Here is a 46,036-nt window from a genome sequence, read left to right as displayed (position 1 = left end):
CCCCCCGGCCCCCCTCCTTGGTAAGGAGGGGGAGTGCTCTGCCAGTTTCAAACCTTGCGAAGCCACCCCCTCCTTGGTAAGGAGGGGGCCGGGGGGTGGTCCACTTTACGGAGCCAAAGGCGAGGCAATGAAATTCAGGAAGGAATGATTAAGCTGCCGGTATTTCTCCGTATCGACGCGGTAGTAGAAGGCCCCCTTTTTGGAGAAACCCTTCTGTTTTTCGTCGAGCTTGATCAACAGGTGGGTCGACAGGATTTTGCGGCTGAAGTTGCGCCGGTCGAACTCGGTATTGTAGATGGCGTCGTACAGCTTTTTCAGCTGCGGGATAGTGAACTTTTCGGGCAGCAACTCGAAACCGATGGGGTGCTGGGCGGCCTTGTAGCGCAGCCGCCGGATCGCCAGCGACACCATGTCGCCGTGGTCGAACAGCAGCGGGGGCAGGTCGTAGATCGAGAACCAGCGGGCCTGAAACGTCTCCGACAGCTTCGATTCGTAGTCGGCCACCTTCACTAAGGAGAAATAAGCCACCGAAATCGTCCGGACGATGGGGTCGCGGTGCGGGTCGCCGAAGGCGTACAGCTGTTCGAGGTAGACGTTGGTCAGGCCGGTCAGTTCGAACAGGATGCGGGCCGCGGCCTGTTCGAGGCTCTCGTCGGGCTGAAGCCAGCCGCCCATCAGCGACCAGGTTTCCGCTTCCACCCCCCGCCGAACCAGCAGCACCTTCAGGCCCTCGCCGTCGAAGCCGAAGATGATCGAATCCAGAGCCAGTAAATACGGATGCTGCTGCCTGTATTGGTCTAACATTGCCTGCTGCCTGCAAAATCAAAATTCCGGCTAAGATAGCGGGCAATCGCAGAATTTCACGACCTCCCCGAAGGCTTTCTTGGGTTGGCGGCCCCGGCCGCAAATCGGGTCGTCAGCGCAACAGGTAAACATCGACGGAGCGTTTCACCTCTTCCAGCGTCCGCTCCGGCTTTCGGAACGGGGTCGGGATGGGCTGTTTCGAGAACGTTTGCAGATAGAGCACCCAGGCATCCCGCCACCAGATCGCTTCGCGCTCCTGGGTCAGCAGCCGTCCGGCTACGTCCGCGTGGGTATCGGGATCGACGGCGGCTTTAACCTGCGCCCATTCGCGCTGCATCCAGCGCACCGAGTCGGCACCGGCGTAAAACCGGGTGCAGAGTTCGTTCCAGAGCGTGCGGCCGCTGCTCAGCTGCTTCGTCCAGGGCACATGATGGAACCAGAGCAGGAACGGCAGCGGGCAGGTTTCGGGATTTTCCCAAGTCCGGCGCACCTCCGGCCGATATTGCTCCAGCGCCCGGCTACCGGTGGCGGTCCGGTCGAAGCCCAGCCCGACGGAATCGGCCCGGTGGTAATAGACGGCCGTCCAGTCGGGCCGCGAACTGCGGTTCTGCCAGGGTTCCGGCGCGAAATGAACGCCCGTCCACGGCCGCGACAGCCCCAGTGGGGTGTTATAATCGACGTAAATCTCCCGCGAACGGAGCAGCAGGTTCACGATGCGCTTCACGGCCTGCGGCTCCCGGGTCAGCGTCATCCGCACCCATTCACCGGCGATGGCCTCCGCCGTCAGCGTATGGTCCCACGCCAGCCGCCCGAAGGCGTACCAGTTGGCCTGCGCCAGCGGGTGGCCGGTCCAGTTGCGGTGGGACCCGGTATTGGCAACGCCCGCCATGGCCGTCATCGCATAGCCGTGCAGACTGCCGTCGACGACCTTCGCCACCGTCGAGCCCTTGCCGGCTACATACGTATCCGACTCCAGACATTCCCTGAAGATCGGCGCTTCGTACACGAGGTGCGTCGCAAAGCCGAGGTATTCCTGCGTCAGCTGAAACTCCATGCCCAGCGGGGTTCTGGGCATGTTGCCGAACAGGGGCGAAAACGGCTCCCGGGGCTGGAAGTCGATGGGGCCGTTCTTGACCTGCACGATCACCTTCGGGTCGAATTGGCCGTCGAGGGGCGTAAACTCGTCGTAAGCGGCTTTGAACCGGTCCCCTTTGGGGTCGGCCTTGTAGACGAAGGCCCGCCAGATTACCACCCCGTCGTAGGGTTTGAGGGCCTCGGCGAGCATGTTGGCGCCGTCGGCGTGGGTGCGGCCGTAATCCTGCGGCCCGGGTTCGCCCTCCGAGTTGGCCTTGACCAGAAACCCGCCGAAATCCGGGATGATGCGGTAAATCTCCTTCACCTTGTCGGCCCACCACTGCCGCACCTGCGGGTCAAGAGGGTCGGAGGTTTTCAGGCCGCCCAGCGTTTTGGGCGCGGCAAAATAGACCGACAGATAGACCCGAATGCCGTAAGGCCGGAATACCTGCGCCAGAGCCGCCACTTTCCGCAGATACTCTTCAGTCATAAACCGGGCGCTGGCGTTCACGTTGTTGACGACGGTGGCGTTAATGCCCAGCGAGGCATTGGCGCGGGCGTAATCACGGTAGCGAGGGTCGATGCGCTCGGGCAGTTCATACCATTTCCAGAGCGACGAACCGGCATACCCGCGCTCCACGGAGCCGTCGACGTTGTCCCAGTGGTTCAGCATCCGGAACCGCACTTTCGGGTTGCTCGTCTCCGAAATCGTTTCGAGGGATTGCCCCGTCTGAATCCGGCGCAGGAGGGCAAACGCGCCGTACAGCACCCCCGCGTCGGTTTTTCCGGTCACTACCAGGTTGCCGTTCCGGGTCGAAAGCCGGTAGCCTTCGGGCTGCAAACCCGGCTCTCCGGCCGTCACCGCCAGCACGATGCCGCCGGTCCGATTGCCGGCCCCGCCGATCCGGGGAACGGCTTTTCCGAGCAGGCCCTGCAGGCCGGTCTGTAACTCCCCGGCGGCTGTCTGGAGCATCGGGCCGTCGCCGGAAAGGGCGATGAACCCGGCCGCCCGGGCGTAGGACTGCCGAAGGGCGTCATCGGTGATCCGGTCATATTTTAGCCAGAGCCGGTAACCGTCGTCACCCGCCGGCGGTATGGCCCCGGCCCGGCCGATCACCAGCAGCCAGAAAAGCAGGAGAAGGCAACCTGATCTATTTTTCATGAAAAAAGGCTTTTTAAGACTGAGAGGTAAGGGGTTAACGTCAACTTATCCGGATTGGAAACTTTAAACTTCCGACAAATTTACGGATTATGCAATCGGTTGCATTTTATAGGATCGAAATTCGATTTCGGAAAAAGTAATTTTGTATCATTGCACTCGGCTCAGGAGAAAATGGATTTAAGAGACGCTCCACTGGCTCCTCTGAGCCGGAATGATTCGCTTCCGAAGGGCTAAAACCGGGAGCGAAAAGTGGCTCGCCGGCTGATTTAAACCGATTGCAAAACCGTTTCCCGATCGTTCCGTCAGGCTAAAATACGGGCCCAATTTCACCGCGCCAGTCCAGACCATGCAGAAAGAGGTCACGATTTATGATATCGCCAGACTACTCCAGCTTTCCCCGGCCACGGTTAGCCGGGCTCTGAACGACCATCCGGGCATCAGTAGCCAGACCAAGGACATCATCCACAGCAAAGCGAACGAGATGGGGTACCGCTCCAACCGCTTTGCCAGCAACCTGCGCCGGCAGCGCACCAATACCATCGGGGTCATCGTTCCCCGGCTCGACAGTTACTTCATGTCCACCGTCCTGGCCGGGATGGAGAAGGTCGCCAACGAGGCCAACTTCAACCTGATCATCAGCCAGTCGCTGGAGTCGTTCCGAAAGGAGATCGCCAACGCCAAAACCATGTTCGACAGCCGCGTCGACGGGCTGCTGGTGTCGCTGGCGTCCGACACCGAGAACCTCGACCATTTTCATACGTTTTTCCGGAAAAACATCCCGATGATCCTGTTCGACCGCGTGATGCCCCAGAAAAACTGCACGAACATCGTCATCGACAACGTCCGGGCGGGCTACGACGCCACCGCCCACCTCATCGCCCAGGGCCGCCGGCGCATCATGCACGTGACGGGCAACCTCCGGCGGAACGTCTATGCCGACCGCCTTCAGGGCTACCGGCAGGCGCTGGCCGACTACGGTCTGCCCACCGATGAAACCCTCCTCCAAACCACGGACCTGACCCGCCAGGACGGCCTCGACGCGGCCGACTACATTGCCGGTCTGCCCTCGACCCCCGACGGCCTCTTCGTCGCCAGCGACTTCTGCGCGGTCAGCTGCATTGGCGCGCTCCAGCAAAAAGGCTTTGCCGTCCCGGACGATGTGGCCGTGGTGGGATTCAACAACGACCCGGTTTCGCTGGTCATACAGCCCAACCTGACGACGGTCCATTATCCGGGGCAGGAAATGGGCGAAATCGCGGCCCAGAGCCTCATCAACCACCTGAACGGCCTGCTGCGGATCAATACCACCAACACCATCCTGCTGAATTATGAACTGATCGTCCGGGAGTCGTCCCGAAAACGCTGAATACCGCTGCCGATGCCGTCTATCGCCCTGTTTCCGACCTCCGCCTTCCGGTATCTGCTCTTCTGGAGCCTGCTTGCCCTGAGCCGGACCGGGTTCGGACAGGTCCGGCTGCCGGGCCTGATCGCCGACGGGCTGGTGCTGCAGCGCGACAGGCCGGTCAACGTCTGGGGCTGGGCGCAGACCGGCGAAACCGTCGAAGTGAGCCTGAACGGCCAGACCCGAACCACCACCACCGGCCCGGACGGCAAGTGGCTCGTGCGGCTCGATCCGATGAAAGCCGGCGGCCCCTACGAGATGCGCATCCGGGGGCGAAACGAAATCACACTGAAGGACGTGCTGGTGGGCGAGGTCTGGCTCTGCTCGGGCCAGTCGAACATGGTCATTCCGATGGAGCGCGTGAAAGAACGGTTCCCCGACGCCATTGCGCAGGCCCGTTATCCCCATATCCGGCAGTTTTTCCTGCCGACCCGCTACCGCTTCGACGGACCGGCGGAGGACGTGCCGCCCGGGCGCTGGGTGGCCGCCGACCCGCAGACCATCCTGAGCTTCTCGGCCGTTGCCTACTTTTTCGCCCTCGACCTGCACCGCCGGTATCAGGTTCCGATCGGGCTGATCAACACCGCCGTGGGCGGCACCCCGGCCGAAGCCTGGCTGAGCGCCGACGCCCTGAAAGCCTTTCCCGAACACCTCGCCACCGTCGAGACCCTGAAGGATACGGCTTACGTGAACGGCATCCGCCGACGCGAAACGGCCGCCATCCGGGCGTGGCAGGCCCGGCTCAACCGACTCGATCAGGGCCACCAGGGCGAAATGCCGTGGTCGGACCCGGCCGCCGACACCGCCGGCTGGTCGACGATGAACGTGCCGGGCTACTGGGAGGATGCCGGGGCGCCGAAAGGCAACGGCGTGGTCTGGTTCCGGCGGGACATCGACGTACCGGCGGCCATGACCGGACGGTCCGCCAAACTGTTTCTGGGCCGGATCGTCGACAGCGACTCGGTATTCATCAACGGCCGTTTTGCCGGAACGATCGGTTATCAGTATCCGCCCCGACGCTACGAACTGCCCGCCGGTCTGCTGAAACCCGGCAGGAATACGCTGATCGTCCGGGTAATCAATACGGTCGGAAAAGGCGGCTTCGTTCCTGAAAAACGCTATGAACTCGTGGCCGGCGACCGGACGCTCGATCTGAAAGGGCTTTGGCAATACCGCGTGGGCGCCACCACGGGTCCGATGCCGGGAACGACCTTTTTTCAGTATAAGCCGGAAGGCGTATTCAATGCAATGGTCGCGCCGATGGTGAACTACACCATCCGCGGTGCCCTCTGGTACCAGGGAGAGGCCAACACCAGCCGCCCCGAGCCTTATGGGAAGTTGCTGCCCGCTCTGATCACCGACTGGCGCAACCACTGGAAGCAGGGCGAATTTCCTTTCCTGTTCGTTCAGTTAGCCAATTACCGGCCGGTGGCGACCGACTCGGCGGAGGGCAACTGGCCCCGGCTGCGGGAAGCCCAGCGCCGGACGCTGGCGGTCCCGAATACGGCCATGGTCGTGGCGATCGACGCCGGGGAGTGGAACGACATTCATCCGCTGGACAAGGAAACCGTCGGCAAACGGCTGGCGCTGGCGGCCCGGAAGCTGGCCTACGGGGAAAAAGATCTGGTGGCTTCCGGCCCGCTGTATCAGTCGATGCAGCGCAACGGCTCCGCCCTTCTGCTGACGTTCTCGAATACCGGCAGCGGGCTGACGGCCAAAGGCGGAGTCCCCCTGAAACAGTTCGCCATCGCCGGAGCCGACGGAAAGTTCGTGCCGGCCACGGCCACGATCCGGGGTAATCAGGTCGAAGTGCAGAGCGCTCAGGTGCCGGAGCCGGTGGCGGTGCGGTATGCCTGGGCCGACGACCCGGTGGGCGCTAACCTGTATAACCGGGAAGGATTGCCGGCTACGCCCTTCACGACGGAGCCGTAAGCGATCCTGAAAGATATTGATTCCTAAACCTTTAACGATGAAAAAGTCAATATTCCTCCTGCTGTTTCCGGTCTGCGCGGCCTTGTCCGCGACCGCGCAGGACACGACGGGCCGGGCGGCTTTTCTGGCGGCTCAGGATTCGATCCGGAAGCTGTCGGTGGCGGATCACCAACGGATGCTGGACCAGCTGGGCATCCGCACGCTGCGTTCCGGCCCCTCCGGCAACCCCAGCGCCCCGAACGCGGCCAACGCCGACGAGAGCAAAGCCACCACCTACACCAGCCTTCCGGACCCGCTGGTGTTGAAAAACGGAAAGAAGGTCACCTCCGCCAGAATGTGGTGGACGCAGCGACGCCCTGAAATCGTCGAGGACTTCGACCGGGAGGTCTACGGCCGCACGCCCGCCAACCTGCCGAAAGTAACCTGGGAAGTAGCTTCCGAAAGCCGGGAGATGAACGGCGATTTCCCCGTCATTACCAAAAAGCTGATCGGCCACGTCGACAACTCAACCTATCCGGCCCTGAAAGTCGACATTGAAATGACGCTCTCGACGCCCGCCAACGCCACGAAGCCGGTGCCGGTGATGATGAGTTACGGCTTCCGGTTTCCGCCCGGTTTCCGGCTGCCGCCCCCACCGGCTTCGGCCTCCGGCAAGCCCGAACCCACCTGGCAGCAGCAGTTGCTGGCGAAGGGCTGGGGCTATGTCGTCCTGTACCCGACCAGCTACCAGGCCGACAACGGCGCGGGCCTGACGCAGGGCATCATCGGACTGGTCAACAAAGGCCGGCCGCGCAAACCCGACGACTGGGGCACACTCAAAGCCTGGGCCTGGGGCGCCGGCCGGGCGCTCGATTATCTCGAAACCGACCGGGCCGTCGATGCGAAGAAGGTGGGCATCGAGGGGCTGTCGCGCTATGGAAAGGCTGCGGCCGTCACGATGGCGTACGAACCCCGCATCGCCATCGGCTTCATCGGCTCCTCGGGCGAGGGCGGGGTCAAGATTCACCGCCGGACCTTCGGCGAACAGGTCGAGAACGTGGCCTCGGCCGCCGAATACCACTGGATGGCCGGAAATTTTATCAAATTTGCCGGGCCGCTGACGCCCAACGACCTGCCCGTCGACGCCCATGAACTCGTGGCCCTCTGCGCGCCCCGGCCGGTGTTCATCAGCGTCGGTTCGCCGACGGTCGAAGGCACCTGGGTCGATGCGAAGGGGATGTTTCTGGGCGGGGTGCATGCCGGGCCGGTCTACCGGCTTCTCGGTAAAAAGGACCTCGGCACGACGGAGTTTCCGCCGATGGAAACCGCCCTCGTCGACGGCGACGTGGCCTTTCGGCAGCACGCCGGAGGCCACACGACCGGCCCCAACTGGCCCACGTTTCTGGCTTTTGCCGACCGCTATTTTAAATAACCGTTTTAACAACCTATAAAAAAAGTTATGCTCACTTTCAAAACAACCCTGACCTCCCTGGCCCTAATCACCGGCGCCCTTTCCGCCGGTTTTTGCCAGAATGCGGCCCAGCCGGGTGCGGCCCAACCCAAACCGCTGATCAGCAGCATCTACACGGCCGACCCCTCGGCCCACGTGTTCAACGGGAAAATCTACATTTATCCCTCCCACGACATCGAAGCCAATGTGGCGCAGGACGACGAAGGCTCGCACTTCGCCATGCAGGATTACCACATTCTGTCGATGGACCGCATCGGCGGCAAGGTGACCGACCACGGGGTGGCGCTGTCGCTGAAAGACATTCCCTGGGCGGGGCGGCAGCTGTGGGCGCCGGATGCGGCTTTCAAAAACGGCACCTACTACCTGTATTTTCCGGTGAAAGACAAGCAGGACATCTTCCGGATCGGCGTCGCCACCAGCCAGTCCCCGACCGGCCCCTTCAAGGCGCAGCCGAACCCGATCCCGAACAGCTTCAGCATCGACCCGGCGGTTTTCACGGACACCGACGGCACTTCGTACATGTATTTCGGCGGCATCTGGGGCGGGCAGCTTCAGCGGTGGCACACCGGAAAGTATGAAGCCAACGGCTCCAAAACCGACCTGAAAAAAGACAACGAACCCGCCCTGAGCGCGAAAGTCGTGCGGATGAGCAGGGATATGCTGACCTTCGACGAGCCGGTGCGGGATGCGGTCATCGTGGACAAGGACGGAAAGCCGCTGCTCGGGGGCGACCACGACCGGCGCTTTTTCGAGGGCGGCTGGATGCACAAATACAACGGAAAATACTATTTCTCCTACTCGACCGGCGACACCCACTACCTGGCCTATGCCGTCGGTAATTCGCCGTACGGGCCGTTTACGTACCAGGGCATCCTGATGAAACCGGTCACCGGCTGGACGACCCACCACTCGATCGTGGAGTTTCAGGGAAAATGGTATATCTTTTACCACGACGTCGAATTGAGCGGCAAAACGCACCTGCGGAACATCAAGGTCCGCGAGCTGACCCGCCGGCCCGACGGTTCTCTCGAAACCATCACCCCCTGATCCCGGCCATGTGGTCCCAGGTTGCCGAGCAGGAGTTTTACGACGAGATCGATGGGTTCATCAGCCGTCTGGATGATGACTGGAAACGGACGCCGGTCGACCGAAAGGTGCTGCCCGTACCGGCTTCGGTATTTGAAGCCTACGTGCAGCTCCGGCAGGAAAAGGCACACCCGGACCCTTTGCCCATCGACACCGACGGCCTGCCGCTGGTGCGGTATCGGGGGATCCGGATGAAACCGGCCGAAACCCAATAAACCGTAACTTTTCATGAATACCGCTTCCCTGTTCCGCCTGCTGACCTCCGCCCTGGCCCTCTGGTCGTGTGACCCCGGCGAAACCACGCTGGTCACCAGCCGCCACGACGGCCACACGCTCGAACTGATCGATCACCCGACGATGCCCGGCATCGGGATGACCAACCACCAGCCGGTGCTGAAGTTCGACGGAAAGATGGTTTCGGACGAAAATGTAGGCTTCCCGCTGCTGCCGGAGCAGTATCCGGGCTGGATCGTCCGTTCCTATCTGGCCGATACGCTGCCCTCCGACCGGACTCCCTGGACGGTGTACGTTTCGCCGGGGATGTTCAGCCGGGAGGACTTCGACCGGCTGGCGGCCTGTTTCGAGGCCCAACGAATGCAGTTTCAGGCCGGGCTGGATGCCTTTCCGCGCTCGGCTACCGGCAAACTGTCCCCCGGCCGCATCGCCCGGCTCGTCTACGGCGAACCGCCCCGGCCGGTTATCTTCCGCCCGAAACAGGGCCGGTTCGCCGTCGGGGACAATACCGAAATCAAGGAAAACTTCATTCTCCGGCCGGACGGCCACTGGCTGCTGAACATCGAATCGAACGCCGGGGACGGCCTGCACTCGACGGTGTTTGCCGCCAAAGGGAAGCTGAAGGCCGAGCAGGGGAAACTGGTGCTGGAAGAACCCTTCGTCATCGACCATCCGGGCATCAAAGCAAAACCGGAGATGGCCGGCCTTTCCGATGCCGACTATCTCCGGTCGTTTGCCGACTCGACGGGCCGGCCGCTGCTGAGCGTGATCCGGAATCCGTTCTGAGCGGCTTTAGTCCTCGCCGAGGATGCGCTCCAGGTCCACTTTCGCCAGCCGGTAATCGTAGACGGCCTGAAGGCGGTTGGTCTGGGCCTGCCGAAGCGCCAGTTCGGCGTCGTTGACCTCCCCGAATTTCGCCAGCCCCTGCCGGTAACGGCTCTGGGTCAGCCCGTAGCTGCGCTCGGCCGCCCGGATGACGCCCTCGCCCGTCCGGATGCGCTCCCGGGCCTCTTCCAGCGCGTCCTGACCCGAACGTACTTCATTGGCGATCAGCGCCTTGTTGTAGCGAAGCTGCTCCTGCGCCTGCTCACCGGCCAGCTGGGCCTGCTGCACTTTGGACGTATGCACGGCGTTGAATACCGGCACGTTCAGTTGCAGACCGAGGAAGCTGAAGAACGGCCAGCGGCTGTCGGAGAAATTGAAATTATTGATCTGCGACAGCGTCCCGGCCTGCCCGATCAGAGCCAGAGTGGGCCGACGGCGGGCCTGTTCCATCTGCGTCTGTAAGCGGCTGTTCTCGAAGCCCAGCGCCAGTTGCCGCACTTCCGGCCGCTGTTCCCAGGCCTGCCGGATGGTGGGGTCTTCAGGCCGGATTTCGGCCGGGGTATACGTCAGCGAATCGGTCAGAACCAGCGCCGGAGCCGGACGGTCGGAAGCATCCGAGAGGCCCGTGACGACGGCCAGCTGGTTTTTCAGCAGCGTTACCGCCCGCTCGACCTTCGAGAGACCCGGCCGGAGGTTTTCCACCTCGACAAACGCCCGGAGCGTGTCGACATCGGTCGCCAGCTGGGCCTTATACAGCGTACGGACTTCCCGGAGGGCCAGCTGCGCCCGGTCGAGGCTGCGCAGCAGCAACCGCCGTTGCTCTTCGGCCAGCAGTACGTTCAGGTACAGCTTCTTCACCTCCGCCACCTGCCGCGCCGTCACCGCACGCAGGCCCTCGCCGGCGGCTTTCATGCCCAGCTCGGCCTGCCGGCGACCGACCCGCAGCTGCGGCTGAATCAGCGGCATCCCGAGGTTGACGCCCAGATTATACTGATTTTTCAGGGCCGCGGCCACCGGCGTCATTTTGTTTTCATCGAGCGAAAAACCGCCTTCGGGGGTGATGCTGAACGCCGGGAAGAAGAACACCGGGGCCTTGAGGTTTCGCTGGTATTGCCCGAAGGCGTTGACCGTCGGCAGGCTCATGCGCCGGGCTTCCTCGGCCCGGGCGTCGGCCTGACGACCCGCCAGCCGGGCCACCTTCACCTCGCCGTTCTGCCGGCGAACCAGTTCCACAGCCTCGTTCATGGACAGCGGCTTCGCTTCGGGCGTCTGCGCCTGCGCCAGGCCGGCGGTGAGCAGCACCAGCACGACGCTCAGCGGCACCGACTGAAGACCGGCGGTTTTTTCGGGCCGGTTCCGGCCTTTCTTTCCGATCCGGTCTACCCGGGCAATCATCCGGGCGAAGTAGAAGTACATCACCGGCACGAATACCAGCGTCAGGAACATCGAACTGCTCAGGCCCCCGATGAGCGCCCAGGCCAGCCCGCTTTTCAGCTCGGCCCCGGGGCCGGTCGCGAGGGCGATGGGCAGCATCCCGATCACCATCGCCAGGGTGGTCATCAGGATCGGGCGGAGCCGGATGTGGCCCGCTTCGAGCAGGGCTTCGATCACCGGCATACCGTTTTCACGGTTTTCGTTGGTCCGTTCCACCAGCAGAATGGCGTTCTTGGCCACCAGCCCGAGCATCATGATCATCCCGAGAATGGTAAAGACGTTCATCGAGTTCATCGTCAGCGCCATGGCGAACAGCGCCCCGACGATGGCGACCGGGATGGAGAACAGCACCACGAGCGGATACGCCCAGGAGTTGTACAGCGCCACCATGATCAGGTACATGAACAGGATGGCCGCCAGAAACATCAGCCCCATCTTCCCGAACGAATCGTCCTGGAGTTCGAGGTCACCGCCGTAGGTGACCCGCACCGAGGGGTCGAGTTTCAGGGCTGCGACGGCTTTCTGGATGTCGATCCCGATCTCGCCCGTCGGCCGGCCCACCGACTGCGAGGTGATGGTCATGGAGTTGTCGCGGTCCTTGCGCTCCAGAATGGCCGGGTTGAACGTCTCCCGGATGTCGGCCACCTGCCGCAGTTCGACGGGTTGCCCGTAGGCGTTCGTCAGCGTCAGACCGGCGATCTGCTGCGTGCGGTTCCGGTACGGCTCGGCATACTGCACCCGCAGCGTGACCGACTCGGTGCCGCGCTGGATCTTCAGGTCGTCGAATCCGGCCAGGGCGGTACGGACGGCCATGCCCACGGATTCGGTGGTCAGGCCGTAGCGGGCCAGTTTCTCCTGATCGACCTGAATTTCCACCTCCGGTTTGCGGACATTCCCTGAAAACCGGACGTCGGCCGTACCCGGTATTTCGCGGATGGCGTCCACGAGCCGGATGGTTTCTTCCCGCAGCTTATCCCGGTCGGGGGCGCTGACCATCAGCAGAATCGGCGACGCGTTGTCGGAACCCAGAATCCCGAGCGGATAGGCCCGGATGCGGGCGCCGGGGATGCCGGAAGCCAGCTCCTTCACCTCCCGCGTCAGCGTGTTGAGGTCCTTGTCGCGCTCCTGGCGCGGAGAGAAGGTAATCGAAAACTCGACGGCGTTCTTGCTCGTCGGCAGGCTCGACCAGCCCTCAGGGTTGGCGCCTACGTTGGTGAACACGCGCCGGACCTCCGGCATCCGGTACAACCGGGCTTCGAACTGCCGGGCATAGGCGTCGGTCTGATTCAGTTTATACCCTTCCGGAAACTGAAGCACGGCGTTGATTTCACCCTTGTCGGTCGGCGGCATGAACTCCCCGCCGATGAAGCCTTTCCCCGGCAGCATGAGCGAAGCGACGAACAGCACGAACGTCCCGAGCACGGTGGTTTTGCGGTACCGGAGGGCCCGGCCCAGCAGCGCCTGGTAATTCCGTGAAACCGACTCGAACACCCGCTCGAAGCCCAGACCGAAGCGGCCCATCAGCGTCCGGCTGCTCAGGGGTTCGAGCTGGCCGAAGCGCGACGCGATCATCGGGGTGAGGGTGAACGAAACCAGCAGACTGAACAGCGTCGAGATGACCACCACAAGGGCGAATTCCCGCATGAGATCCCCGATCAGGCCGGGCGAAAGCGAGAGCGGCACGAATACGACCACGTCCACCAGCGTAATGGCGACGGCGGCAAAGCCGATGCTGTTGCGGCCCTCGAGGGCGGCCGCGCGTTTCTCCACGCCCTTCTCCAGCTGCTGGTAGATGCTTTCCAGCACCACGATGGAGTCGTCGACCAGAATCCCGATCACCAGCGAGAGCGCCAGGAGCGTCAGCAGGTTAAGCGAAAAGCCCAGCAGGTTCATGAAGATGAAGGTCGACAGCAGCGAAGCCGGAATGGCGACCATCACGATCAGCGACGACCGCAGGCTGTGCAGGAACACGAACATCACCAGCGCCACCAGCCCGATGGCGATCATCAGGTCGTGGTTGACGGCATCGGCCGCGGCCAGCGTAAATTCCGAGCCGTCCTGGGCTACGTCGAACTGAAGGCCCGTCGAGGCATAGTCGGCCTGGAGTTTTTCCAGCGCCTTGCGGGCGGCTGCGGCCACCTCCACGTTGTTGGCGCCGGATTGCTTCTTGATCAGAATCCCGACCGCACTCCGGCCGGAGGGAGCGCCCTGCCCGGCCTTCACCATGAAGCGGCTCAGGTTCTCCATCTCCTTCTGCGCCAGCGACACCTTCGATACCTCACCCAGCCGGATTTTCTGGCCAGACGGGCTGGTGTATACGACAATATCGTTCAGCCGGGCGATCTCGTCGGTTTTCCCGACCACCCGCACCGAATAGGCCGCATCGGTATCTTTCACGCTTCCCGACGGCACGTTCAGGTTCGACGCCCGGATGGCACCGACCACCTGTACGACCGAAAGATTCAGCGCCCGCAGCCGGGCCGCATCGAGCGCCACGCTCACCTCGGCCTCGGGCAGCCCCACGAACTGTACCTGCCCGACGCCCGCCACCTGCGACAGCCGCGGCTTGATCTGGGTCTTCAGAAGCGTTCCGAATTCGAGGTCCGTCAGCCGGCTGTTGGCGGTCACCTTCAGCAGGGGTAGTTCGGAGATGGAGAAGCGGTCGAGGGTCGGCGTCCGCGAACCGGCGGGCAGGCTCGAAACGACGCCGTTGACGCGCCGTTGCACGTCCTGCAGGGCCTTGTCCGAATCGACGTCGTGTTTGAACTCGACCATTACGACCGAGACGTTTTCCAGTGAGAGCGAGGTGATCCGTTTGATGCGGTCGGCCGAGGAGGTGGCTTCTTCGATGGGTTTCGTGATGCCGCTTTCGACTTCGGCGGGCGATGCGCCCGGGTAGGGCGTCGTGACGATGATAAACGGAATCGACATGTTCGGCAGCAGTTCGTACCGCAGCTGCGAATACGAGAACAGGCCGAGAATGCCCAGTGCCAGGAACAGAACGATGACCAGGATCGGGCGTTGTATGGATAATAAGGTGAGTTTCATGGGAGTAACGGGTGTGGTTGGAGAGATTGGATCAGCGGCCGCCGACGGTCACGCTCTGGCCGTCTTTCAGCCCTTCCGTGCCGCTGACGACCACGGTTTCTCCCTCCTGCAGACCGTTCTGAACAAGCAGCGTGGTTCCGAAGGAAGCGCCCGGTTCGATGGTGCGAAGGCTGATGCGGTCGCCTTTCAGGACGTAGACGGCCGGCTGTTTGCTGGTCGTAACCAGAGCCGAACGCGGAACGGCCAGACCCGAAGCCGTTCCGGCCTCAGGCAGCGACACCGAAGCGGTCATGCCCACGCGCAGGGGGTGTCCGGCGCTGTTGGCCACCCGGATTTCAACCGGAAACCTGCCGGTTTCTCCGCCTTTAAGCCGGATCTGGTAAACCGTCCCGGTCAGCGTTTTGCCCGGATACATATCGAAGTCGACGGCCACGGAGCGGCCGGGGCGGAATCGGGACAGTTCGGCTTCCGGCACCGCCACGACAACCTTCACCGCCGATACGTCCGTGATGGTCAGGAGCGGTGAACCCGGCGCGATGAACATACCCCGCTCCACCGGTTTTTCGGTGACGATGCCGCCGATGGGCGCCTTGATGACCGCGTCGCGCAGCTGCTTTCTCAGCGTCAGGAGCTGCGTTTCCACCGTCCGGACCTGAAGTCGTGCGCTTTCCAGGTCGGCGGTCGGGAGGTTGTTCTCCCGGTGCAGCGCTTCGTAGCGGTTCAGGTCGGCCTGGGCTTTCTTCAGCTGGGCTTCGGCCTGGCCGACGGCAATCTCGGTCAGTTCCGTATCGACGGTTACAATCGGTTGATTCTCACGGACCGAACCGTTCAGGTCGGCGTTCAGGCTGCGGATCGTGCCCTGGGTGGTGGCGTTCATATGGACCTCGCGCCAGTATTCGGTCCGGCCGATGTAGGAAGCCGCTTCCGTGAAGGATTTCCGGCCGACGGTAGAGACGGATACGGTGGTCGGGAGAGGCCTCTGAGCCTCCTGTATCTGTTGTGCCTGTTTCTGTTTGTTGCTCATCAGCAGGGCAGTAGCCCCGCCGACCAGTGCAAAAATGGTGAGGATGGCGAGTAGTTTTTTCATGGTCGTTTCCGGCTTCTGATTTCGGGTCCAAAAGTAGAAGCCGCGGGCGAGACCGAATATCCCGGATTCCATGAAACGTAAAATGGGACTCGCGAAACGGCAATGGGCCGTCTGAATCGCCAAAACGAATTGATGAAATGCCCTGCACAAACGTATTGACCTGTTCGAAGAATTGCGTAGTTTTGACTACTTGCCCTGCCCTGCTGCCTTTTATGAAATTTCCGTCCTACTCGCGCTATGACTCGCTGCTTCAGGCGATTGTGCTGCCTTTATACATCGGCGGCCTGAACTGGCTACTCGTTGGAAATGACTACTGGATGGACTACAGGGTGTTCGGGATCGCCACGGGCGTCCTCCTGGGCATCTCGTTTCTGAACTGGTACGTCAATAATATCATCGCGCTGAAGATTAATGAAATGTACCCCGACCCCCGGGAATACCTCATTCGGGCCATCCGGCGGTTCATCGCCTGCACCATCAGTTCCTGCCTGCACGTTCTCAGCCTGTACTTTATCTATCAGCAGGTGGTGCCGGCTTTCGACCCCGATCCGGGTCGGCTGAGTCTGGCCCTGCTGTTCACGACCGTCATCGTCGTGATCGTCGTGGCGACCTACGAGAGCATCGACAGCTTCGACTACTGGCAGCAGTCGCGCCGGCAGGTGGATACGCTCATCAAAGCCCAGCTGGAGGCCGAACTGGCGGCCCTCCGCCAGCAGGTCAACCCGCACTTTCTGTTCAACAGCCTCAATACGCTGATTTCGCTGATCGGTGAAAACCCCCGGCAGGCCGAAGAATTTGCCGAAGAACTCAGTTCGGTGTACCGGTATCTGCTGCGCAACAACGTGGACTCGCTGACGCCCCTTTCCAACGAGCTGGAATTTATTCAGTCGTATTTCCACCTGCTGAAAACCCGCCATGGCGACGCCCTGAGCCTGGTAACGGAGATTCATCCCGGCACCGAAACCGCCCAGCTGCCGCCCCTGACGCTCCAGTTGCTGATCGAGAACGCCGTCAAACACAACATCATCCTGCCCGACCAGCCGCTGACCATCATCCTCACTACCGACGAGAACAGGCACCTGATCGTGCGGAACAACCTCCAGCGGAAACCGTCGCGGGCGCTGTCCAATGGGGTGGGCCTGAGTAATATCCTGAGTAAATACCGTATGCTGGGCCAGCCCGTCCCGACCATCGAGGACGACGGCCGGGAGTTCCGCGTCCGGCTGCCGCTGGTCTGAGCCGCCGGGCCGTGTGAAAAAGCCGTCCTGGTACCTCGCCAGGACGGCTTTCGGAAGTCATCGGCTCCCCGTTTTCTATTTCCCGATAATCACCTTTCTGCTCTGGAAGGTATTGCCCTGCTTCAACCGCACGATCACCACGCCCCGGGTGTCGGCCAGCCGGACGCGCTGCTTCTGCGGCCCGGTGCCCGGCACCATTTTCAGGTAAAGCATCCGGCCCTGAAGGTCGGCCACGGAGAGTTCGGCGGGGTGCCTGCTCCCCTGAAATCGCACCTCGAATTCGCTCTCGGCGGGGTTGGGAAACACCGTCAGGCCCATCTCCCCTCCGTTTTCGGCCGACGCGGCTACCCGCCCGCCCGACGGGCAGGTCAGCGATTTTCCGTTTTTCAGCACGAAGGTGGTGTTCTGCACCCGGGCGCTGACGGCGTGGGCCTGTCCGTCGAGCAGCGCGGACGGCACCGAAAGGCGAAAACCATGTTCACCGTTGCCCTTTCCGGCATTTTTCAGGTCCTGCCGGAAATTGGAAGCCGTCAGCGTGGCAAGTACCGCACCCCCGTCCAGAATCTCCACCGTCAGCGCCGTATTGGGTCGGTTGCGGTCCCAGACCCAGCCCGAAAGGGTCGTACAGGTAACGCCGTCCAGATACCCCTCGAAATTTCCGGATGTTACGGGCGGGGGCGGGGTGGTCCCGACGGTCAGCGTGAGGGTCGCTGTGGTTTTGGCGCCGGGGCCGTCGGTGGCCGAATAGGTCAGGCTGAACGGCCCGGCGACGACGGGCGTACCGCTGACGACCCGCGTCGACGGATCGAAGGCCAGGTTGGCGGGGAGGCCGGTCAGGTCGTGGGTGAGCGCTCCGTTTTCCGGGTCGGTGAAGGCCGGCAGGGTGGCCGAGAAGGGTTGATTGAGGGTAGCCGTCAGGGAAGGCAGACTGCCGGGTTTGACGGGAGGCTGGTTACCGGGCGGGGTCGTTGCCGGGCAGGTAATGGTTTTGGGAGCATATTTCAGCTGGTAGCTGGTCCCCTGCACCCGAATCCCGACCGAATGCGGCTGGTTGTCTTTCAGAACCGCCGGCGTCGGCACGTTGAAACCGTAATTGCCGGTCCCCTTTCCGGCGTTTTTCACGTCCGACCGAAATTCGGAAGCCACGACGGTTCCGACGACGTTCGGGCCGTCCAGCAACTCCAGCGTCAGCGGAGAATTGGCATTGACCTTATCCCAGACCCAGCCCCGCAGGGAGGTGCATCCGATGCTTTCGGCGTAGCCTTCATACGTGTAGAAAGCCTCGTCGGGCTGCGAAAAATACTCGTCCAGATAGGCCAGCCGTTTTTCGGTCCAGGAACTGACGTAAGCCTGATCGCCCACGGCCAGCGTCGAATTCCACTTCATGCCTTCACGGGCGTAGCCGCCCTGGGCCTTCATCAGGTCGACTATGCCGGCCAGATCCTGTTTGAGGCTGTTCGTGGCCAGAACGCCCGCCCGGAGGGTAAACCACCGCTCCTTCATCTTCGTCCGGACCTCCGGAATGCTGAGCAGCCGCCGGAAGAGGCCATTGGTCAGGATGTCGCGGGTGTTGGTGACCTTCGTGCCGTCCCAGAGGTAGCCGAAGGTGGCGTCGAGGTCCCACGGGATCAGAAAATAAGGTTCGTTTTCCTTGTACCGGGCCACATAGATGTTCTTTCCGAAGTTGTCGCGGCCGGAGGTGACGTTCAGGAAAATGAAATAATCGATCAGATTATCGACCCGCATCTTCTCTCCGATGTGCGCCCTGAACTCCTCCGCCGGCGCGTTGACGACAAACTCCACCAGCCCGAGCAGGTTGTTCCAGTAGGGTTCCTTGGGCAGTTTGATTTCGTAACCGGCCCAGATCTCGCCGGTATTGGGGGCCAGGGGCGGCACCCCGTCGAACCGGGTAGCTCCCGACCAGTCCTCGGCCTTATAGAGTTCACCCCGGATCGTGCCGTCGTCTTCGGTTTTCTTTAGTTTGAGCTGTTTCCGGTCCATGGGCTCCGTGAAGGCGTAGATCCCGTTGTAAGCCCCGTTGATGAAGACGTCGACATACCGGAGCCGGATCGTCGGGAGCGCGTCGGGTTCCATAGCCGCATAATATAGCTGGTGCATTTTCATCCAGAGTCCGTGGGCCAGCATATTGTTGGCCCGCTGCGGCTCTTTGTAGAGGGCCAGGAGCAGCCACTCGCTGTCTTCCCGGAAGCCGAGCAGGGAGGTCTCCACGTTCTCGTTTCCGGTGGCATCGGTGAACAGCTCCACCCGGTACGATTTTTTGGCATAGCCCCGCGACAGCCCGCCCCGGATACGAAGGCCCGTGTGGCCGCTGAACGAAGCGAACGCTCCGCCCGCGATCGTCAGCGTCCCCATGGTCAGAATGTCGTCGTTGTTGCTGATGGCCGCGCCGTTGGTGTTGAGGTGTACAATGGGGAAATCCGTGAAATACAGCGTATAGCCCGTGCCGCTGCTGCTCAGCTTATAGGGTTTCCCGACCTGGAAAGCCGTTGTCGGTTCGGAGAACGTATAGACCTTATCGAACTGGATGGTCAGCGGCTGGGCGCCGGTGGGAAAAGCGGGGACTTTGTTGCAGACGATCAGTTTGAGATTGTTGTCGACCTGGAAACTTCCGGCCTCGGCCGTTACGGATTGAGCTACAGCAGGATAGAATGTCCGAAGGGCTGTAAACAGCAGGACGAACGCAAAGCCGTTCCACGACTTCCGTTTAATAGATTTCGCTTTCATAGTGATTAACAGGTAGGATATTAGAGTATTTTCGTTTCAGGCAATCCCTGCACCCCGCTGTTAATCCTTATTAAAGATAGAGTAGATAGTGAAGCAAAACCAAGACAGCGCTACTGAATTGATTTAATGGCAGTTATCTCAAATTCCGGTGATTTTTCTCCGGGTTGGCGACGGTTTTTGACCTTTGAAACCGGCGGGCTGCCGGCAGCGACTGCTATGGGGCAAACCGTACTTCGATGGTCTTCACCTCCCGAATCCAGCGGGCAGGTTTCTTCTCGTCGGGAACGATGACCCGGTACGGCCCGACGCCCTCGGGCAGCGGGGCACCGTCGACGGCATCGGCCAGCAGCACCGTCCGGCTCGTAAAGCCGGGGTCCAGTTCCGGCAGGGCGAACAGCACCTCGTAGTTATCGGCGGCTTTCACGATCACGTATTTGGTCAGGTTGGCCCCACGCAGCTCACTCCCGAGCGTCGTTCCGGCCCGGCGCAGGATTTCCACCAGAGGCACCCCGGAATACCGGCGCTCCCTGCCGTCGTGTTCTTTGGCGGTTACTTCCGTATGGGGCATGGCTTTCAGATCGGCGGCCTGAAGCGCGAGCGGCCGGCTTACTTCCCCCGTGACGGTCAGGACGGACTGTGCCCGGAGCGGAGGGGCCGGCAGGCCGAAGAAGAGGACGACCGCCGTCAGGCAGGTCATTCGGATAAGGGCGAAGGAACGGTTCATACGGAACAAGGCGGTTCAGAGGATCGGAGGCCACCAGACGGAGGACCGAAAAAGAGCCGGCATCGGCTGGTAACCTGAGGCTATCGTTATTTCCGACCAAATATAACGACCGGCGATCAATTTCGGCAACGGCCCTGGATGAGCGGTCGCTCAGGCGGGTACTTTTTTATTTTCTTCGGCCAGAAACTGCTGAAAACGCTCCTGAAGGCCCCGGTAGTAGGTCAGGTATTTCAAGCCTTCCTCCGTCACGACGGCCCCACCGCCCTTCTCCCCGCCCGTCTGGGTCGATACCAGGGGAGCATCGGCCTGAGTATTCATCGAATGAACCAGTTCCCAAGCCCGCTTGTAGGACATTTTCATGGCCTTAGCCGCCTGATTGATCGAGCCGGTGCGCTGGATGCCTTCCAGCAGTTCCATCCGCCCGATCCCGAAAAAACGATCCTGGGCTTCCAGCCAGATGCGCCCGTTGATCCGTAATCCGACCATACCGTACAATCATAAAAGCGACGGCCCGTGCGGCCGCCGTAGAGGGACAAAAGTAAGGGACTTCTCCGACATTACCGGAGAATCAGCAGCCGCCCGGTCTGGCCACCCTGCCGGTTCCTGACCTGAACCTGATACCGCCCCGGGGCCAGCCCGCCGAGAGGCAGTTCCGCCCGCGACTGACCGGGCGTCAGCGTCTGCTTCAGCACCAGCCGCCCGCCCGCGTCGGTCAGGGTCAGTTCGGTCCGCTCCCGAACGGGCGCAGCCAGCGAAACCGTACAGAACCGCTCGGCCGGATTCGGGGAGACCGTCAGGACGAAAGCAGACCCGACCGGCCCGACCGACAGGGGCGCCAGCACCGCCACCCGAACGGCGGCCGACACCGCCGTACAGCCGCCCGCGTTCGAAACCTGAACCGCATACAGCCCGCTCTCGGCAGCCTCATAGGTGCCGCCCGTCGCCCCCGGGAGATCGGCTCCGTCTTTCCGCCACTGGTACTTCAGGCCCGGGCCGGCATTGGCCGTCAGCCGGACGGTTTCGGGTTTGTAGACCTCCGTCGGTCCCTGGGGGCTGGCGGCCGCCGTGGCCCCCTCCCGCTCTTCCACCGACACGGGGGGCGACACCGTCGAACAGCCGTTCTGCGTTACTTTCAGCGTGTATTTTCCGGCCTGCGTGGCCGTATAGGTCAGGGTGGTGGCACCAGCGATGGGCGCGTCGTTCCGATACCACTGATACTGCCCCGGCGTCCCGTTGGCCTGGAACGCCACCGTCTGGCCCGGGCAGAGCGCGGCCGGGCCGGAAACCGGCAGGGAAACCACCGGACGAGCGGTGAGTGCAAAAGCCGCACTCTCGTCGCCGACGACGGCGGGGTTCTCCGAAACGATCCGGATTTTGTATTGCCCGCCCGGCGTCAGCCGATCTGAAAGCGGTACGATGGCCGTATCGCCCGAAAACCGGGCCGAAACCGTCGCGAAGACCCGGCCGGCGGCATCGGTCAGCTGGGCGGTGTAGCGGATGCCGGGACGGGGAACGAAGTCGGGACGGAAAGGGACTTTGATCGAATCGCCGGAACAGACCGCGGCCGGCAGCGTTCCGGGGCGGATGGTCCGGCTGTCGTAGACGGCCATACCGATGCCGATCGTGCCTATCCAGACACGGTTTTCCGGGTCGGTCGTCATCACCGTATACGGGTTGGCGTATCCCAGAAAACTTTCGCCCAGGGAGGTCCACAGGTTGTTCTCCCGGACATACATCCCCTTCCGGCCGAGGGCGATCAGGCGGTTTTTACGGTCGAAGGTCAGCCCGACGATCACTTCGTCCTGCGGGTTCAGTTCTTGTGCCATCGTCAGCTCCCAGTTATGGCCGCCGGTCCAGCGGGCCAGCCCGAACGCTCCGCTGATCCAGATTTCGTTGCCGGTCGAATCGGCGGCAATTTCGCAGAAGTCGGCCCGGTAGGCAGGCAGGGAGGAGTTGGCCGGCGTATGAATGTCGAAAGAGGTCCCGTCGAACCGGATGATGCCGGAAGCGGTGGAATAAGAGGCCAGCCATACATGCCGGTTGCGGTCGACGACCCCGCTCTGGATGGTCATGGAAACGGAAGGCGGCAGGGGAAAGATGGCCCAGTTACCGTCCCGGAAGCGATAGATTTTCTGCCCGAAGACGGCATAGGCCGTCTGGTCGGCCTTATCGATCACCAGAACGTTCTCGCCGTTGACCCGAGCCCCCTCGGGATAGGGAAACCGGGTCCAGGTCCGGCCGTCGAAACGGACAAGGGCGGTCGGGTTGAGGGCCCAGAGCCGGGAATCCCGGTCGAGGGCGATGGCCCCCACGGCCTGATTCAACACCTGATCCGTATTGCCCGAGTGAAACCGGGTCCAGTCCTTTCCGTCGTTCGTCGAGCGCATCAGCCCCCAGTCGGTCGCGACCCAGACGGTACCGTCGGGAGCTACCTGAATGCCGGAATAGCCGGTGGCCGGCACGGGGCTGTTGGCCGCGTTGAAATACCGCCAGACGGGCCGGGGCGCTCCGGTCGTGAACGTTCCGCCTGCCCAGGGGCCGGCCGTGCCCTCGGCCCGGGCCCGGATGCGGTAGTGATAGGTGGTGGAAGGCGCCAGCGAATCGGCCATCATCACCGACCGCCACTCGTAGCCCGGCGTTCCGATCTGGTTGATCAGCCGTTCGCGCCGGAGCGCCGGACTGGTAAAATCGGGCGTTTGCGATACCTCCAGCTGCAGGACCGTTTCGGCCCAGTTGCCGGCACCCACCCCGATGGGCAGCGAGGTGCCGTACCGTTTCAGCTCCATCTGTTCCGCATTCGGCTCAAAGCCGCCGACCGCGGGCGGCAGCCGGAACGAGCGGATTTCGGACCAGGCGGTGGCCTCCGCTCCCCGGATGGCCTGTACCCGCCAGAGGTAAGGACAGTCGCCGTTGCAGAGGGCCAGTCTGGCCCTGTCAAGCGTCAGTTCAGCGGCCGCAACGGTCTCGTCATGAAAAACCGCGGAAGACCCGGGCGTGAAGTTCTGGTCGGTGGACACCTGCACCCGGTAGGCGGTGGCGCCTTCCACCGAAAACCAGGTTATTTTCTCACCGGAAAAGATGCGGTTGGTTTCCGGCAGCCGCAGCGACGGCACCCGGAGCGTCCCGCCGGAAGCCGGGGTGAACGGTTCGCCCACGGCCCACTCGCCTTCCCCGATTCCGTTGAGCGCCTTCACCCGCCAGAACCAGTTCTTTCCGGTCGGCAGGCCGCCGGGATAATACCGCTGGAAGGGTACCACCGTATCGACGGCGACGGCGGCAAACGTGTTGTCGGTCGCCAGCTGTACCCGGTAGCGTTCCGCGCGGTCGGCGGGCGACCACCGGAGATTGGGCGCGGGCCCTTCCGGACCCCCGGCGGACGGGAGGGGCGTCGGGCGGCCCGGCGGAGCGTCCAGCACCCGCAGGCCGCTGTTTTCCACGACTTTCCGGATCAGGGCCCGGCAGTAGGGATGGAAGGAGAAAACCGCCTGGCAGTAACTCATGATCGTTCCCAGCTGACCTTCGGGTTCGCCGGTATAGCAGGTCCCTTCCACGGCCATACAGCGGTCGATGGGGCCGTCGGGCCAGGAGCAGTTATGCGTATGGGGTGAGCCCAGGACGTGCCCGATTTCGTGCAGGGCCGTGGTTCGGGGCACATATTCGGGGCCGACGTTGCAGAGAACGGCGCTGGTGCCGATGCGGTCCATGCCGAGCATCCCGTAACCGGCAAATCCGGAAGGGTCCCGGCGACCGGAGAAGCAGAGCAGGATGTCGTACGGATAGACGGATTTCCGTTCCCTGTCCCACCAGGCCAGGGCGTAGTACATCAGGCTGCTCGGGTAGTCGTGCTGCCCGTAGGCTTCCGGCTGCTTCCAGACCTCGATATGGCTGATCGTCAGCCGCACCTTCACCTCCTCCGCCAGCACCCCGGCGGCCTCTTTCAGCGTATTGTGAACATAGCGGATGACGGCGTTGGAGTCACCGGCGAATTTCTGGTAGGCTACGTAATCCACGTCGATGCCCACCCGCAGTTCGAGCATCGCTGCGGCTTTTATCCGGGCGCGGACGGCCGCGGGGTCGGTTTTCAGGTTCCGCATCAGCTGCCGGAGGGCGGGCGTCAGCTGGGTTTCTTCGTTTCCGCAGCGCATCTGCTGCTGGCCGGATACCGGCGGCAGAAGAAGCAGGCAAAAGGCGGATAAAAGCCAGAAGGTCAATCGATTTTTCATGCGGGCGGGATGGTTACGGGCGTGGTCGGAATCAGCCTTTAAATGTAATCAAAATCAATATATGACGATAATTCGCCGAGCAATAATAGAAAGGTCGAAAAGCGTTAAATTTGCGCCGGTAACAACCAGACCTTTGATGAACAATATTACCCCGAGCCTGATCGCCTTTGGATTGGTGGTGAGCATGACGCTTTCAGGTTATCCGGCCCGTTTACGTAAAAAACCGGTCGACCCGAAGGCGACCCGCCCAACCGCGGCCCTGTTTCGAAACCTTCGGACCCTTTCGAAAAAACACATCCTGTTCGGCCACCAGCACGCCACCGAATACGGCCACGGCTGGAACGGCGACGCCGACCGGTCGGACGTCAAATCCGTCAGCGGCTCGCATCCGGCGGTGATCGGCGTCGACTTCAGCGGCCTGTCCGGCCGACCCGCCGGGGCCATCGAAAAAACGAAGGAATCGCTGCGCAAAACCATCGCGGATACCTACGACCGGGGCGGCCTCACGACCGTGGCCTGGCACTTTTCCAACCCGGTTTCGCCCGGCGGCTTTCGCTGGGTGGACTCGGTATCGGCCCCGGCGGTGTCGATGATCATTCCGGGCGGGTCGCACCACGAAGCCTATAAGGAGATTCTGCGGACGGTCGGCGAATTCGCGAAATCCGTGAAGGGCAGCGACGGCGAAACCGTGCCGATGATCTTCCGGCCTTACCATGAGTTCGACGGGGGCTGGTTCTGGTGGGGTCGGCCGCACTGCTCGCGGGAGGAGTTCATCGCCCTCTGGCGGTTTACGGTTTCCTACCTCCGCGACAGCCTGGAGGTGCATAATTTCCTGTATGCCTTCTCGCCCGACTGCCTGTTCAGCACCGAGGCCGAATACCTCGACCGCTATCCGGGCGACGACTGGGTCGATCTGGTCGGCATGGACAATTACGCCGACTTCGGCCGCAACGGACACTACAACGTGGAGGCCGGAATCCGGAAGCTGAAAATCGTGTCGGATTACGCGAAGAAAGCCGGGAAGCTGGCGGCCTTCACGGAAACCGGTCTGGAATCGCTCCCGGACACCACCTGGTGGACCGGCACCCTACTGCGGGCGCTAAAAGCCGAAAAACTGGCGCTGGCCTACGTGCTGGTCTGGCGCAACGACACCCGCAGCCCGACGCACTTCTACGCCCCCTACCCCGGACAGGCGAGTGCCGCCGACTTTATGCGGTTTTACGAAGACCCCTATACGCTGTTCGAAAAAGACCGGCCGAAGCTGTATAAATAAGCGGGCAGCTGTTCATTTCCCGAATTTCTTCTTCAGTGTCTGAATCCAGCCGGGTTCGGACACTTCGTTTTCCAGCAGAAAGCTGTAGGGGTGCAGGGCCGGAATATGAGTGCAGACGATCCGGAGGATGGAGAACAGCGGCTCGAAGAGAATCATGCCGGGAATGCCCCAGATCAGCTCACCCAGCACGATGGCGACGACGGTAAAAAAGGGACTCAGATCGAGTTCGGCACCCATCACCAGCGGCTCGATGATGTTATTGTCGATGATCTGGGCAGACATCAGTACGGCCGCCGTGGGCAGCAGCTGGTCCGGAGAGCCGCTGACCAGCGCCATGAAAAGCGGAAAACTGGCTCCGATGAAAGCCCCGACGTACGGAATGAGCGTCGGAATGACGGCGATCAGGCTCATGAGAACGGCGTTTTTCAGTCCGACGATCGACAGGCCGATGCTGTAGAAAACGGCCAGAAACGCCATCGACATCAGCCGTCCGGTTAGGTAACGGGCCGAAACCCGGGTGATCTGCCCGAGCGCATGCTCCACCGAAGGACGGCTTTCAGGGGCGCAGAGCTTCAGGATGAACTCCTCGTATTTCTCACGTTTCCAGAGCAGAAAAAACAGGTATAGGGTCACCAGCACCAGGCCGGAGAGCAGACCCATCAGCCCGCTGAAAAAGGAGCCGCCCGAGCCGCCCGAAGACTGCGACAGCTTCGATGCCTGCTGTTTCAGCTTCTGAATCTGTTCCTGCGGATCGAGGCCGAACTGCTGCTGAACCCACCCCTGCGCCTGGCGGAGCACCTGCTCGCCCTTGCTCTGAATCTGGGGCCAGTCTTTGACGAAACTGGTGACCTGGGCGTAGATGATGCCCACAAATGCAGCCATGACCAGTAACACCAGCAGAATGCACAGCAGCGTGGCCCCTACCCGCCCGACGCCCCGGCTTTCCAGCCAGCGGCTGACAGGCAGAAGTAGCATGGCCAGAATCCCGGCAAAGGCCAGCGGCACCAGAAACGGACGACCTACATAAAGAACCAGAACCGTCAGAACGGAAAAAGCCAGCACGGCATTGATCCGTTGAAGCGACACAGCTTTCATTTTGTGGAGTGGCAGGATGAAGGATGTTTCATTAATCAACCAGAAAATGCACGTACTGTTTGGCGGTGGCCGCTGGGGGGCAGCCTGCTTAATCTACTTCAACCATTTTTCTTAAGATAGTTCATCGTCGCCGGCGGGCCGGGGAGCGTAGTTTTGCATCGGTAATCAACAGAAAACATGAACATCGCCATGCAGACTACGCTTGAAAAATTGCAGGAACTGAACCGGCTGGTTCAGGAGGGTCACATTCTCGACGCTTTCGAAAAATACTACCACGATGACGTCGCCATGCAGGAAAATGAAGGCGAACCGACGCTCGGGAAAGAAGCCAACTTCCAGCGTGAGGTGGACTTTGTAGCAAAGGTGAAAAACTTCCGGGCCACCCCCCTGAAGGTTTCCGCCGGAGACAACTTTTCCTTCGTCGAGTGGGACTACGACTACCAGCATGAAGAGTGGGGTCCGCGCCAGTACCGCCAGGTGTCGGTGCAGGAGTGGCAGGACGGCCGGATTGTCCGGGAAAAGTTCTACTACGCCAATTGATGGAAAGCGCAGGCAGACGGTTCCACACCGCCGTCTGCCTGTAAAATCCTTTCTTTCGGGCCGAATACCGGGCTGCGCGGCTGCGACTGGGAAGAATTTTTTGTAAGTTGGCGGCTTTCCTGTGGCCCCTTCATGCAGCCGATCGACACCCATTTCGCCCATGACCTGATTCTCAGGCACGTAGATAGTGTTATCACCCTGACCGACGAGCAGAAGCGGTATTTTCTTAGCCTGCTCCGCCCGCGCCGGCTGCGCCGGAAGCAGCTGCTCGTACAGACCGGCGAGGTCTGCCGGTACGAAAGTTTCGTGACGAAGGGCTGTCTGCGGGCTTTCGCCGTCGACCAGAAAGGTCAGGAACACAACGTCATGTTTGCGCTGGAGGAATGGTGGATTTCCGACCTTCAAAGCCTTCTGACCGAACAGCCGGCCACTTTGTACGTCGAAGCCCTGGAAGAAACGGAAGTACTCCAGATCGAGAAAAAAGACCTGGACCGCCTTTTCGACGAGGTGCCTCCTTTCGAGCGGTTTTTCCGCGTCAAGCTTCAGAATGCTTTCGTCGCCTTTCAGAACCGCATCTACTCCACCATCAGCCAGACCGCCGAGGAGCGTTATCTCGAATTCCGCCAACGCTACCCCCGCATCGAGCAGCGCGTTCCGCAGTACATGATTGCCTCCTTCCTCGGCTTCACCCCCGAATTTCTGAGCAAAATCCGCCGGGACCTGGCCTCCCGATAAAACCGTCTGCGGGTAAAATCCGTCCCAAATCGGCTTTAAAGAATAAAATGCCGGGATTGATTATCAGGAATTTTCGAAAGAAGCGCGTAACTTGGTAGTTAATTCGGTGCATTCGAAGGACTAAACCCGATGAAAAAGTTACTCGACGAACTTCAGCAGGCGGCCCTGCAACGCGAAACCCGGCGGCATTTTCTGAATACCTGCACGACCGGCCTCGGCGCGATGGGCCTGGGTTCGTTGCTGGCCGGCTGCGGTTTTTTCGATAAAGCCGGCGACCGGCCGACGGCCGCAAAGCCGACCGGAAACCCGGGGGGCGGAGAGCCGATGGCCCCGCGTCCGGCCCAGTTTCCGGGCAAGGCCAAACGGGTCATCTATATCCACATGGCGGGCTCGCCCTCCCAGCTCGAACTGTTCGACTACAAACCTGAACTGGCGAAATACAACGGAAAAGACTGTCCGCAGGAACTGCTCACGGGCAAGAAGTTCGCCTTCATCCGGGGGGTTCCGAAGATGCTGGGACCGCAGGGCAAATTTGCGCAGCACGGCCAGTCGGGGGCCTGGGTTTCCGACTACCTGCCGCACCTCCAGAGCGTGGTGGACGAGGTGACGTTCCTGAAAGCCATGCACACCGACCAGTTCAACCACGCGCCGGCGCAGTTGCTGATGCATACGGGCAGTGCCCGGCTGGGCCGGCCGAGCATCGGCTCCTGGGTGACCTATGGCCTCGGGACCGAAAACGATAACCTGCCCGGCTATATCGTGCTGGCCTCCGGCGGCAAGCAGCCCGACGCGGGCAAATCCGTCTGGGGCAGCGGCTTTCTGCCGACGGTGTATCAGGGCGTACAGTGCCGCACCGAAGGCGACCCGGTTCTGTATGTGTCCAACCCCGACGGGATGAACCGCGACCTCCGCAAACAGACCATCGAAGCCATCAACGAAATCAACCGGCAGCAGTACGAAGACGTCAAAGATCCGGAAATACTGACGCGCATCGCCCAGTATGAACTGGCGTTCCGGATGCAGATGTCGGTCCCGGAAGCGATGGACCTCAAGGGCGAACCCCAATACATCCTCGACCTTTACGGCGTCGACCCCAACAAAGGCTCGTTTTCCCGCAACTGCCTGCTCGCCCGGCGGCTCGTGGAGCGGGGCGTCCGGTTCGTCCAGTTGTTCGACTGGGGGTGGGATTCGCACGGCACCGGCGCCGACACGGCCGTCGACATCGGCCTGCACGACAAGTGCAAGGCCTCCGACCAGGCCGTGGCCGCCCTGCTGAAAGACCTGAAACAGCGCGGACTGCTGGAGGATACGCTCGTGGTCTGGGGCGGGGAGTTCGGCCGGACGCCCATGCAGGAAAACCGCGACGGGCAGACCTTGCCCTTCAAGGGCCGCGACCACCACCTGGAAGCCTTCACGGTCTGGATGGCCGGCGGGGGCGTCAAAAAGGGCTTTTCCTTCGGTGAAACGGACGACATCGGCTATTACGGCGTCAAGGACAAAGTCCACGTCCACGACCTCCAGGCCACGATCCTGCACCTGCTCGGCTTCAACCACGAAAAATTCACGTACCAGTTCCAGGGCCGCCCCTTCCGCCTGACCGACGTCGCCGGCAAAGTGGTGAAGCCCGTTCTGGCCTGAGCCCCGGCCCTCAGTCGAACCATTCCGACCAGCTGACCCGCATCATGCCTTCGGGCAATACCGCATTTTGGGGAATCAGCCGGGGCTGGACCGACTCGGGCCGGATCTGCGGGGTAGCCCGGTTGTCCCAGTCATAGAGAAACAGCTTCTTATAGTAGTTGATCACCTGCCGGTCGAAAATGATCAGGCTGGCATCCCGGTTTTCGGTGGTTCCCTGCCCGGTCCAGTTGTGGCTGCCGACCACCACGGCCTTGTCGTCGATGATGATTCCCTTGTTATGACAGCCGTTCTGCATCCGGATGGTGTTTAGGTTGTAGCCGCTCTGCAACAGGGCCTGCTGCACCTCGAACGGGTCGAAGTCGCCCCGCAGGATAATCCGGGTATCGAGCCGCGGGTTGTTGGAATGGTCACGCAGGGCTTCGAACAGCTCGATGTAGCGCGGCAGAAACCGGTTCGGCTTCAGGGACTGATTCTGAAACCAGACCCGTCTTCTGGCCTTTTTGATCAGCGGCAGCACGTGGTCGATGAAGTTGTCGGGAGTCAGCAGCGGCTGAATCCTGATTTTTTTCCGAACGACCAGTTCCCGGAAAAACGCTACCTCGGCCTCCGCTCCGACCGGCGACGGCTCCGGCAGCAGCAGGTCGGGCAGCCGCTCCAGGCTGCTGATGAGCGGCCCGGCGGGCGGCTGAATCTGCACATCGGCAGCCACCTTCAGGTCATGGCCGATGAAAAAGCTGAACTGGCGGGCCAGCCCCGGCGACTCCGCGATGACGTGCCAGTCGCGGTTCTGCCGGTTCTGAAAGGCCCGTTTGTCGAAGCCGGCCGGCGGGTCGAAGGGGTCGGTAGCCGGCTGGCTGGACGCTTTCCAGTTGCCGCTCGACAGCCAGACGGCCTCCTCATCGCGCACGGCGACTTTGATGTGGTAGGCCGACGGAAAAAAGCCGACGGTCGTCACGATATCGGCCGAAACCGGTGCCCAGGCAAAAGTGAGCCGGTCGCCCAAAGCCGCCGAGAGTTCCTGAAGTACCTTCGGATTGTCGAGGCCGGTCGGCTCCTTTTCAAAATCCATGACCAGTTTCATGGTTTTGGGGGCCTGCATCGTCGCCAGGAGCGCATCCAGAATGTGCCGGGCGGTGAATTCGTACATAGTGGCCATGAGGTTCTCACGCGTTTTCTCCAGAAAATCCTTTAACAGCCGCCATCCCGCATCCGGGCTGGCGTGGCAGACCAGCGTCATCATCTCGTCGACGGACTCGGGCTTCCGGTCGGGCAGCGGATAGGGCGCGCGGGCGGCTTCCGCGCCGAAGGGAATGTCTTCAGCCTCCGCTCTTTCCAGAGGTGTCAGAAGTTCGACGATACCGGTCTGCTCCGCCAGCCCGACCACCCGTTCAGCATCGGCCGTCTGGGGCAGAATACCGGCTTCGGCAGCTTGTCGGGACACTTTCAGCTGCTGAATGGGGCTGGCCGGAATCACATCGACCACCACCTTCCCCAGCCGCCGGGGCAGCACGTCCCGGCTGTCCAGCTGCCCGACGTCCTGCTTTTCCAGAACGCTGACCGAAATGACCGGCTCCCGGAGAATCATTCCGCTTCGGAAACGATAGCCGGGCCGGACGGCAATGACGCCGGGATAACGGGCCAACTCTTCGCCATGTACCTGAAGGGCCGCCAGAACCAGCCCGAATTCGTCGGCGGAAGGGGGTAAAAAGCTGGGGTGTTGGTTAGAGGGAGGCATAATAATGCTGGTTTTCGTTGCGGATTTTGTTTCCTTTATTGTTATTGGACTGATAGCGGACCGGACCCGGTCGCTCCCGGCACGTCATGAAACCTGATAAGATCTCATTCGCCCTGGCCGAACAACTGCGGCAGGCTCCCGACGAAGCGGAAGTCGACGTCGTTGTCGAACTGGCTCCCGCTCCCGTTTCGTCGTCCGGCCTTCCGGCGGGGTCCCGCCAGGAGAAGATGGCTTTTCTGCAGCAGGCCTTCCGGGAGAAAAAAGAGCCGATCGAGCAACTGATTCGGGAACAGGGCGGTCAGGTGCTGGACAGCGTCTGGCTGAATCAGACCCTGCGGGCCCGCATTCCGGCCCGTTGCCTCGACCAGCTCACCGAGCGCGACGAAATCATGCTCCTCGACGCGTCCCATCCGCTCACCACCGACTGAGGCTTCTTTCTCAGCCCTTTACGAACAGACGGCCCGACCCCTGCTCCTCGTCGGTCAGGTCCGTTATCCGGACGCTGGTATTCAGCAGGAGGTCCCGGAGCGTATCCGGCTCCATGCCGGGGTTCTTCTCCAGCAGCAGGGCCAGAATGCCCGATACATGAGGGGCCGCCAAACTGGTCCCGAAACCGCAGTTCCCGTAGCCTCCGTTGACCAGACTGCTCAGGATCGGCACATCGAGGGTGCCCCCGGGGGCGAGCAGATGCGGCCGGTGACCACCCAGCGGCAGCGGCCCCCGGCTGCTGTAGGAAGCCAGTTTCTTACCGGTTTTGTCCGTCGCCCCGACCACGATGATGCCCTCGGCATCGGCCGGGGTGGTTAAGGTCTGCAGACCGGGCCCCAGGTTGCCGGCACTTTTGACGATGAGCATGCCCAGGTCCCAGGCGGTATTGCAGGCCACCGCTTCCCGGCTGAGCGTGTTCCGGACGGGTCCGGCCCCCCACGAACAGTTGGCGATGTGCACCCCGTCTTCGAGTGCCTGCTGAATGGCGGCCGCTCCTTCGAAGTCGGTCGCGTTGATGATGAAGCTGTTGGCCAGCACCTTATAGTTGTAGATGGTGGCCTCCGGCGCCATTCCCGGAAAACCGGAGTCGTCGGAAGCAATGATACCGGCGACCGCCGTGCCGTGTGCGCCCGGATTGCCCCAGGGTTCGCGGGTGAAATTGCGTCGCTGAACGACCCGGTCCTTCAGCCCCGGGTGGTTCAGGGCCACCTCCGAGTCGATCACACCGACGATGATGTCCTTCCCCCGGAGCGAGAATTTCTTGCGGAATTTCGGGGCACCGACCAGGGAGCCTGTCGCACTGATTTCCGGCTCCAGACGTCGCGGCAGGTCGATCTGCCGGATGCGCGGGTCGGACGCTACCTCGGCGAAGGCCAGCGGGTCGGCCAGCGACTGCACCGACTGGTTCAGCCAGCAGACGCGGGTCAGGGCGTTCTGACTGGCCAGCGACTCCCGGCGCAGGGCGAACAGCTGCCCGATGTTCCGCTCAACCTGGGCCGTCAGGGTATTGACGGATTTCAGAAAATACTCCCGGACGGCGCCGATGCGAAGCTGCCGCAGCGCCTGCTGCACCTGCAGGCTTATCCGGTCCGGGGGCGTTTCGGTGGCAAGGGCCTCGGCCAGTGTATCGGTCAGCGCTTTTTCCAGCAGGGTCCGCTGGCGGGTTTTGCGGCCCTCGGCATCCTGCACGGTCCGCAGCGGGTCGGCCGGGGCGGTCTCGACGGCAAACTCGATCACGGCATAGGAGGATCCGGTCGCCACGGCCGGCGCCCCAAACGATTCGGCCATGGCGAACGGCGCGGCCGGCCGGACCAGATCCAGACAAAACGCATCACTGGCCTTGGCAGCGAGCGCTTCGCCAAAGCGGTTGCGAACGATGGCCCGGGCATCGTCGATGGGGGAAGGTTCTCCCGGCATGGTTTCCGAACAGGGTTAAAGATATGATAATCAGACGCTCAATGCTCTCCCAAATGTGCCTGAAGTTTCCTCCTGCCGCAAGGGGAGATGTACGGTTTTCCGGTAGGGAAAGTACGGTTTTTAGCGGGCGGGCCGACCGTTCGTCAAGGATTTAACAAACTTTTCATAAAGGCTCCAACCCTTTTTCGCTTTCAGGAATCTCAGGGGTATAAAATCACCATCAACCATGAAAAAAGTACTTTTGCCGTTTGCCCTCATCGGCGCCTTTATTGCCTGCAAAAACGAGTCGACGGTCCAGCCTGATGTCACTCCGGCATCGGTGGTGGAAGTCCCTTATCACAAAAGTGCCCGGGTCACCGGAACCTCCCTCGACGTCCGGATCGCGGCCGTAGACGACAGCCGCTGCCCGATCAATGCCCGCTGCATCACGGCCGGTTTTGTTACGGTAACTTTCGGAATCAGCGACGGATCGAACAACCAGGACGTGAAGGTGGAACTGCCGGCTTCGGCCGACAAACCGGTGGAGAAGTCGTTCCAGCTGGGCGGCCAGACCTATGAGATCAGCCTGGTGGAAGTGTCGCCCGAACCGGAAGCCGGAAAACCGATCACGCTGGAAGATTACAAAGTGCGGTTTTCGGTCGAGAAGTTATAAGTAGTTGTACAAATTCCCACACCGTTTAAGCAAAACAGCCCGGAAGCGTCAAGCTCCGGGCTGTTTTGTTTTCAGATGGCCTTTCTTCATTCTTCGGAACGACCCGGCTTTCAGAGCTTTGCGGCTTTCAGCCGGAGGCTGTTGGTGACGACCGACACCGAACTCAGGGCCATGGCCGCCCCGGCAACCATCGGGTTCAGCAGGAATCCGTTGACGGGATACAGCAGCCCGGCGGCAATCGGAATCCCGATCAGGTTGTAAATGAAGGCCCAGAACAGGTTCTGACGAATCACCTGCACGGTTTTCCGCGACAGTTGGAGGGCTTTCGGGATGCTGCTCAGGTCGGAGGTGATGAGGGTCATCCGGGCCACGTCCATGGCGATGTCGGAGCCTTTTCCCATGGCAATCCCGAGGTCGGCCTGGGCCAGCGCCTGGGAGTCGTTGATGCCGTCGCCGACCATCGCCACCACTTTGCCCAGCCGCTGCAACTCCTTCACGAAATCAGCTTTGTCGGAGGGCATCACCTCGGCCCGGAACGACCGGATGCCGACCGCCTTTGCCACGGCCTCGGCGGTGCGGGCGTTGTCGCCGGTGAGCATATAGACTTCGATGCCCCGGTTCTGAAGCGTCCGGACGGCGGCCTCCGACGACTTTTTCAGCGGGTCGGCGATGGCGATCACGGCCAGCACGCCCGAATCGTCAGCGAAAAAGACCACGGTTTTGGCTTCGGCTTCCAGCCGTCCGGCGGCTTCGGCGGCAGGGCCGTCGATGCGTACGCCCGATTCGTCGAGCAGCCGCCGGTTGCCGACCCGGTAATTCATTTCCCCCACCCGACCGGCGACGCCCCGGCCCGTCAGGCTCTCGAACCGGTCGGGGACGACCTCCGCCGGTTTTTGTTCTTCCAGATAATTGGTCACTGCCTGGGCGAGCGGGTGCTCCGAGCGGGTTTCCAGCGCGTACAGGACCGCCGGCAACCCGGCCTGATCGGCGGCCGGCCGCTGCCAGATAAAATCCGTGACGACCGGGCGGCCTTCGGTGATGGTTCCGGTCTTGTCGAGCAGCACGGCGTTTACCTTGTAGCCCAGTTCGAGGCTTTCGGCATCCCGGATCAGAATGTTGTAGTCGGCGCCCTTGCCCACCCCGACCATGATGGCCGTCGGGGTGGCCAGGCCGAGCGCACACGGACAGGCGATGACCAGCACCGTCACCGAGGTCAGCAGGGCGTGGGTGAAGGCGTCGTCTCCGCCGAAAACCATCCAGGCCAGAAACGTCAGCACCGCAATACCGATCACGACCGGCACGAAAATACCGGCGATGCGGTCGACCAGTTGCTGTACCGGCGCCTTGCTGCCCTGCGCTTCCTGCACCATGCGGATGATCTGAGCCAGCACGGTATCGGCTCCGACTTTTTCGGCCCGGAACCGGAAGCTGCCTTTCTGATTGATCGTACCGGCATATACGTTATCACCCGTCTGCTTACCGACCGGCACCGGTTCACCGGAAATCATGCTTTCATCGACGTACGACGTTCCCGAATCCACCCGGCCGTCGACCGGGATTTTCTCGCCCGGACGCACGACGATCAGCTGCCCGACCTGCACCGAAGCCACCGGAATTTCGCGCTCCGTGCCGCCTTCGACGATGCGGACGGTTTTCGGCTGCAGCCCCATGAGCTTTTTCAGGGCCGAGGTGGTGTTGGATTTGGCCCGTTCTTCGAGCAGTTTTCCGAGCAGAATGAAGGCCACCACGACGGCAGCGGCTTCAAAATAGACGTGCGGATGCACCCCGCGCCGGTGCCAGAAGTCGGGGTCGATGGTGTTGAAGGCGCTGAACAGGAAGGCGATGCCGGTCGAAAGCGCCACCAGCGTATCCATGTTGGCCTTACCGTGCCGGGCCTGTTTCCAGGCATTGGCGAAAAAGGAGCGCCCGAGGCCGAATACCACCGGCGCCGACAGGGCCATCATCAGCCAGTTGCCGTATCGGCCCGGAAAACCGGGGCTGTCCATGAAAAACATGCCGATGACCACCACCGGCAGTGAAAGCACGGCAGCCCATACGGTGCGTTTTTTCAGCGATTCGTACTGCCGCTGCCGGGCTTCCTGCTGCACCTGCTGCGGGTCTTCGGCGTCGATGACCAGGTCGTAGCCGATGGAGCGGACGGCGTTCTGCAGTCCCTGCTGGTCGACGACGGCCGGGTCAAACTGCACCCAGGCGCTCTGGTTGGCATAATTCACCCCGGCGTCGGTGACACCGGCCGTATTTTTGAGCATCGATTCGACGCTGACCGCACAGGCGGCACAGGTCATTTCAAGTACGGGGTAAGTTTTCTTCATTGTGTTGAAAACCGGCGGACCGGTTTCCGGGAATTGTCCATGTGAGTGTCAGGCAATGGTGATGGCCTGGTCGAGAAATACGTCCTGGATGGCGTTCAGCAGGGCCACCCCCTTGTCGAAGGGCCGCTGGAACGCCTTTCGGCCCGAGATGAGGCCCGTGCCGCCGGCGCGTTTGTTGATGACGGCCGTCCGGATGGCCTCTTTCAGGTCCGACTCGCCCGTCGACCCGCCCCCGGAGTTGATCAGGCCCGCCCGGCCCATGTAGCCGTTGAGGACCTGATACCGGCAGAGGTCTATGGGGTGGTCGGTGGTCAGCTCGGTGTAGATGCGTTCGTCGAGTTTGCCGTAACTGCTTTCGCCCGTATTGAGGGCTTTGTAGCCGCCGTTCAGCTCGGGCAGCTTCTGTTTGACGAGGTCGGCCTGCAAGGTGGCGCCGAGGTGGTTGGCCTGCCCGGTGAGGTCGGCCGAGAGGTGGTAATCCTTCCCCTTTCCCTGATTGAAGGCGTTGTTGCGCAGGTAACACCAGAGAATCGTCGCCATGCCCAGCGCGTGGGCCTCCTCGAAGGCTTTGGCCACCTCGACGATCTGCCGGCCCGATTCTTCCGAACCGAAGTAGATGGTGGCACCTACGGCCACGGCACCCAGATTCCAGGCGTCACGGACCGTTCCGAACAGGATCTGGTCGTACTTGTTGGGGTACGTCAGCAGTTCGTTGTGGTTGATCTTGACGATGAACGGAATCCGGTGCGCATACCGGCGCGACACCATCGCCAGCGCCCCGAACGTCGTGGCTACGGCATTGCACCCTCCCTCGATCGCCAGCCTGACGATGTTTTCCGGATCGAAGTACATCGGGTTGCCCGCAAACGAAGCGCCCGCGCTGTGCTCGACGCCCTGATCGATGGGCAGGATGGACATATACCCGGTGCCGGACAGCCGGCCGTGGTTGTAAAGCTGGCCCAGACTGCGGATCACCTGGGGCGTCCGGCTGGAAGGTTCGAAAACGCGGTCGATGAAATCCGGCCCCGGCAGGTGAAGGCCCTCTTTCGGAACGGTGCGGCTGACGTGGTTCAGCAGGCTGTCGGCTTCGGACCCGAGCAGGGCGGCAATGTCGGAGGCAGTCATGATCAGAGAGGCTGGTTGATCGGTTCTCCCTTATAACCGGCTTCCTGAAGGGCTTGTTTCACCCGGTCCGCCGAATCATTTTCGGCCTGAACCGTCAGGATTCGTTCCGGGCTCTGGAGATCGACCTGCCAGTGATCTTCGCCGACGGCTTTGTTCAGAAACGGAGTGACGGTGGCGACGCAGGCGCTGCATTTGATGTTGGTTTTGAATTTTACCTCGCTCATGGTTGTGTTCGTCTGGTTGATTTGACAATGCAAATTTCAGCAAAAGAACACAGGGAGGTGTTACAGAATTCCGGACCGGCTTTACAGAATTTGGGCGGTCAGTAGCCGGGCGAGAGCGGGAGCTGGACAGTCGAGAGCCAGTAACGAAGCGTCACCCGCATCAGGTCCTCCCAGTCTTCGAACAGATCGGGTTTGGTATGAAAGGCTCCGGCACCCAGCCGGTACGCCTGGGAAATATCCTCGGACCGCGACGACCCCGACCACATCAGCACCGGAATCTGCCGCACGGTTTCGTTCTCTTTCAGCCGACGTAGGGTTTTCAGGCCGTCGAACACCGGCAGGTAGAAGTCCAGAATGATGAGGGACGGATAGGCCCCCGGCACGGCCTGACTGAGGTAATTCAGCAGGGCGGCTCCGTGCAGAAACCGCCGGACCTGAAGCTGGGGTGAGATGAGTCCGATGGCCCGGATGATGTGATCGAAATCCGTCTGATCATCCTCCACTACGCAGATCGTCATGTTCTTTTCCATATTCCGCTTCGGCGGGCGCCTACTTCATCCATTCAAAAAAGAAGGTGCTGCCTTTGCCGGGCGTGGATTCCACCCAGATCCGCCCTCCCTGTTCTTCGACGAGCATCCGCAGGATGAACAGCCCGACGCCGGTGCTGCTGTCTCCCTGGGAGGAGTTGCCTCCCGTTTCGAACAGTTTGAAGATCGTTTCCTGCTCGTCGGCCGGGATGCCCGGACCGTTATCTTTCACGTAGAACCGGAAGTTATGATCGCACTCCCGGCAGCCGACCTCGATCAGCCCCACCGGTTTGTCGTTGTACTTGATGGCGTTGCTGAGCAGGTTCTGGAAAATCTGCTGGAGTTTGATTTTCTTGGTCCACAGTACGGGCAGCTGGCCTTCGATGTCGATGCTGATGTGCCGGGGCGGGAACAGCAGCAGGGCGATCTGCTCGACCAGTTCGTGTACATCCACCTCCTCGACCGTCTGCTGGGCGACGTTTTTCCGGGAAAAATCGAGCAGGGAATTGATCATGTTGGACAGGTGGAAGGCCGCCGACTTCGAATGCCCGACGTATTCGATCACTTCGTGCTGCGACAGACGGTTGTCGGCGCTTTTCATCTCCAGCAGCGACAGGGCCGCGATCATGCCGGTCAGGGGCGACTTCAGGTCGTGGGCGACGATATAGACGAACTTCTCCAGCTGCTTATTGATCTTATCGAGCTGAATGGCGGTATCCTTCAGATTCTGCTGGTAGTGATAAAGCCGCTGGAACACGTTCACCTTGGCTTTGGTGACGTTCACGTCCAGCGGTTTCTGGAGGTAATCCACGGCCCCTTCTTCAAATCCTTTCAGGACGTATTGCTCCTCCTTGCTGATGGCCGTCACGAAAATGATGGAGATATCCCTGGTCTTCGGGTTCGACTTCAGCAGCCGGGCCACCTCGAACCCGTCCATCTCCGGCATCTGCACGTCGAGCATCACCAGGCCGATCCGGTCGTTTTTCAGGATTTGTCGCAGGGCTTCGTTGCCCGATGTAGCCTTTAAAAACGACCGTCCTTCTTCCGCCAGCATCTCCTCCAGGACAAGCAGGTTTTCTTCGCGGTCGTCCACCAGCATGATGGTGAATTCATGAGGCTGATTAACAGGTAGCATTTATCTTTAAATTAACCGTTTAATGTTTGCAGATAAGCAGCGATTTCACCCGGTTTCATCACCAGCGCCCGGTCGGTGCGGGTGATGGCGGCCTGGGGCATGGTCTGGTATTCGGCGGTGGCGGGGTCCTGAACAATGCCGACCCCGCCGTTGGCGATGACGGCGAACAGGCCGTCGGCGCCGTCCCGGCTGGCTCCGCTCAGCAGGATAGCCACCGCCCGGCCGGCATACACCCGGGCGACGCTTTCAAACGTGACGTCGATCGACGGCCGGCTGTGATGGACCGGTTCCGAATAATCGAGGCAGACGGTTTTATCCGCTTCGATCAGCAGGTGATAATTCTGCGGAACCAGATAGGCACTCCGCTCCTTCAGCGGTTCCTTGTCGTCGGGCTCCCGCACCCGGAACCCCTTCAGTCCGACCGACAGCAGCCGGGCCATCTCACTGTGAACGTTCTTCAGCCGGTGCAGGATGATGATGACGGTAAACCGCAGCGGCCCGGGCATCGATTCCAGTAGCTCACGGACCACCGGCATACTACCGGCCGACCCGCCAATCGCCACCACCTCAAACGACCGTTTTTTCATCGGTGTTCATCACATTTTGCTCCGGTAAATCCGTACTGCAGGATGGACGGCTTCGAAATGATCCCGTACGTCCGTAAACAACAGAGATTCCTTCATGCCCAGGGCCAGATAACCCAGGGGGGCCAGACTGTCCCGAAACAGGGTTACGGCGCGGTTCTGGAGGTCACGGTTGAAGTAAATCAGGACATTCCGGCAGCAGATCAGCTGAAATTCGTTGAAAACCTGATCGGCGGCCAGATTGTGCATGGCAAATACGATATTTTTCCGGTACTCCTTGTGAATGATCGCATTTTCGTACCGGGCCGTATAATACGACGAAAAATCATTCCCTCCACCGGACTGGATGTAATTAAAAGTATAATCTTTCATCTGTTGCAGCGGAACGATTCCCTGCCGGGCCCGGTCGAGGTTGGCCGGGTTCAGATCCGTGGCATACAGGCGGGTCCGCTCCAGCAGACCGGCTTCGTGCAGCAGGATGGCCATCGAGAACACTTCCTCGCCCGTGGCACAGCCCGCGTGCCAGATCTTGATGATGGGGTAGGAAGCGAGTTTCGGCAGCACGTTGTTTCGAAGTTCCCGGTAAAACGCCGGGTCCCGGAACATCTCCGTCACATTCACAGTCAGGGCTTCCAGAAACCAGGCGAAAAACCGCTTGTCGTTGGTCAGCTGGTATTTCAGTTCATAGGGTGTGCGGCAGCCCGACTGCTGCATGCACCGGACCAGCCGGCGCTGCAACGACGCCCGGGCATAATCCCCGAAGTCATATCCGTACTGGCCCCGGATCAGAAGAACGATTTCCTCCAGTTCCTCCATCGTGATCTGTTCCTTTCCCTCGCTGATCATAATTTACCTGGATAACCAAACCCGCATGAGTGAAAACAGGCGCCCGCTGTCGACCGGCTTGGTAATGTAGTCGGAAGCCCCGGCCTCGATGGCTTTTTCGCGGTCGCCCGACATGGCTTTGGCCGTCAGGGCGATCACGGGCAGTTCGAGCAGCTTCAGGTCGCCCCGGATGCGCCGGGTGGCTTCGTAGCCGTCCATCTCGGGCATCATCACGTCCATCAGCACAATGTCCGTATCGCCGTTTTCCTTCAGCATATCGAGGGCTTCGCGGCCGTCGCCGGCCGTCAGCACGTTCATCTGCTGTTCTTCCAGCAGCGTACTGAGGGCAAAGACGTTGCGCATGTCGTCGTCGACGAGCAGCACCTTTTTGCCGCGGAGGCTCTGGTCGCTGACCTTCGCCATCGGTTGGGGAAGCTGTTTTTTCTCGATCTCCTGCACCTTGTACAGGAACAGTTCCATCTCATCCATCAATCGCTCGATCGACTGGGCCGACTTCCGGATGACGGCGTCGGAGACTTTTCGCAGCTTCCGTTCATCGCTCTGGCTGACGTCCCGGTCGAGATAGATGATCACCGGTACAAGCCGGGACGTCATCACCTCCCGCAGCCGCGTCAGGTCTTCCAGCCCTTTCTCCAGATCCCGGCCGATGTCCACGATCAGGCAGTCGTATGGTTTCCGGCCCAGATTCTGCGCGGCAGCCTCCACGGTGCCGACATACTCACATTCCATCTCGAACTGGCGCTGCTCGATGAACTGCCGGAGGGAATCGTCCCCGAGATGATCCCCCGACAGCACCAGGACCTTTTTGACCCGGGCCTGCAGAAAATCGCCGATGGCCGAAAACGCTTTTTCAAGGCCCTCCTTCTCGACCGGCTTGCGCAGGTAGGCCAGCGCCCCGCCGATGAGCAGTTTCGGTTCGTCGGCGGCCGAAATGACGTGGACGGGGATGGACTTCAGCGTGTCGTCGGTTTTCAGCCAGTTCAGGACGCTCCAGCCGTCGACCACCGGCAGCTGCATGTCCAGAATGATTGCCGACGGCTTGTATTTACGGGCGTAATGGATGCCTTCGTCGCCCCGGAGTGCTACGATGGTTTTATAGTTCTTCCGGCGGGCGAAATCCTGAACGATACCCGCAAAAGCCGGATCGTCTTCAATGATGAGCATGATCGGATCCCCCTTCTGCAGGTGGTCGCGGTCGTCTTTCAGGGAAGTCTGCTCGACAAAATCCTCGTCCGCCCCGAAGTCCCGCGCCAGTGCCTGCGCCGGAACGTAAGACAGTTCCGGTTCGGCGGCCGCCGGCTGCGAAACGGCCGGCTCCAGCGGCAGGTACAGCGTGAAAGTACTGCCCCTGCCTTCGGCGCTTTGCAGCCGAATTTCGCCCCCGAGCCGTTTGACGAGTTCCTTGCTGATGGACAGGCCCAGGCCTGTGCCGCCGTATTTGCGGCTGGTGGAACCGTCGGCCTGCTGGAAGGCCTCAAAAATGGCCTGCTGCTTGCTTTCGGGAATACCGATCCCGGTATCGGTGACGGAGATTCCCAGGATGCGGTCCGTTTTCACGAGCGGTTCGTTGGTGAATCCGCTCATCGGCCCGTGGGTGCTGAAGGAGAGCGTAACCGAACCACCCGAAGGGGTAAACTTGAAGGCATTCGAAAGCAGGTTCTTGATGACCTGCTCCAGCCGCTGGCGGGCCACGGTCAGCGAGGCCGGCAACGACTCGTCGACGCGCGTGATCAGTTTGACGCCTTTCTGTTCGGCCACCACCTGAAAGAGCTGCTCCAGATCCCGAACCATCGTTTTGACGGCCACCGTCTCGACTTCCATATCGATCTTGCCGGCTTCTATTTTGGAAAGATCGAGGATGTCGTTGATGAGGTTCAGCAGGTCGGTGCCGGATTTATGAATGACGTTGGCGTATTCGATCTGCTTGTCGGTCAGGTTCTTATTCTTATTCTCCGCCAGGAGATTCGCCAGAATCAGCACGCTGTTGAGCGGGGTCCGGAGCTCATGCGACATATTGGCCAGGAATTCCGACTTGTATTTCCCGGTTACTTCCAGTTCTTTCGCCTTAAGCATCAGCGACTGGCGGGCCACTTCGACGGCTTCGTTTTTTTCTTCCAGTTCGGCGTTGATCTGCCGCAGTTCTTCTTCCTGAACTTTCAGTTCTTCTTCGGAAGCCTGGAGAATTTCGGCCTGACGGGTCAGTTCCTCGTTCGACTGCCGCAACTCTTCCTGCTGGTTTTCAAGCGTTTCTTTCTGATGCTGAACCTGTTCCAGCAGCTGCATCACTTTCTGTCTCGCTTCCGTGGAGTTGACGGCGACGGCAATGTTACCGGCTACGGCTTTCAGCAGGGCCAGCTGCGCCTGATCGACCGGCCGAAACGAAGCCAGTTCGATCAGGCCTTTCAGTTCCCGGTTATTCCAGAGCGGCACGCACACGACCTGACCCGGAACGGCCTCCCCGCTGCCCGACCGGATCGACCAGTAACCGGCGGGCACCTGGCTGGTGATCGTCGGAATCCGGTCCGTGGCCGCGTGCCCGACCAGCCCTTCACCCAGTCCATAGGAACGCGGGGCCTGAGCGGTAAAGGCAACCGAAGCGCACAACTCCAGCCGCTGTTTTTCTTCGCTGTAACAGTACAGCCCTCCCGCCGGAACGTCAAGGTAGGCGGTCAGGCTGCGCAACACATTCTGTGCCAGCGCCGGCAGTTCCTCGATGCCCTGCATGGAGTCGTTGACGGTGGACATCCCGGTCAGCAGCCAGTTTTTTTCGGTACCATTCTGGTTGAGCTGTTCGAGTTCCTCAAGATTATGGCGGAGTCGTTCTTCGGCCGCCCGCCGGCTTTTAAATTCTTTGATAATGAAGTAGATCAGGACCAGGACGACTCCCAGGATCAGGGCGGTGCCGATCACGACCTGCCAGGCCGCCTGACGAATGGAAGCCGTATACGAAATGTTCCGCAGGGCGAGCGAACGCTTCTCTTCATTGATCATCCGGCTCAGCCGTTGCCGGACAGCGTCCATCCGGATTTTTTCCTGATCCGTCACCCGGATAATGGTCGCCCGGTCATACCGGCTGGCATCGTCGCCGAGGCTCTGCCAGTAAAGCAGCAGGGCTTCGGTTTCCTTCTCGATTCCGCCCGCCATCTCGGCCATCGGCGGATTATCGGACACCAGCTGTTGCAATTCCCGAATGGTAGGTTCAATCTTCAGCAAGGCGATCCGGTAGGGCTGCAGGAAACGCGGTTCATTGGTCCCGCGAAAGCCCCGCCGGCCGGTTTCCATATCGACCAGCAGCTTCTCAATTTCCTGTGCCTTGCTGATTATCTGATTACTATGTGCAAATTTTGCGCCCTGTGCTACCTGGTCGTTAAAGGCGAGATAGGATAACGTGCCGACAAACAGAACCAGAAGAATGGCCAGGAAGAAGCCAAGGTAGAGTCGGTTGATCAGGGAAAGTCGCATACGCACGAGCCGGCCTAAAGAAAATTATATGAACAAAGTTACACCTAAAACTTATACCGAATTAATGAATGGACCAAAAACTGTACCGTTCCTGTCACCGAATTATAAATAAAATTACTTTAAAAGGCTTATGGTATGGTTAATGCGGATTCTCGGACAAGGAAATTGAAATAAATCGTATTTTGCACCGAATACTACCTTTTTCTGAATCCATTCCTCTCTGCCACACCCAATTAATTTTCGGGGACTTATGAATCAAACCGGCGCTTTACCTGCCACCACTACGGGGGCACGCATTCTGATCGTGGAGGACAATTCTCTGAACCAGGCCCTCCTGGCTAACCTTCTCCGCAAATACGGACTCCGATCCGAGATCGTTGATAACGGCAGGAAGGCCGTGGATTACCTGAGAATGAACGCGGTAGATTTGATCCTGATGGATATACAGATGCCGGAGATGGACGGTCTGACGGCGACGACCCTCATCCGCGGAGAATTGAAGCTGATGACGCCCATCGTGGCGGTAACCTCTTATCCGGAGCACGAGGCCCGGCCGCGCTGTGCGCAGGTGGGAATGAACGACTTTTTGCCGAAGCCCATCCAGAAAGACCAGCTGGAAGAGGTGCTGGCTCGTTTTTTGCCCGGTATTCAGTCGGCATCCGGCCCTTCCGTATCGACGGCGTCGGTCGTCGATCTGAATTATCTGGAACAGATTACGTTCGGCGACACCGAATTGCTGAATGAACTGTTGACGGCGTTCCGGGACGAACTGCCCGGCAACCGAAACGGACTTTTTCAGGCCCTGGAGGAGGAGTCGCGGAGTACGTTCACGCATCTGGCGCACCGTTTTCAGTCGTCGCTCAACGCGCTGGCCATGCTGGGGGTGGCGGCAGAAATGAAGAAACTGGAGAAAAACCCGGATTTACCGGAGTCGATCATCCGGGAAAAGCTTACCTCCCTGTTCGATGAAATTACCCTGGGCCTCGCCGTTCTCGACGAGCAGCTGAAACGTTAATTGAAGGAATGACCTCACATGCACCCGATTCAACCCCGACCATTCTGGTGGCCGAGGATGAACCCCTTATGTTAAAAATGCTGACCTATTGCCTGCAGAAGGAAGGTTACCGGGTCGTCCCGGCCAGCGACGGCAGACAGGCCCTGGATTACCTGAAAACTTCGGTTCCCGACCTGGTTCTCACCGATCTGATGATGCCCTACCATAGCGGCCTGGAGGTCGTCGAGTTTGTAAAGCAAACGCTGAATGTCCGGATTCCGGTCATCGTTCTGTCCGCCGTCGAGGAAACCACCGATGTCGAAAAAGCTTTTCAGCTGGGCGCCGACGACTTCACCACCAAACCGTTCCGGCCGGCCGAGTTCATTGGCCAGATTCAGAAACACCTGGGCCGGTCCCATGCCGTCTAAGGTCCCGAATGTCTTAAAAACCGCCTGAATTTCTCCCTCCGACCCAATCCGAAGGCCCGCATCGGCCTCTCCTTCTAACCCGACCCGGGCCATTCCCTAAGTTCCAGAGTGACATTTGCCACTTTCGGGGACCTCCTGATTGACTTCAATTTCGTTAAATTTAATATTTGCTTTGGCAAGCAAATTATATCTTATATGCTGACTTCCATTCCTCGCACCAGCTTAAGCCTGGCGCTGCTAAGTCTGATTATGCTTCTTTCCTGCCATGACCCTGATATTATGAAGACTCCGGCAGGATCAGCCCCCGACACTACGATCACCATCGCCGAAGCCCGGC

34 protein-coding genes are annotated in these 46,036 nt (G+C 60.9%); 15 read left to right on the top strand and 19 right to left on the bottom strand.

The window, feature by feature from the left end; translation table 11 throughout:
* Positions 1-105: 105 nt before the first annotated feature.
* Both DX909_RS28495 and DX909_RS28490 read right to left on the bottom strand, forming a co-directional pair.
* Complete coding sequence (locus tag DX909_RS28495) at positions 106-804, bottom strand: NUDIX hydrolase (protein WP_128548660.1); 699 nt, start codon at positions 802-804, stop codon at positions 106-108.
* A gap of 112 nt (positions 805-916) precedes the next feature.
* Positions 917-3,040, bottom strand: a complete 2,124-nt coding sequence (locus DX909_RS28490) for an alpha-glucuronidase family glycosyl hydrolase (protein ID WP_128548659.1) — start codon at positions 3,038-3,040, stop codon at positions 917-919.
* A 346-nt stretch (positions 3,041-3,386) separates the two neighbouring features.
* On the opposite strand from DX909_RS28490, the gene DX909_RS28485 reads away from it, so the two are divergent.
* The 6 genes from DX909_RS28485 to DX909_RS28460 are packed head-to-tail and all read left to right on the top strand — an operon-like array spanning position 3,387 to position 9,930.
* Positions 3,387-4,406 carry a LacI family DNA-binding transcriptional regulator gene (locus DX909_RS28485; protein ID WP_128548658.1) on the top strand — a complete coding sequence of 340 codons (1,020 nt, stop codon included), beginning with the start codon at positions 3,387-3,389 and terminating at the stop codon, positions 4,404-4,406.
* A 12-nt stretch (positions 4,407-4,418) separates the two neighbouring features.
* Positions 4,419-6,374, top strand: a complete 1,956-nt coding sequence (locus DX909_RS28480; protein WP_128548657.1) for a sialate O-acetylesterase — start codon at positions 4,419-4,421, stop codon at positions 6,372-6,374.
* A gap of 37 nt (positions 6,375-6,411) precedes the next feature.
* On the top strand, positions 6,412-7,785 hold the full coding sequence (locus DX909_RS28475; RefSeq protein WP_128548656.1) for a glucuronyl esterase domain-containing protein: 1,374 nt from the start codon (positions 6,412-6,414) through the stop codon (positions 7,783-7,785).
* Positions 7,786-7,812: 27 nt separating this feature from the next.
* The gene (locus DX909_RS28470) at positions 7,813-8,871 is read left to right on the top strand and encodes a glycoside hydrolase family 43 protein (RefSeq protein ID WP_128548655.1); all 1,059 of its coding nucleotides are present in this window, start codon (positions 7,813-7,815) and stop codon (positions 8,869-8,871) included.
* 8 nt (positions 8,872-8,879) lie between these two features.
* On the top strand, positions 8,880-9,125 hold the full coding sequence (locus tag DX909_RS28465) for a hypothetical protein (RefSeq protein ID WP_128548654.1): 246 nt from the start codon (positions 8,880-8,882) through the stop codon (positions 9,123-9,125).
* A gap of 13 nt (positions 9,126-9,138) precedes the next feature.
* Positions 9,139-9,930 carry a hypothetical protein gene (locus tag DX909_RS28460; RefSeq protein ID WP_128548653.1) on the top strand — a complete coding sequence of 264 codons (792 nt, stop codon included), beginning with the start codon at positions 9,139-9,141 and terminating at the stop codon, positions 9,928-9,930.
* Between the two features lie 6 nt (positions 9,931-9,936).
* Here DX909_RS28460 and DX909_RS28455 read toward each other — a convergent pair whose 3' ends face one another.
* Both DX909_RS28455 and DX909_RS28450 read right to left on the bottom strand, forming a co-directional pair.
* Positions 9,937-14,451, bottom strand: coding sequence for an efflux RND transporter permease subunit (locus DX909_RS28455; RefSeq protein WP_128548652.1), 4,515 nt, complete (start codon positions 14,449-14,451; stop codon positions 9,937-9,939).
* Positions 14,452-14,482: 31 nt separating this feature from the next.
* The gene (locus DX909_RS28450; RefSeq protein WP_164851444.1) at positions 14,483-15,538 is read right to left on the bottom strand and encodes an efflux RND transporter periplasmic adaptor subunit; all 1,056 of its coding nucleotides are present in this window, start codon (positions 15,536-15,538) and stop codon (positions 14,483-14,485) included.
* Positions 15,539-15,750: 212 nt separating this feature from the next.
* Between DX909_RS28450 and DX909_RS28445 the strand changes: the two genes are divergently transcribed.
* Complete coding sequence (locus DX909_RS28445; RefSeq protein WP_128548650.1) at positions 15,751-16,776, top strand: sensor histidine kinase; 1,026 nt, start codon at positions 15,751-15,753, stop codon at positions 16,774-16,776.
* A 75-nt stretch (positions 16,777-16,851) separates the two neighbouring features.
* On the opposite strand, the gene DX909_RS28440 is transcribed toward DX909_RS28445, so the two are convergent.
* The 4 genes from DX909_RS28440 to DX909_RS28425 all read right to left on the bottom strand — a co-directional run bounded on the left by DX909_RS28440 (position 16,852) and on the right by DX909_RS28425 (position 24,468).
* Positions 16,852-19,521 carry a CotH kinase family protein gene (locus DX909_RS28440; protein WP_128548649.1) on the bottom strand — a complete coding sequence of 890 codons (2,670 nt, stop codon included), beginning with the start codon at positions 19,519-19,521 and terminating at the stop codon, positions 16,852-16,854.
* A gap of 214 nt (positions 19,522-19,735) precedes the next feature.
* The gene (locus tag DX909_RS28435; RefSeq protein ID WP_128548648.1) at positions 19,736-20,245 is read right to left on the bottom strand and encodes a molybdopterin-dependent oxidoreductase; all 510 of its coding nucleotides are present in this window, start codon (positions 20,243-20,245) and stop codon (positions 19,736-19,738) included.
* Between the two features lie 150 nt (positions 20,246-20,395).
* Positions 20,396-20,731: a winged helix-turn-helix domain-containing protein gene (locus tag DX909_RS28430; protein WP_128548647.1), complete on the bottom strand. Its 336-nt coding sequence runs from the start codon at positions 20,729-20,731 to the stop codon at positions 20,396-20,398.
* Between the two features lie 71 nt (positions 20,732-20,802).
* Positions 20,803-24,468, bottom strand: coding sequence for a M12 family metallo-peptidase (locus DX909_RS28425; RefSeq protein ID WP_128548646.1), 3,666 nt, complete (start codon positions 24,466-24,468; stop codon positions 20,803-20,805).
* Between the two features lie 136 nt (positions 24,469-24,604).
* Here DX909_RS28425 and DX909_RS28420 point away from each other — a divergent pair, with 136 nt between their 5' ends.
* Positions 24,605-25,741, top strand: a complete 1,137-nt coding sequence (locus tag DX909_RS28420) for a glycoside hydrolase family 26 protein (RefSeq protein ID WP_374755882.1) — start codon at positions 24,605-24,607, stop codon at positions 25,739-25,741.
* A 12-nt stretch (positions 25,742-25,753) separates the two neighbouring features.
* On the opposite strand, the gene DX909_RS28415 is transcribed toward DX909_RS28420, so the two are convergent.
* Positions 25,754-26,836, bottom strand: a complete 1,083-nt coding sequence (locus DX909_RS28415; protein WP_128548645.1) for an AI-2E family transporter — start codon at positions 26,834-26,836, stop codon at positions 25,754-25,756.
* Positions 26,837-27,013: 177 nt separating this feature from the next.
* Between DX909_RS28415 and DX909_RS28410 the strand changes: the two genes are divergently transcribed.
* The 3 genes from DX909_RS28410 (at position 27,014) to DX909_RS28400 (ending at position 29,749) form a co-directional block, all read left to right on the top strand.
* Positions 27,014-27,376 carry a nuclear transport factor 2 family protein gene (locus DX909_RS28410; RefSeq protein WP_206513074.1) on the top strand — a complete coding sequence of 121 codons (363 nt, stop codon included), beginning with the start codon at positions 27,014-27,016 and terminating at the stop codon, positions 27,374-27,376.
* Between the two features lie 132 nt (positions 27,377-27,508).
* Positions 27,509-28,111 (top strand): Crp/Fnr family transcriptional regulator, encoded by a 603-nt coding sequence (locus DX909_RS28405; protein ID WP_128548644.1) that lies wholly within the window; start codon positions 27,509-27,511, stop codon positions 28,109-28,111.
* 129 nt (positions 28,112-28,240) lie between these two features.
* Positions 28,241-29,749 carry a DUF1501 domain-containing protein gene (locus DX909_RS28400; RefSeq protein WP_128548643.1) on the top strand — a complete coding sequence of 503 codons (1,509 nt, stop codon included), beginning with the start codon at positions 28,241-28,243 and terminating at the stop codon, positions 29,747-29,749.
* A gap of 10 nt (positions 29,750-29,759) precedes the next feature.
* Here DX909_RS28400 and DX909_RS28395 read toward each other — a convergent pair whose 3' ends face one another.
* Entirely contained in the window at positions 29,760-31,484 is a 1,725-nt protein-coding gene (locus tag DX909_RS28395) for a phospholipase D-like domain-containing protein (RefSeq protein WP_128548642.1), read from the bottom strand.
* Between the two features lie 86 nt (positions 31,485-31,570).
* Here DX909_RS28395 and DX909_RS28390 point away from each other — a divergent pair, with 86 nt between their 5' ends.
* Positions 31,571-31,912 carry a hypothetical protein gene (locus tag DX909_RS28390; RefSeq protein WP_128548641.1) on the top strand — a complete coding sequence of 114 codons (342 nt, stop codon included), beginning with the start codon at positions 31,571-31,573 and terminating at the stop codon, positions 31,910-31,912.
* Positions 31,913-31,922: 10 nt separating this feature from the next.
* On the opposite strand, the gene DX909_RS28385 is transcribed toward DX909_RS28390, so the two are convergent.
* Positions 31,923-33,389, bottom strand: coding sequence for a S8 family peptidase (locus DX909_RS28385; protein ID WP_128548640.1), 1,467 nt, complete (start codon positions 33,387-33,389; stop codon positions 31,923-31,925).
* Positions 33,390-33,615: 226 nt separating this feature from the next.
* On the opposite strand from DX909_RS28385, the gene DX909_RS28380 reads away from it, so the two are divergent.
* Positions 33,616-34,041, top strand: a complete 426-nt coding sequence (locus DX909_RS28380) for a hypothetical protein (protein WP_128548639.1) — start codon at positions 33,616-33,618, stop codon at positions 34,039-34,041.
* Positions 34,042-34,151: 110 nt separating this feature from the next.
* On the opposite strand, the gene DX909_RS28375 is transcribed toward DX909_RS28380, so the two are convergent.
* From DX909_RS28375 to DX909_RS28340, 8 genes are all read right to left on the bottom strand, one after another.
* Complete coding sequence (locus DX909_RS28375; RefSeq protein ID WP_229311236.1) at positions 34,152-36,374, bottom strand: heavy metal translocating P-type ATPase; 2,223 nt, start codon at positions 36,372-36,374, stop codon at positions 34,152-34,154.
* Positions 36,375-36,422: 48 nt separating this feature from the next.
* Positions 36,423-37,499: a class I fructose-bisphosphate aldolase gene (locus DX909_RS28370; protein WP_128548638.1), complete on the bottom strand. Its 1,077-nt coding sequence runs from the start codon at positions 37,497-37,499 to the stop codon at positions 36,423-36,425.
* A 2-nt stretch (positions 37,500-37,501) separates the two neighbouring features.
* Positions 37,502-37,723 (bottom strand): heavy-metal-associated domain-containing protein, encoded by a 222-nt coding sequence (locus tag DX909_RS28365; protein ID WP_128548637.1) that lies wholly within the window; start codon positions 37,721-37,723, stop codon positions 37,502-37,504.
* A gap of 98 nt (positions 37,724-37,821) precedes the next feature.
* Complete coding sequence (locus tag DX909_RS28360; protein WP_128548636.1) at positions 37,822-38,253, bottom strand: response regulator; 432 nt, start codon at positions 38,251-38,253, stop codon at positions 37,822-37,824.
* 19 nt (positions 38,254-38,272) lie between these two features.
* Entirely contained in the window at positions 38,273-39,385 is a 1,113-nt protein-coding gene (locus tag DX909_RS28355; protein ID WP_128548635.1) for a sensor histidine kinase, read from the bottom strand.
* Positions 39,386-39,396: 11 nt separating this feature from the next.
* Positions 39,397-39,972 (bottom strand): chemotaxis protein CheB, encoded by a 576-nt coding sequence (locus tag DX909_RS28350; RefSeq protein WP_128548634.1) that lies wholly within the window; start codon positions 39,970-39,972, stop codon positions 39,397-39,399.
* A 9-nt stretch (positions 39,973-39,981) separates the two neighbouring features.
* Positions 39,982-40,815 (bottom strand): CheR family methyltransferase, encoded by an 834-nt coding sequence (locus DX909_RS28345; protein WP_128548633.1) that lies wholly within the window; start codon positions 40,813-40,815, stop codon positions 39,982-39,984.
* A 3-nt stretch (positions 40,816-40,818) separates the two neighbouring features.
* Complete coding sequence (locus tag DX909_RS28340; protein ID WP_128548632.1) at positions 40,819-44,277, bottom strand: response regulator; 3,459 nt, start codon at positions 44,275-44,277, stop codon at positions 40,819-40,821.
* Between the two features lie 250 nt (positions 44,278-44,527).
* Here DX909_RS28340 and DX909_RS28335 point away from each other — a divergent pair, with 250 nt between their 5' ends.
* Positions 44,528-45,292: a response regulator gene (locus DX909_RS28335; RefSeq protein ID WP_128548631.1), complete on the top strand. Its 765-nt coding sequence runs from the start codon at positions 44,528-44,530 to the stop codon at positions 45,290-45,292.
* A gap of 8 nt (positions 45,293-45,300) precedes the next feature.
* Positions 45,301-45,699: a response regulator transcription factor gene (locus DX909_RS28330; protein ID WP_128548630.1), complete on the top strand. Its 399-nt coding sequence runs from the start codon at positions 45,301-45,303 to the stop codon at positions 45,697-45,699.
* Positions 45,700-46,036: the final 337 nt, after the last annotated feature.

The organism is Larkinella soli (assembly GCF_003703975.1).
GTDB classification, from domain to species: Bacteria; Bacteroidota; Bacteroidia; order Cytophagales; family Spirosomataceae; genus Larkinella; species Larkinella soli.
This window is presented reverse-complemented; position numbering and strand designations above follow the sequence as displayed.

Excerpts from the sequence above, each read along its gene's own strand:
- DX909_RS28495 (WP_128548660.1), bottom strand. The coding sequence starts at position 804 with ATGTTAGACCAATACAGGCAGCAGCATCCGTATTTACTGGCTCTGGAT.
- DX909_RS28490 (WP_128548659.1), bottom strand. The coding sequence starts at position 3,040 with ATGAAAAATAGATCAGGTTGCCTTCTCCTGCTTTTCTGGCTGCTGGTG.
- DX909_RS28485 (WP_128548658.1), top strand. The coding sequence starts at position 3,387 with ATGCAGAAAGAGGTCACGATTTATGATATCGCCAGACTACTCCAGCTT.
- DX909_RS28480 (WP_128548657.1), top strand. The coding sequence starts at position 4,419 with ATGCCGTCTATCGCCCTGTTTCCGACCTCCGCCTTCCGGTATCTGCTC.
- DX909_RS28475 (WP_128548656.1), top strand. The coding sequence starts at position 6,412 with ATGAAAAAGTCAATATTCCTCCTGCTGTTTCCGGTCTGCGCGGCCTTG.
- DX909_RS28470 (WP_128548655.1), top strand. The coding sequence starts at position 7,813 with ATGCTCACTTTCAAAACAACCCTGACCTCCCTGGCCCTAATCACCGGC.
- DX909_RS28465 (WP_128548654.1), top strand. The coding sequence starts at position 8,880 with ATGTGGTCCCAGGTTGCCGAGCAGGAGTTTTACGACGAGATCGATGGG.
- DX909_RS28460 (WP_128548653.1), top strand. The coding sequence starts at position 9,139 with ATGAATACCGCTTCCCTGTTCCGCCTGCTGACCTCCGCCCTGGCCCTC.
- DX909_RS28455 (WP_128548652.1), bottom strand. The coding sequence starts at position 14,451 with ATGAAACTCACCTTATTATCCATACAACGCCCGATCCTGGTCATCGTT.
- DX909_RS28450 (WP_164851444.1), bottom strand. The coding sequence starts at position 15,538 with ATGAAAAAACTACTCGCCATCCTCACCATTTTTGCACTGGTCGGCGGG.
- DX909_RS28445 (WP_128548650.1), top strand. The coding sequence starts at position 15,751 with ATGAAATTTCCGTCCTACTCGCGCTATGACTCGCTGCTTCAGGCGATT.
- DX909_RS28440 (WP_128548649.1), bottom strand. The coding sequence starts at position 19,521 with ATGAAAGCGAAATCTATTAAACGGAAGTCGTGGAACGGCTTTGCGTTC.
- DX909_RS28435 (WP_128548648.1), bottom strand. The coding sequence starts at position 20,245 with ATGAACCGTTCCTTCGCCCTTATCCGAATGACCTGCCTGACGGCGGTC.
- DX909_RS28430 (WP_128548647.1), bottom strand. The coding sequence starts at position 20,731 with ATGGTCGGATTACGGATCAACGGGCGCATCTGGCTGGAAGCCCAGGAT.
- DX909_RS28425 (WP_128548646.1), bottom strand. The coding sequence starts at position 24,468 with ATGAAAAATCGATTGACCTTCTGGCTTTTATCCGCCTTTTGCCTGCTT.
- DX909_RS28420 (WP_374755882.1), top strand. The coding sequence starts at position 24,605 with ATGAACAATATTACCCCGAGCCTGATCGCCTTTGGATTGGTGGTGAGC.
- DX909_RS28415 (WP_128548645.1), bottom strand. The coding sequence starts at position 26,836 with ATGAAAGCTGTGTCGCTTCAACGGATCAATGCCGTGCTGGCTTTTTCC.
- DX909_RS28410 (WP_206513074.1), top strand. The coding sequence starts at position 27,014 with ATGAACATCGCCATGCAGACTACGCTTGAAAAATTGCAGGAACTGAAC.
- DX909_RS28405 (WP_128548644.1), top strand. The coding sequence starts at position 27,509 with ATGCAGCCGATCGACACCCATTTCGCCCATGACCTGATTCTCAGGCAC.
- DX909_RS28400 (WP_128548643.1), top strand. The coding sequence starts at position 28,241 with ATGAAAAAGTTACTCGACGAACTTCAGCAGGCGGCCCTGCAACGCGAA.
- DX909_RS28395 (WP_128548642.1), bottom strand. The coding sequence starts at position 31,484 with ATGCCTCCCTCTAACCAACACCCCAGCTTTTTACCCCCTTCCGCCGAC.
- DX909_RS28390 (WP_128548641.1), top strand. The coding sequence starts at position 31,571 with ATGAAACCTGATAAGATCTCATTCGCCCTGGCCGAACAACTGCGGCAG.
- DX909_RS28385 (WP_128548640.1), bottom strand. The coding sequence starts at position 33,389 with ATGCCGGGAGAACCTTCCCCCATCGACGATGCCCGGGCCATCGTTCGC.
- DX909_RS28380 (WP_128548639.1), top strand. The coding sequence starts at position 33,616 with ATGAAAAAAGTACTTTTGCCGTTTGCCCTCATCGGCGCCTTTATTGCC.
- DX909_RS28375 (WP_229311236.1), bottom strand. The coding sequence starts at position 36,374 with ATGAAGAAAACTTACCCCGTACTTGAAATGACCTGTGCCGCCTGTGCG.
- DX909_RS28370 (WP_128548638.1), bottom strand. The coding sequence starts at position 37,499 with ATGACTGCCTCCGACATTGCCGCCCTGCTCGGGTCCGAAGCCGACAGC.
- DX909_RS28365 (WP_128548637.1), bottom strand. The coding sequence starts at position 37,723 with ATGAGCGAGGTAAAATTCAAAACCAACATCAAATGCAGCGCCTGCGTC.
- DX909_RS28360 (WP_128548636.1), bottom strand. The coding sequence starts at position 38,253 with ATGGAAAAGAACATGACGATCTGCGTAGTGGAGGATGATCAGACGGAT.
- DX909_RS28355 (WP_128548635.1), bottom strand. The coding sequence starts at position 39,385 with ATGCTACCTGTTAATCAGCCTCATGAATTCACCATCATGCTGGTGGAC.
- DX909_RS28350 (WP_128548634.1), bottom strand. The coding sequence starts at position 39,972 with ATGAAAAAACGGTCGTTTGAGGTGGTGGCGATTGGCGGGTCGGCCGGT.
- DX909_RS28345 (WP_128548633.1), bottom strand. The coding sequence starts at position 40,815 with ATGATCAGCGAGGGAAAGGAACAGATCACGATGGAGGAACTGGAGGAA.
- DX909_RS28340 (WP_128548632.1), bottom strand. The coding sequence starts at position 44,277 with ATGCGACTTTCCCTGATCAACCGACTCTACCTTGGCTTCTTCCTGGCC.
- DX909_RS28335 (WP_128548631.1), top strand. The coding sequence starts at position 44,528 with ATGAATCAAACCGGCGCTTTACCTGCCACCACTACGGGGGCACGCATT.
- DX909_RS28330 (WP_128548630.1), top strand. The coding sequence starts at position 45,301 with ATGACCTCACATGCACCCGATTCAACCCCGACCATTCTGGTGGCCGAG.